At 35.5% G+C, this 57,671-nt stretch carries 58 protein-coding genes and 1 tRNA gene (1 of these 59 running past the window's edge); 40 read left to right on the forward strand and 19 right to left on the reverse strand.

The genetic code is table 11. The features are described from left to right. Positions 1–169: 169 nt before the first annotated feature. Positions 170–505: a DUF1622 domain-containing protein gene (locus tag RT261_RS08015; RefSeq protein WP_313131551.1), complete on the reverse strand. Its 336-nt coding sequence runs from the start codon at positions 503–505 to the stop codon at positions 170–172. 92 nt (positions 506–597) lie between these two features. Beyond that, positions 598–945, reverse strand: a complete 348-nt coding sequence (locus tag RT261_RS08020; protein WP_313131554.1) for a DUF1622 domain-containing protein — start codon at positions 943–945, stop codon at positions 598–600. 320 nt (positions 946–1,265) lie between these two features. On the opposite strand from RT261_RS08020, the gene RT261_RS08025 reads away from it, so the two are divergent. Beyond that, complete coding sequence (locus RT261_RS08025; RefSeq protein ID WP_313131556.1) at positions 1,266–1,892, forward strand: helix-turn-helix domain-containing protein; 627 nt, start codon at positions 1,266–1,268, stop codon at positions 1,890–1,892. A 322-nt stretch (positions 1,893–2,214) separates the two neighbouring features. Continuing rightward, positions 2,215–3,060: an undecaprenyl-diphosphate phosphatase gene (locus tag RT261_RS08030; RefSeq protein WP_313131558.1), complete on the forward strand. Its 846-nt coding sequence runs from the start codon at positions 2,215–2,217 to the stop codon at positions 3,058–3,060. Between the two features lie 152 nt (positions 3,061–3,212). On the opposite strand, the gene RT261_RS08035 is transcribed toward RT261_RS08030, so the two are convergent. The 3 genes from RT261_RS08035 to RT261_RS08045 form a co-directional block, all read right to left on the reverse strand. Beyond that, positions 3,213–4,094, reverse strand: coding sequence for a LysR family transcriptional regulator (locus tag RT261_RS08035; protein ID WP_313131560.1), 882 nt, complete (start codon positions 4,092–4,094; stop codon positions 3,213–3,215). Between the two features lie 30 nt (positions 4,095–4,124). Then, positions 4,125–4,496: a VOC family protein gene (locus RT261_RS08040; RefSeq protein ID WP_313131562.1), complete on the reverse strand. Its 372-nt coding sequence runs from the start codon at positions 4,494–4,496 to the stop codon at positions 4,125–4,127. Positions 4,497–4,615: 119 nt separating this feature from the next. Then, on the reverse strand, positions 4,616–5,389 hold the full coding sequence (locus RT261_RS08045; RefSeq protein ID WP_313131564.1) for an MBL fold metallo-hydrolase: 774 nt from the start codon (positions 5,387–5,389) through the stop codon (positions 4,616–4,618). Positions 5,390–5,757: 368 nt separating this feature from the next. On the opposite strand from RT261_RS08045, the gene RT261_RS08050 reads away from it, so the two are divergent. Together RT261_RS08050 and RT261_RS08055 are read left to right on the forward strand one after the other, a co-directional pair. Further along, entirely contained in the window at positions 5,758–9,615 is a 3,858-nt protein-coding gene (locus RT261_RS08050) for a phosphoribosylformylglycinamidine synthase subunit PurQ (protein WP_313131567.1), read from the forward strand. 65 nt (positions 9,616–9,680) lie between these two features. Next, on the forward strand, positions 9,681–10,637 hold the full coding sequence (locus RT261_RS08055) for an L-lactate dehydrogenase (RefSeq protein WP_313131569.1): 957 nt from the start codon (positions 9,681–9,683) through the stop codon (positions 10,635–10,637). Between the two features lie 200 nt (positions 10,638–10,837). Here RT261_RS08055 and rsgA read toward each other — a convergent pair whose 3' ends face one another. Next, on the reverse strand, positions 10,838–11,923 hold the full coding sequence (gene rsgA / locus RT261_RS08060; protein WP_313131572.1) for a ribosome small subunit-dependent GTPase A: 1,086 nt from the start codon (positions 11,921–11,923) through the stop codon (positions 10,838–10,840). A gap of 653 nt (positions 11,924–12,576) precedes the next feature. On the opposite strand from rsgA, the gene RT261_RS08065 reads away from it, so the two are divergent. From RT261_RS08065 to RT261_RS08075, 3 genes are all read left to right on the forward strand, one after another. Beyond that, complete coding sequence (locus RT261_RS08065) at positions 12,577–14,433, forward strand: 5'-nucleotidase C-terminal domain-containing protein (protein ID WP_313131574.1); 1,857 nt, start codon at positions 12,577–12,579, stop codon at positions 14,431–14,433. A 606-nt stretch (positions 14,434–15,039) separates the two neighbouring features. After that, complete coding sequence (locus RT261_RS08070) at positions 15,040–15,807, forward strand: nitroreductase family protein (RefSeq protein ID WP_313131577.1); 768 nt, start codon at positions 15,040–15,042, stop codon at positions 15,805–15,807. Between the two features lie 154 nt (positions 15,808–15,961). Next, positions 15,962–16,033, forward strand: a tRNA-Gly gene (locus RT261_RS08075). A gap of 141 nt (positions 16,034–16,174) precedes the next feature. On the opposite strand, the gene RT261_RS08080 is transcribed toward RT261_RS08075, so the two are convergent. The 3 genes from RT261_RS08080 to RT261_RS08090 form a co-directional block, all read right to left on the reverse strand. Next, positions 16,175–16,450, reverse strand: coding sequence for a tyrosine-type recombinase/integrase (locus RT261_RS08080; RefSeq protein ID WP_313131579.1), 276 nt, complete (start codon positions 16,448–16,450; stop codon positions 16,175–16,177). 509 nt (positions 16,451–16,959) lie between these two features. Further along, positions 16,960–17,541: a hypothetical protein gene (locus RT261_RS08085; protein ID WP_313131581.1), complete on the reverse strand. Its 582-nt coding sequence runs from the start codon at positions 17,539–17,541 to the stop codon at positions 16,960–16,962. A 242-nt stretch (positions 17,542–17,783) separates the two neighbouring features. Next, positions 17,784–17,975, reverse strand: coding sequence for a hypothetical protein (locus RT261_RS08090; RefSeq protein ID WP_313131583.1), 192 nt, complete (start codon positions 17,973–17,975; stop codon positions 17,784–17,786). A gap of 407 nt (positions 17,976–18,382) precedes the next feature. Between RT261_RS08090 and RT261_RS08095 the strand changes: the two genes are divergently transcribed. The 17 genes from RT261_RS08095 (at position 18,383) to RT261_RS08175 (ending at position 31,423) form a co-directional block, all read left to right on the forward strand. Then, a complete protein-coding gene (locus tag RT261_RS08095; protein ID WP_313131585.1) occupies positions 18,383–18,841 on the forward strand; it encodes a GNAT family N-acetyltransferase in 459 nt (152 codons plus the stop codon). 653 nt (positions 18,842–19,494) lie between these two features. Continuing rightward, positions 19,495–19,983 (forward strand): GNAT family N-acetyltransferase, encoded by a 489-nt coding sequence (locus RT261_RS08100; RefSeq protein ID WP_313131587.1) that lies wholly within the window; start codon positions 19,495–19,497, stop codon positions 19,981–19,983. Positions 19,984–20,295: 312 nt separating this feature from the next. After that, positions 20,296–20,787 carry a pyridoxamine 5'-phosphate oxidase family protein gene (locus tag RT261_RS08105; RefSeq protein ID WP_313131590.1) on the forward strand — a complete coding sequence of 164 codons (492 nt, stop codon included), beginning with the start codon at positions 20,296–20,298 and terminating at the stop codon, positions 20,785–20,787. A 3-nt stretch (positions 20,788–20,790) separates the two neighbouring features. Further along, complete coding sequence (locus tag RT261_RS08110; RefSeq protein ID WP_313131592.1) at positions 20,791–21,117, forward strand: hypothetical protein; 327 nt, start codon at positions 20,791–20,793, stop codon at positions 21,115–21,117. A gap of 19 nt (positions 21,118–21,136) precedes the next feature. Continuing rightward, positions 21,137–21,295 carry a hypothetical protein gene (locus RT261_RS08115; protein WP_313131595.1) on the forward strand — a complete coding sequence of 53 codons (159 nt, stop codon included), beginning with the start codon at positions 21,137–21,139 and terminating at the stop codon, positions 21,293–21,295. A 78-nt stretch (positions 21,296–21,373) separates the two neighbouring features. Beyond that, entirely contained in the window at positions 21,374–21,709 is a 336-nt protein-coding gene (locus RT261_RS08120) for a hypothetical protein (RefSeq protein ID WP_313131598.1), read from the forward strand. A 235-nt stretch (positions 21,710–21,944) separates the two neighbouring features. Beyond that, complete coding sequence (locus RT261_RS08125; RefSeq protein ID WP_313131600.1) at positions 21,945–22,370, forward strand: VOC family protein; 426 nt, start codon at positions 21,945–21,947, stop codon at positions 22,368–22,370. A gap of 440 nt (positions 22,371–22,810) precedes the next feature. Next, positions 22,811–23,185: a helix-turn-helix transcriptional regulator gene (locus tag RT261_RS08130; protein WP_313131602.1), complete on the forward strand. Its 375-nt coding sequence runs from the start codon at positions 22,811–22,813 to the stop codon at positions 23,183–23,185. A gap of 14 nt (positions 23,186–23,199) precedes the next feature. After that, the gene (locus RT261_RS08135; RefSeq protein ID WP_313131604.1) at positions 23,200–24,075 is read left to right on the forward strand and encodes a methionyl aminopeptidase; all 876 of its coding nucleotides are present in this window, start codon (positions 23,200–23,202) and stop codon (positions 24,073–24,075) included. A gap of 192 nt (positions 24,076–24,267) precedes the next feature. Continuing rightward, positions 24,268–24,837: a hypothetical protein gene (locus RT261_RS08140; protein ID WP_313131607.1), complete on the forward strand. Its 570-nt coding sequence runs from the start codon at positions 24,268–24,270 to the stop codon at positions 24,835–24,837. Between the two features lie 177 nt (positions 24,838–25,014). Beyond that, positions 25,015–25,470, forward strand: coding sequence for a GNAT family N-acetyltransferase (locus tag RT261_RS08145; protein ID WP_313131609.1), 456 nt, complete (start codon positions 25,015–25,017; stop codon positions 25,468–25,470). A gap of 196 nt (positions 25,471–25,666) precedes the next feature. After that, the gene (locus RT261_RS08150) at positions 25,667–26,533 is read left to right on the forward strand and encodes a MerR family transcriptional regulator (RefSeq protein ID WP_313131610.1); all 867 of its coding nucleotides are present in this window, start codon (positions 25,667–25,669) and stop codon (positions 26,531–26,533) included. A gap of 116 nt (positions 26,534–26,649) precedes the next feature. Next, a complete protein-coding gene (locus tag RT261_RS08155; RefSeq protein WP_313131612.1) occupies positions 26,650–26,844 on the forward strand; it encodes a hypothetical protein in 195 nt (64 codons plus the stop codon). A gap of 228 nt (positions 26,845–27,072) precedes the next feature. After that, complete coding sequence (locus tag RT261_RS08160) at positions 27,073–27,225, forward strand: hypothetical protein (protein WP_313131614.1); 153 nt, start codon at positions 27,073–27,075, stop codon at positions 27,223–27,225. 415 nt (positions 27,226–27,640) lie between these two features. Then, complete coding sequence (locus tag RT261_RS08165; protein ID WP_313131616.1) at positions 27,641–30,073, forward strand: cation-translocating P-type ATPase; 2,433 nt, start codon at positions 27,641–27,643, stop codon at positions 30,071–30,073. Between the two features lie 194 nt (positions 30,074–30,267). Further along, complete coding sequence (locus tag RT261_RS08170; protein WP_313131618.1) at positions 30,268–31,125, forward strand: GNAT family N-acetyltransferase; 858 nt, start codon at positions 30,268–30,270, stop codon at positions 31,123–31,125. Positions 31,126–31,135: 10 nt separating this feature from the next. Then, entirely contained in the window at positions 31,136–31,423 is a 288-nt protein-coding gene (locus RT261_RS08175; protein WP_313131620.1) for a hypothetical protein, read from the forward strand. A gap of 321 nt (positions 31,424–31,744) precedes the next feature. On the opposite strand, the gene RT261_RS08185 is transcribed toward RT261_RS08175, so the two are convergent. After that, entirely contained in the window at positions 31,745–32,395 is a 651-nt protein-coding gene (locus RT261_RS08185; protein WP_313131622.1) for a helix-turn-helix domain-containing protein, read from the reverse strand. A gap of 143 nt (positions 32,396–32,538) precedes the next feature. On the opposite strand from RT261_RS08185, the gene isdE reads away from it, so the two are divergent. The 12 genes from isdE to RT261_RS08250 all read left to right on the forward strand — a co-directional run bounded on the left by isdE (position 32,539) and on the right by RT261_RS08250 (position 44,643). After that, complete coding sequence (gene isdE / locus RT261_RS08190) at positions 32,539–33,531, forward strand: heme ABC transporter substrate-binding protein IsdE (RefSeq protein ID WP_313131624.1); 993 nt, start codon at positions 32,539–32,541, stop codon at positions 33,529–33,531. Positions 33,532–33,545: 14 nt separating this feature from the next. Next, positions 33,546–34,526, forward strand: a complete 981-nt coding sequence (locus RT261_RS08195) for a FecCD family ABC transporter permease (protein ID WP_313131626.1) — start codon at positions 33,546–33,548, stop codon at positions 34,524–34,526. After that, on the forward strand, positions 34,516–35,286 hold the full coding sequence (locus RT261_RS08200; RefSeq protein ID WP_313131628.1) for an ABC transporter ATP-binding protein: 771 nt from the start codon (positions 34,516–34,518) through the stop codon (positions 35,284–35,286). The genes RT261_RS08195 and RT261_RS08200 overlap by 11 nt, the downstream gene beginning before the upstream one ends. Before the next feature lie 327 nt (positions 35,287–35,613). Beyond that, the gene (locus tag RT261_RS08205; protein ID WP_313131630.1) at positions 35,614–36,201 is read left to right on the forward strand and encodes a flavodoxin family protein; all 588 of its coding nucleotides are present in this window, start codon (positions 35,614–35,616) and stop codon (positions 36,199–36,201) included. Then, positions 36,194–37,399 carry a coproporphyrinogen-III oxidase family protein gene (locus RT261_RS08210; protein WP_313131632.1) on the forward strand — a complete coding sequence of 402 codons (1,206 nt, stop codon included), beginning with the start codon at positions 36,194–36,196 and terminating at the stop codon, positions 37,397–37,399. The genes RT261_RS08205 and RT261_RS08210 overlap by 8 nt, the downstream gene beginning before the upstream one ends. Before the next feature lie 166 nt (positions 37,400–37,565). After that, the gene (ahpC, locus tag RT261_RS08215) at positions 37,566–38,129 is read left to right on the forward strand and encodes an alkyl hydroperoxide reductase subunit C (protein WP_313131635.1); all 564 of its coding nucleotides are present in this window, start codon (positions 37,566–37,568) and stop codon (positions 38,127–38,129) included. A 10-nt stretch (positions 38,130–38,139) separates the two neighbouring features. After that, positions 38,140–39,669, forward strand: a complete 1,530-nt coding sequence (ahpF, locus tag RT261_RS08220; RefSeq protein ID WP_313131637.1) for an alkyl hydroperoxide reductase subunit F — start codon at positions 38,140–38,142, stop codon at positions 39,667–39,669. Positions 39,670–39,885: 216 nt separating this feature from the next. Further along, a complete protein-coding gene (locus RT261_RS08230; RefSeq protein WP_313131640.1) occupies positions 39,886–40,299 on the forward strand; it encodes a hypothetical protein in 414 nt (137 codons plus the stop codon). A gap of 188 nt (positions 40,300–40,487) precedes the next feature. Further along, a complete protein-coding gene (locus RT261_RS08235; protein WP_313131642.1) occupies positions 40,488–41,588 on the forward strand; it encodes an alkaline phosphatase family protein in 1,101 nt (366 codons plus the stop codon). Between the two features lie 229 nt (positions 41,589–41,817). Continuing rightward, on the forward strand, positions 41,818–42,750 hold the full coding sequence (locus RT261_RS08240; protein ID WP_313131645.1) for a GNAT family N-acetyltransferase: 933 nt from the start codon (positions 41,818–41,820) through the stop codon (positions 42,748–42,750). A gap of 28 nt (positions 42,751–42,778) precedes the next feature. Next, complete coding sequence (locus RT261_RS08245) at positions 42,779–43,333, forward strand: GNAT family N-acetyltransferase (protein WP_313131647.1); 555 nt, start codon at positions 42,779–42,781, stop codon at positions 43,331–43,333. 359 nt (positions 43,334–43,692) lie between these two features. Continuing rightward, positions 43,693–44,643, forward strand: a complete 951-nt coding sequence (locus RT261_RS08250; protein ID WP_313131649.1) for a hypothetical protein — start codon at positions 43,693–43,695, stop codon at positions 44,641–44,643. 306 nt (positions 44,644–44,949) lie between these two features. Here the strand turns inward: RT261_RS08250 and RT261_RS08255 are convergent, their stop codons facing one another. The 8 genes from RT261_RS08255 to RT261_RS08285 form a co-directional block, all read right to left on the reverse strand. Continuing rightward, positions 44,950–47,430: an ABC transporter permease gene (locus RT261_RS08255; protein WP_313131651.1), complete on the reverse strand. Its 2,481-nt coding sequence runs from the start codon at positions 47,428–47,430 to the stop codon at positions 44,950–44,952. Further along, positions 47,427–48,101 (reverse strand): ABC transporter ATP-binding protein, encoded by a 675-nt coding sequence (locus RT261_RS08260; protein WP_313131652.1) that lies wholly within the window; start codon positions 48,099–48,101, stop codon positions 47,427–47,429. The genes RT261_RS08255 and RT261_RS08260 overlap by 4 nt, the downstream gene beginning before the upstream one ends. A gap of 58 nt (positions 48,102–48,159) precedes the next feature. After that, the gene (locus tag RT261_RS08265; RefSeq protein WP_313131654.1) at positions 48,160–49,509 is read right to left on the reverse strand and encodes a HAMP domain-containing sensor histidine kinase; all 1,350 of its coding nucleotides are present in this window, start codon (positions 49,507–49,509) and stop codon (positions 48,160–48,162) included. After that, a complete protein-coding gene (locus RT261_RS08270; RefSeq protein ID WP_313131657.1) occupies positions 49,497–50,171 on the reverse strand; it encodes a response regulator transcription factor in 675 nt (224 codons plus the stop codon). The genes RT261_RS08265 and RT261_RS08270 overlap by 13 nt, the downstream gene beginning before the upstream one ends. A gap of 558 nt (positions 50,172–50,729) precedes the next feature. Continuing rightward, entirely contained in the window at positions 50,730–51,281 is a 552-nt protein-coding gene (locus tag RT261_RS20925) for an MOFRL family protein (RefSeq protein WP_331665433.1), read from the reverse strand. Next, entirely contained in the window at positions 51,250–51,957 is a 708-nt protein-coding gene (locus tag RT261_RS20930) for a glycerate kinase type-2 family protein (RefSeq protein WP_331665434.1), read from the reverse strand. Before RT261_RS20930 ends, RT261_RS20925 begins: the two co-directional genes overlap by 32 nt. A gap of 94 nt (positions 51,958–52,051) precedes the next feature. Beyond that, positions 52,052–53,419, reverse strand: coding sequence for a GntP family permease (locus RT261_RS08280; RefSeq protein WP_313131658.1), 1,368 nt, complete (start codon positions 53,417–53,419; stop codon positions 52,052–52,054). 206 nt (positions 53,420–53,625) lie between these two features. Next, positions 53,626–54,783, reverse strand: a complete 1,158-nt coding sequence (locus RT261_RS08285) for a CdaR family transcriptional regulator (protein WP_313131661.1) — start codon at positions 54,781–54,783, stop codon at positions 53,626–53,628. A 417-nt stretch (positions 54,784–55,200) separates the two neighbouring features. On the opposite strand from RT261_RS08285, the gene RT261_RS08290 reads away from it, so the two are divergent. Both RT261_RS08290 and def read left to right on the forward strand, forming a co-directional pair. Next, on the forward strand, positions 55,201–55,455 hold the full coding sequence (locus RT261_RS08290; RefSeq protein ID WP_313131900.1) for a helix-turn-helix transcriptional regulator: 255 nt from the start codon (positions 55,201–55,203) through the stop codon (positions 55,453–55,455). Continuing rightward, positions 55,437–55,877: a peptide deformylase gene (def, locus tag RT261_RS08295; RefSeq protein ID WP_313131663.1), complete on the forward strand. Its 441-nt coding sequence runs from the start codon at positions 55,437–55,439 to the stop codon at positions 55,875–55,877. Before RT261_RS08290 ends, def begins: the two co-directional genes overlap by 19 nt. Before the next feature lie 275 nt (positions 55,878–56,152). Here def and RT261_RS08300 read toward each other — a convergent pair whose 3' ends face one another. Further along, on the reverse strand, positions 56,153–56,608 hold the full coding sequence (locus RT261_RS08300) for an AraC family transcriptional regulator (protein WP_313131666.1): 456 nt from the start codon (positions 56,606–56,608) through the stop codon (positions 56,153–56,155). A gap of 232 nt (positions 56,609–56,840) precedes the next feature. Between RT261_RS08300 and RT261_RS08305 the strand changes: the two genes are divergently transcribed. Together RT261_RS08305 and RT261_RS08310 are read left to right on the forward strand one after the other, a co-directional pair. Further along, positions 56,841–57,209 carry a TraX family protein gene (locus tag RT261_RS08305; RefSeq protein ID WP_313131668.1) on the forward strand — a complete coding sequence of 123 codons (369 nt, stop codon included), beginning with the start codon at positions 56,841–56,843 and terminating at the stop codon, positions 57,207–57,209. Between the two features lie 101 nt (positions 57,210–57,310). Further along, positions 57,311–57,671: the 5' portion of a response regulator transcription factor gene (locus tag RT261_RS08310; protein ID WP_313131902.1), read on the forward strand. The gene runs 326 nt beyond the window's last position; only the first 361 of its 687 coding nucleotides appear in the window; the start codon lies at positions 57,311–57,313; its stop codon lies beyond the right edge, outside the window.

Here is a 57,671-nt window from a genome sequence, read left to right on the forward strand (position 1 = left end):
CGAGGCGAAGCCGAGGAGTTCGCAATTTTTAAATATGTTTTAAGCGATTACTATCATATTAGAACCATCGGGTTTTTCTATGGAACAAGCAATATACAATAGCCCCGACTCTCTATGGTCTTGATAGCCTACATTAGGCAAAGCGTTCTATTGTTAATAAGCGAAATTTTTATTTTTCTTCAAAATCACCATTGGCTTCTTCCGTCTTGATTTCCCAATGAATTAAGAAAGTTAAAGCCGCTCTTAAGATGATAATTCCAGCAACCGTTAGGATTTCCCAAACATCACGAACAACTACAGTTCTTAGAATCTCACTACCTAATTTGAACTCCAGACCCATTGCCATGCCTTTAGCCAGATTAAGTCTTGTAAGTGGATTTTTGCGGAAATAATTAATTACACCCTGAATACCTGCCAGGATAAGAACTATAACACCCATAAATTCAAAGAAAAAAATTGCGTAGTCCACTACTTTTGATAATAAACCGTGTAATATTTCTACCATTTTACTTACTCCTATTATGTAATTTTTAATTATAAACAATTTAAGTTACTATTCTATTTACACTATTTAATATTTCATACATATTAATTTTCTTAAAGTTGTTTATCTAATAATGTTGCATTCTCATGCTGAGCTTCTTCATTTTTAATTCCCCAGTGAATCAGAAGGGTAAGACCAGCTCTTAGTACAATAATTCCAGCTACTAATACTATTTCTTTCCAAGTACGAACGACTACAGTTCTAAGAATTTCACTGCCTAATTTAAATTCCAGACCCATCGCCATTCCCCTGGCAAGATTTAATCTTGTGTAGGGATTCTTTCGAAAATAATCTATGGTTCCTTTTATTCCAGATAAAATCAGAACACAAACCCCCATAAATTCGAATAATAACATTGTATAATCTACAATATTATTTAAAACGTGATGAAGTATATCCATGCTTCAATTCTCCTTAAAAATATTATTCAAGAACCAACTATCATAATAGCATGTTATAGTTGAAAAAACAATGATAAAACAAGATATATGTCGAAATGATTATAATAAATAGAGGAATTATAATTTTATGGATTTTATTTCGCTAAAATTCATAAATTAATGATTTAATTAGTTCAAATACAATTTTTTGTTAAAATAAACATCTAAAGTATTGTATACCTGAATATATCGAATTAGTACATTCTGTTTTCAACAATCTCTTGTTATTATTTGCCTGACCGTATATAATTCTACTTGGATACAGAACCAGGAGGATTATAATGGAATTTAATGAGAAGCTGCAACACCTTAGAAAACAGAATAATCTAACGCAAGAACAGCTTGCGAAACAATTATATGTATCAAGAACAGCAGTCTCAAAATGGGAAAGTGGTAAAGGTTATCCCAATATTGAGTCTTTAAAATGTATATCTCAACTATTTACAGTTACTATTGATGAATTATTGTCGGGAGAGGAACTGATAAGTCTTGCAGAGTCAGAAAATCATTCTAACATGGAAAAAGTTTATAAATTAATTTATGGAATGTTAGATTTGCTGGTGATTGGGTTTATCTTTCTACCGTTGTATGGTCAATGGGACGGGTCCTTCATTCGTGCTGTTAACCTATTGGAATTTACTGATACAACAAGGACAAATCTTATAATCTATTGGGTTATTTTTTCCTTTGTTATTGGACTTGGTATGGCTGAGCTTATATTTACTCACTTTGAAAAAGAATTATGGTGTATTCTTGCCCAAAAATGCTCCATCATATTAGAGGCTGTTGCTATCTGTATTTTTGCGGCAGCAAGGGAACCCTATGTAACAGCATTATTATTTCTGTTATTTGTGATTAAAATATTTGTGTTGGTAAAACAAGACAAACCAAATAAAAAAACTCTTTAGGCCATTTAAATCAGCCTCTGACACGAAAAGTGTCGGGACTTTTTTCTTCTGTGACGATAGGTTTCTTGTTTCTTTGGCTCCTTAAAGTAATAATAAAATTACAGTTATGTAGAAAACAAGCTGAAAAAACAAAAGGGAGATGGTTATGGAATATAACATTGAAACAAAAAATCTTGCAAAGTTTACGGAATATCTACTGTTATTGATAACGTTAATATTCAAGTTTCCAAAGGTAAAATTCATGGTCTGCTGGGTAGAAAGATAGTGCGGACAAAACCACAATTATGACATTTTATTATTTTAAGAAGGAGGATTTAGAATAATGGAATTAGATTTTGTAGAGATTCTGAAAGTTGTTTTTCTTGGTATCGTAGAGGGAATTACGGAATGGCTGCCTATCAGCAGCACAGGACATATGTTGATTGTAGATGAATTATTGCAGTTAAATGCAAGTGAAGCTTTTAAGGAAATGTTTTTTGTTGTAATACAGCTTGGGGCAATCCTGGCTGTGGTTTTAATATTTTGGAACAAAATGTTTCCGTTTCAATTTAAGGATAAGGAAAAGCCAATCATTAATAAGGATATTTTTTCTCTTTGGTTTAAGGTGGTTATTGCCTGTATTCCGGGAACAATTATCACAATCCTTTTCGATGATTATATTGAAGCTCACTTACACACACCGATCGTGATTGCAGCAGCACTTATTTTTTATGGTGTGGTATTTATTTTGATTGAAAATTGGAATAAAAAGCGTGTTCCAACAGTGGATAAATTATCGGATATTACTTATAAAGCAGCTTTGATGATTGGTTTGTTTCAAGTATTATCAATTATTCCAGGCACTTCCCGCTCAGGAGCAACAATCATCGGTGCATTAATGATAGGTGTATCTCGTGTGGCAGCAGCAGAATTCACTTTTTTTCTTGCAGTTCCCGTTATGTTTGGATTGAGTGCTATAAAAATACTGAAATTTGGTTTCGCTTTCACAAGTGCGGAGTTATTTACCTTAGGCATTGGAATGGTAGTAGCTTTCACGGTATCCATACTTGTCATTAAATTCTTAATGAGTTTTATTAAAAAGCATGATTTTAAGGCATTTGGCTGGTATCGAATTGTACTTGGAATGATTGTATTGTTGTATTTTGGAATTCGTACATTTGTTTTATAAAGGATAAAGCTGTGTAGCGGCGTGAATGATATTTTACTGTGTAGGTTTATGTTTATTACATATGAGTGTATAGGATAGTATCGTCCCATTGCAAAGTCATACAATAAGAAACCTCGATACACTTGGTAGAATCAAGTATATCGAGGTTGATTTTATCTTTCTAATAATTCTATAAAGTACTGTGTTACAGAAGATAAAGGTATATTTTCGTTATAAGCGACCACCAATTTTCTTGTTGGTAATTCTTCTGTAGTTGGTACTTTAATAAGTTTTGTATCTTCTTCTCTTAAGCAAAAATCAGGGATGAATGCTAAACCGAGCCCGATTTTTGCCAAATCAATTAAAAGATCGTTACTGCTTAATTCAACAGCAGGAACTAATTCCAGAGAGTGTTGAATAAACATGTTGTGAAGAAACTCACTGGTTGTGGATTGTTTTGTAAGCATTAATATAGGAAGTTTTTGTAATTCATCTAAGGTAAGAGGTTCCTTTCCAATCTTAAAAAAATCTGGATTGCCAATGAAGACATCCTGAAATTCATAGATTGATTCAATATGCATACTATTTACCAGCGCGGAGTTCGGGGAGTTGGTAACGACAATATCTACCTCATTATTTTCTAACATCTTGGCACATTGCAGGGAGGTGCCATTGGTCACTTTAATGTGTACGTCCGGATATTTCTTGTGAAATTCATCCAAAAAGGGAACCAGATAATATCGGCATATAGTATCACTGGCGCCAAGGCGTAACTGACTTTCACCAAGCGCGATTGCCTCTAATAGCTGATTTTCGCCGCGATTAATTAAGTTAATGGCTGGTTCGATATGTTTAAATAAAAGTTCTCCTTCTTTTGTTAAAGCAACTTTTTTGGTACTTCGAATAAATAAGGTTTGGTTTAGACGCTTCTCTAGTACTTTTATAGATTGGCTTACTGCAGATTGTGAGATGAAAAGGGAAGAAGCAGCATCGGAAAAGCTGAGGCTCTTTGCTACATAATAAAACACTTTATACAATTCATAATTAATATCCATAGTAAGCTCCTTTCTAATCTCTTCATTTAGTTAGTGTTTTTTTGGTAATACTTCTAACCAATAACCATCAGGATCATTTATAAAATAAATTCCCATTCCAGGATTCTCAAAGCATACACAATTCATTTCTTTGTGTTTCTTTAGGGCTCCTTCAAAGTCATCCACAACAAAAGCAAGATGGAATTCATTATCCCCCAGATTATAAGGTCTGTCCCAGTCTTTAAGCCAGGTAAGTTCTAATAAATGATTGGTTTCATTATCACCTAAATACACAATAATAAAACTTCCGTCTTCCGGTGTGATTCTGCGGGTTTCTTTTAAACCTAAGGCTTCTTCATAAAACTTAATAGAAGTGTCTAAGTTTTGAACGTTAATGTTATTATGAGCAAATGTAAATTTCATTTTTATACCCAAGTCACATCTATTTTCAGATGTGATATTGCCACAAATATATAGATTGAAAGAATTATTTGCGTGGCATCCTTTCATATTTATTTTCTTTCAATCACAGCCTGTTTACATTATATGTTAAAATCTTGGCCTTCCTCTGTAATTGATATTACTTTATCTGCATAGTCTTTTGCCATGTCCATTTCTTTTAGTTTGGATATAACAGAATAATCCATCCAAAAGTGCATAGGAAATACCTTTTTGGTATTCGTATTTTTCATAAAATAATCAAATCCCCAAAAGAAACGCTCCTCCTGTCTGGGGTCTAACGGAACAAAGGCAACATCAAATGCTCTGTCTTTTATATGGTTCATTTCCCTTTGGAAACTGGCTGTCATACTCATATATTCTTCTTCTGTTTCTCCTTGCCAGGACCACCAATTCAAATCACCTGCATGGTATATGACTTTGTCGTAATGAGAAACAATAAAGGCAACGCCTTCATCAGTGGATTTTAGTGTCTCAATCTTGATAGAAGCTGAATTTTCTGAGAGGTTTCCGTTCTTTATATGCAAATTGGAGTCAATGGTGATAGGATAGGAAGAGGTTACATTTTTGCCGATATAAAAGATATTGCTACGAGCTTTCTCAGGTATATTTTTACGATTCATGTAATTATCGTTCATTTTAATATCATTGGATAGAATAAACGATATATGTGGATATTCTTCAGACAAGTCAAAAATCTTTAAATCAAAATGATCCGGATGTTTATGACTAGCAAATACAAAAATATGTTTTTTAGAATCAAAGGTTGGAAGATTTCCTTTATAGTAATCAAATAAAAATACAATATCCTCCATTTCAACACTAAAACAGCTATGGTGAATATAGGTTATATGCATAGATTTCCCTCCCTCCGCTTTTGCTATCATTTTACCTCAATTGTTTTCATTTGTACAGTAATATTACATATTTTATTAGCTTTACTAATGAAATAAAAAACATTTATTAATTTTATTTATAAAGTATCTTATGATATAATACAAACGGAATGAAGGAAATGCAAGCTTGCTTGTATTTCCTGAGTGGAGTGCCAAGATCATGAACACGCTTTTTGTTCATGATATAATACAAACGGAATGAAGAAAATGCAAGCTTGCTTGTATTTCCTGAGTGGAGTGCTAAGATCATGAACACGTTTTTATTCATGACACACTAAAAATGGAGCGAAGAATAGACATTGTATCATCAAATAAGGAGCAGATACATTATGAGCAAAGTAAAAAGAATTTATGTTGAGAAGAGAGAACCTTTTGCGATTCGGGCAAAGGAATTAAAAGAGGAATTAATCAATTACTTGGATATAGATACCTTACTAAAAGTTAGGGTTTTAGTACGGTATGATGTGGAAAATATCAGTATCCAAACATATGAGAAAGCTTTGGGAACTGTATTTTCGGAACCACCTGTTGATTATTTGTATGAAGAGACTTTTTCTTGTGATAGAGAAGATAAAGTATTTACTTTGGAGTATCTGCCCGGACAATTTGATCAAAGAGCGGATTCGGCCAAACAATGTGTAAAGTTATTAGATGAAAATGAAGAACCTATTATTAGGACTGCAATTACTTATATTTTAACGGGAAACATTGATGATGAAAAATTCAGGAAAATAAAAGCATATTGCATCAACCCAGTGGATTCCAGAGAAGCTGAGGAAAAGAAGCCGGATACGCTAGAGTCTTATTTTGAGGAGCCGGCAGAGGTATCCTTAGTAGATGGTTTTATTTCTATGAAGGAAGAGCAGCTGGAGAAGCTATATTATTCTTTGAATCTCGCCATGACTCTCAAAGATTTTTGTCATATACAGAATTACTTTAGAGAAGAAAAGAGAGAACCTTTTATAACGGAAATACGTGTTTTAGACACCTATTGGTCTGATCACTGCCGCCATACAACCTTTTTAACAGAGTTAAAAGAAATTGAAGTTGGGGAAGGCTTCTATCGGAAGCCGATTCTGGAGGCATATAATAAATATTTGGAAGACAGGAATATCTTATATAAAGATAGAGAGGATAAGTATATTTCTCTAATGGACATCGCTCTTATGGCCATGAAAAAATTAAGAGCTGAAGGCAAACTGGAGGATATGGAAGTTTCTGATGAAATCAATGCCTGCTCGATTGTGGTACCTGTGGAAATAGACGGAAAAGAGGAAGAGTGGCTGGTGTTCTTTAAAAATGAAACACACAATCATCCAACAGAAATAGAACCTTTTGGCGGAGCTGCCACCTGCCTTGGGGGAGCTATTCGTGATCCTTTATCCGGAAGAGGTTATGTATATCAGGCAATGCGTGTTACCGGAGCGGCTGATCCTAATGTTTCAATGAAAGATACTTTAGAAGGTAAATTACCTCAGAGAAAAATTGTTACTGGAGCAGCTAGCGGATATAGTTCCTATGGAAATCAAATCGGACTTGCTACCGGTTTGGTAGATGAAATTTATCACCCCAACTATGCAGCAAAGAGAATGGAAATCGGAGCTGTTATGGGTGCTGCCCCAAGAAAGAATGTTATTCGTGAGAACGCAGAGCCAGGAGATAAAATTATTTTACTAGGTGGTAGAACCGGCAGGGATGGTATCGGTGGTGCCACCGGTTCTTCAAAAGTTCACACTACGGAATCGATTGAAACTTGCGGAGCAGAAGTGCAAAAAGGCAATGCTCCTACAGAAAGAAAATTACAAAGACTATTTCGCAGAGAAGAAGTAAGTAAATTAATTAAAAAATGTAATGATTTTGGAGCCGGTGGTGTGTCTGTTGCTATTGGTGAATTGGCCGATGGATTAAATATTGATTTGGATAAAGTGCCGAAAAAATATGCAGGTCTTGACGGAACGGAACTTGCAATTTCGGAATCCCAAGAGAGAATGGCGGTTGTGGTAGATGCAAAAGATATAGATAAGATGCTTGCTTTTGCTGATGAAGAGAATCTGGAAGCAGTAATTGTGGCAGAAGTTACAGAGGAGCCAAGACTAGTTATGAACTGGAGAGGAATTAATATTGTTAATATATCCAGAGCATTTTTAGATACCAATGGTGCACATCAGGAAACTAAAGCCTTTATGACTATGCCGGAGGAAAAAGAGAATTATTTTAATAAAGAGAATTTAAATAGAAAAGCATATGGCAGAGATACATTGAAGAACCAAAAGGAAGAGGATTTCACAAAATCACCTTTAACAGCTAAACAACCTTTAATGGAGGAAGAATCAGATATAAAAGAAAAATGGTTAGATATATTAAAAGATCTGAATGTATGTTCCAAGAAAGGTCTTATACAGATGTTTGACAGTTCTATTGGAGCAGCTACGGTTGTTATGCCTTTAGGAGGTAAATTACAGCAGACTCCAATTCAGACTATGATTGCCAAACTTCCTATATTAAAAGGAAGATGTGATACAGTTACCATGATGAGTTATGGATTTGACCCCTATCTATCCAGCTGGAGTCCATTCCATGGGGCTGTTTATGCTATTATATCTTCTGTTGGCAAGATTACAGCTTCAGGTGGAGATTATAAGAAGATTCGATTTACTTTCCAAGAGTATTTTAGAAAACTTGGAAGGGATCCTAAAAGATGGGGAGAACCTTTAACCGCACTGCTAGGAGCATATTCTGCCCAGATGAACCTTGGGCTGCCTTCCATTGGCGGAAAAGACAGTATGTCCGGTACGTTTAATGATATCGATGTTCCGCCTACTCTGGTATCTTTTGCTGTTACAACAGGAAAAGTGCAGGAGGTGGTATCACCTGAATTGAAAAATCCAGGAAATGTACTTATAAGATTTACTATCAAAAAAGACCAATACCATCTTCCTGATTATGAATATCTGAAAATGCTATACGATAAAATTCATATGCTGGCACAACAAAAAACGCTGCAATCCGCTTATGCATTAGGAAGCTATGGACTTGCAGAAGCAATCAGTAAAATGGCATTTGGTAATCAGTTAGGGGTGAAGATATCAGAAACCGTAAGTCCGGAAGAACTATTTGCACCTGCATTTGGAGACATAGTTGCTGAAATTAAAGAAGAGGATTTGCATATATTAAATGAATTAAACATACAATACAAACAAATTGGAACCGTTTCTTTCGATTCAGAATTCCAATATGGTGATGTAAAGGTTACCCTGCAAGAGGCTTTAACCTCATGGAGCAGTACACTAGAAAAGGTATTTCCAACTCGTTCTTACGTGAAAAGTGAAAAAATAGAGCCTGTTTTGTATCAGGCGAAGAAGATATATTTATCTAAAGAAAAAGTAGTAAGACCAAAAGTATTTATTCCGGTATTTCCTGGGACTAATTGTGAATATGATTCCCAAAAAGCCTTTGAACACGCCGGAGCCTCTGTTAATACGTTAGTATTTAAGAACCTGAATGCGGAGCATATCAGGGAATCTATAGAAGGGTTTGAAAGGGCTATTAAGGAAGCACAGATTCTGATGTTTCCGGGCGGTTTCTCGGCAGGAGATGAACCAGATGGTTCCGGTAAATTCATAGCAACTATATTTCGTAATGAAAGAATACAGGAAGCTGTGAATGACCTTCTAAACAGAAGAGACGGCTTGATTTTAGGAATCTGTAACGGTTTTCAGGCTTTGATTAAACTAGGGTTAGTGCCATATGGTGAAATTATGCCCCAGCAAGAAGAATCACCAACCTTGGCCTCTAATAATCTGGGAAGGCATATTTCGAAATCGGCATATACAAAAGTGGTGTCCAACAAATCTCCTTGGCTGCAAAAAGCGCAACTTGGAGAGATTTATACCATTCCAGCTTCTCATGGAGAAGGAAGATTTGTTGCAAGTAAGGAATGGATAGATAAGTTAGTGGCCAATGGACAGATTGCTACCCAGTATGTTGATTTAGATGGAAACCCTACTATGGAGGAAGAGTTTAATCCAAACGGTTCTTACTATGCAATAGAAGGTATCACAAGTCCTGATGGAAGAGTGCTGGGCAAGATGGCTCACTCTGAAAGACGTGGAGATGGGGTTGCCATCAATATTTATGGAGAGCAGAATCAACATATATTTGAATCAGGTATAAATTACTTCCAATAATTAAATATTATAATAATACGGTATTATGTATTAAAAACTTTATTGGAAGAGGGAGCAAAAAATATATGACAATTAATAGAAGTAAAGTTGTTATTATAGGAGCAGGACTAGTTGGATCGTCTACTGCATTCAGCCTTATTACCCAAGGTGTCTGTGATGAAGTAATGCTTGTTGATATTAATAAGGATAAAGCAAGAGGAGAAGTTACGGATTTGTGTCACTGTGTTGAATATTTGAATCGTAATATTAAAGTGACAGAAGGCGATTATAAGGACTGCGGTGATGCAGACATCGTTGTAATAACAGCGGGTGCTCCGCCAAAAATAAATCAAACCAGGCTGGACACACTGGAGCTGTCAGCTAAGATTGTAAAAACCATAGTTAAACCGGTAATGGATAGTGGATTTGGGGGACATTTTATCTTAGTATCCAACCCGGTGGATATTATAGCTTACTATGTATACAAACTGTCTGGTTTGCCAAAGAATCAGGTAATTGGAACCGGTACAGCTCTGGATTCAGCAAGATTAAAATATTTTATAGGGGAAATGTTTCATGTTGATCCAAGGAGTGTACAAGGGTATACCATGGGGGAACATGGAGATAGCCAAATGTGCCCATGGTCCCATGTAACAGTAGGTGGAAAAAGAATCACAGATATTCTGAAAGATAATGATGAGTATAAAAATATAAATTTAGATGAAATCGTAAAAAGAGTAACTCGTGTGGGATTTGAAATTTTAGAGGTTAAAGGCACCACTTGTTACGGAATAGCCACCACCGTTGCAGGTATTATAAAATCCATTTTAAATGATGAAAATAAAATTATTCCGGTTTCCACACTTCTGGAAGGTGAATACGGGGAATCTGATGTATTTTGTGGTGTTCCCGTTATCTTAAACAGAGGTGGAGTAAAGGATGTAATAGAAGTTCATATGACGGAAGAAGAATTAATGAAGTTTAAGGAATCTATTGCTGTTATAAGGGAATATTCCGATAAAATAGATATTCATCGCTTATAAAAACCACAAAAGGGACTTTTGCAAAATGAATGAGAATACCGATATCATCATTAATATCTGGTATAAGACATGCATTTTACAGTAGTCCCTTTTGGACTTAGCTTTAGCTTTGTTAAATGCGAAAGCAGGATATAAGGGGAGCTATATTAAAAGACCCTGAATACTCAAATTATATAAGTGATTATATTCGGATTAATTTCTTAATCTTCATCATAATTTTTCTTCGAACTATATGGAAGTTTCATGGCATTTTTATTATTTTTGGCCTTTAGCTTCAAACAATTTGCTTTTTTAGCACTGTACTGCGATTCTCTTAATAATTTCTCATAGGATTTCCATCTTTCTATAGTTAAAGTACCAATTTCAAGAGCTTCTTTCACAGCACAGCCAGGTTCAGTTTTATGGCTGCAATCGTGAAAACGGCATTGGTCTGTTAAGTCTTCAATATCAGAAAAAGTTTCTCCCAGTCCATCTTCTACATCCCACATTCCAAGTTCACGCATACCTGGGGTATCAATAATAAGAACCCCATTTTCCAATTTAAATAATTGACGGTAAGTAGTAGTGTGATGTCCTTTGCTATCTTCTTCACGAATGATATTTACCTTCATTAATTGTTCTTTTGCTAAAGCATTTACTAAAGAAGATTTACCGATTCCGGAAGAACCTAAGAAAACTAATGTTTTACAAGGCTTTAAAAATTGCTTCAGGCCTTCCATTCCAAGTCCTGTCAGAGAACTAATGGCAAGTACCTCCACTGCGAGAGCAATTCCTTTTACCTCATTCACCATATCTTCATAATCTTCACATAGATCTGCCTTAGTTAATAACACGACAGGGGTTCCGCCGCTTTGCCAGGCAGCAGCCAGATAACGTTCCAATCTTCTTAGGTTAAAGTCATGGTTTAGTGAGACCATAATAAATACATAGTCAAAATTAGCAGCTACAATTTGCTCGCTTGCGCTGGCAATGTTATTGCGCATGGTAGGATTTATGCGGGAAAAGTATGACCGCCGGCTTAAGACACGGTAAATAACATCATCACCCATGCTATTGGGTTTTATAAGAACAAAGTCACCAACTGCCGGATAAATTTGGTATTTGGAATCTTGATAGAAATTAGACCCTTTCAGTTTAGCATTCTTCTCACCATATTCAGATATAATTTTGTAAGACTCTTTGTGAACGGAGATAACTCTGGACGGAATTAATCCCTCCTGTTTTTCTTCGTCTATTATTTGTTTTTCAAAATAATCATAAAATCCATATTCTTTTAAATTGATCAATAGTTTGATTCCTCCAATTTTAGTTTAAATTCTTTTTTGATTCTTCACCTTTTTGGGGTGTACCTTTCTGGAAATGGGATATTTGAATAAGATTTGCTATAGACCAGGTAAAAAAGAGCATAAAAAAAACACGCCTGAGCATGTTGTAATTTTAAAATAGGTTTTTAATTAATACTTGAACTATTCTTTACATTTCATGAAAGGTATTATGCTGAGCACAGAATAAAACTTATGCTCATCCGTATTTAGTTAAATTAATATCACCATATAAAATACTGTCATAATAAATCAACTCCTTTCAGGAATTTATCAAGATGTTTTTATAAAAACAATTTATTGTATTATAAATTATTTATATAAATCAAATTTATTCTAAAGGGTATTGGATTAATTGTCAAGGCGTTTAAGAAATTTATTTAATATATTTGTGAACATTTTGAAAGGTTATAGAAAAATTACATGTTACCGTTTCTATTAAAATAAATATTAGTGAATATGCATAAATAAACATTGGGATTTACGAAAATTATACATAGAATTAACAAAATAATACCAGAATATGGTTGAATTATTTACAAATATATTATATAATGTGAAAAAGACGTGTACGTCTTTTCGTTTTTAAAATTAAGAATCAGGAAGGTGGTAGTTTTATGAAACGGATTTGGAAGTTCTTATCCTTAATCCTAGTATTTGTGTTAGTTTTAACACCAGTTGCTCCTGCATCAGCAGCGGCAATATCAACAAAGGACACAGACTTAACCGGTTACACAGTAATTTTACACACCAATGACACTCACGGAAGAGCTATGCCTGATAGTTCTGGCGGCAATATGGGATACACAGCTGTCAGCGCATTTAAAAAGTCTGCCGAAGCAGCAGGTGCAGAAGTTATCCTACTTGATGCAGGTGATACCTTGCATGGGCTACCTTTTGCTACAGTTTCAAGAGGAGAAAGTATCGTTGAACTTATGAATTTACTAGGTTATGACGCTATGGTTCCGGGAAATCATGATTTTAACTATGGATCAAATAGATTAGGTGAATTATCTAAACTTATGAAGTTTCCATTGATTTCCTCTAATGTAATGGTAAAAGCAACAGGAGAAAGCTTCTTACAAAAACACATAATTATTACTAAAAATGGTGTTGATTATGGTATCTTTGGTTTATCCACTCCGGAAACAGCTTATAAAACCAATCCTAAGAATGTAGAGACATTGGAATTTACAAATCCAATAGATGCAGCTAAGTTGGAAGTAGCTAACTTAAAAGCTTCCGGTGCTGATGTAATTATCGCTTTAGCACACGTAGGAACAGATAAGAGCAGTGAATTTACTACCGACAGAATTGCAAAAGAAGTAGATGGAATTGACCTGATCGTTGATGGTCATAGCCACTCATTACATGAAGAAGGCCTAAAAGTAAACAATACTTTAATTGTAAGTACAGGTGAGCACTTAAAGAATATCGGTGTTGCTGTTTTCGATAAAGAAGGAAAATTAAGTGCAGGTACTGTTAATTTAGCAGCATTTACAGAAACTGATTCAGCAGTGGACCAGGTTGCTCAGAAATTAAATAAAGAAAATGAATCCAAGCTTTCTGAAGTAATTGGCAAAACTAGCGTTTTATTAGATGGTGAACGTGAAAATGCCCGTACAAAGGAAACAAACCTTGGTGATTTAACTGCCGATGCTATGAGACATGGAACCAAGGCAGATGTTGCTTTAACTAACGGCGGTGGAATCCGTGCATCCATAAAGGCTGGTGACATTACAAAGCTTGACATGGTAACTGTATTCCCATTTGGTAATTATGTTGTTACAAAATATGTTACCGGTGAAGCATTAATTAAGGCTCTTGAATTAGGTGTAAGTGGATATCCTGCAACAGCAGGTGGATTCCCACAGCTATCCGGTTTAACATTTAGTTTTGACGCATCCAAACCTGCAGGAAGCAGAGTAAAAGATGTAAAAGTAAACGGTAAACCAATTGACTTAAAAGAAAAATATCTGTTAGCTACCAATGATTTTATGGCAGCAGGCGGTGACGATTACACTATGTTTGCAGATTTTGAAATAGAAAACGAATTTGGTGCTTTAGAAGAAATCCTTATGGCTTATATTAAAGAATTGGGTGTTGTTGATATTCAAACAGACGGACGTATTAAAGTAGTTGGTGAAGCTCCAGTAACAGAACCAGAAGAAACGAAAGAAGAGCCAGCTAAAGAAGTGAAGGAAGAAAAAGAAAAGGCAAAAGAAGAAGTAGTAAAAGAGAAAGAAAAAGAGAAAGAAAAGGTTGTAAAAGAGAAGGAAAAAGAAAAAGCAAAAGAGAAAGAAAATAAAGTTAAAGTTTATGTAGTTAAGAAAGGTGATTATTTAAGAAAAATTGCCAAAGAGCTATTGGGAAAAGAAGGCGAATGGAAGAAGATCTTTGATTGGAATAAAGACATTATTAAGAATCCAGATCAAATCCAAATTGGTCAGAAACTTAAAATATTACCTAACTAAATAGAAATAGAGTGAATATAAATTAATTACTAGTGTAATCAGATGTATTATGTTAATTGAATGTAATAGTAACTTAATCTTTCTGATAAAATAATAAGTAATTATAAGATACATAAAAATGTGGAAACTTATTTGAAAAGATGAGTTTCCATATTTTTTTATAAGAAAAATCTATTAATACTTTCTTCACACTATAGGAATATAGATGTTACAAATTTTACTTTTTAGGATATGTAACATTTATCTTATAGTGCAATATCAACACAAACTGGTGCATATTCATATTAGGAATTGGGGAACCAACCCCCAATTGGGGTATTTGTATTAGACCGTAACGTAAATAAATTAAAAAAACTTAAATTTTAACAAAGAAATAAGAAAAAAGTCCTATTATTTTTGCAGAAATAATGTTTCTCATTTTGGAAAAAAGTGATATAATCAGTGTAATTTAAGACATAAATATACTTGAAAAATTTTACAATTAATTATTTCGAATTTATTAATAAAATTTTAAAAATTTATTATAAATACAATATATCTTTTATGTATTCTGAGCATAATATATATCTGAAACTAGTATAAAAATACGAAAGGAAGGAGAACCATATGAATTTATACGAGGCTATATTTGTGAGAAAGAGTGTAAGAAAATATAAAATGCAGGAAATTGATCAAACGAAACTGGATGGTATCCTTCATTTTGCTGAAAGTTTACCCATGTTATTTGATGGTTTATCAGTGGAATATAAAATTCTTGATAATACGGAGCAAAATCAGGTATTTTCCGGAGCTTTTTTGGTAAAAGCACCCTACTATCTTATTATAGCATCTGATACTACCAAAAATCATAAAATCAATTGTGGATATTTATTGCAGCAAATCTCTTTATACCTTACTGCCAAAGGATTAGGTTCCTGTTACCTTGGATCTGCAAAACCTAAAAAAGACTTATTAGCCGGGTTACAACATGAATATGTGCTGGCATTGGCTTTTGGGGAGGGAGATCAGGAGGTATATAGAACAGCTGAAAAAGCTAAGCGTTTACCAGAGAGTGATATTGCGGTATACAAAAACGATGTGAAAAGGCCGGTAAAAACTTTAATTAAAGCAGCACGCCTTGCACCTTCCAGCATGAACAGCCAACCTTGGAGATTTGTTGTTTACAATAATAGAATTCATGTATTTTGTAAAAAGAATATATTTTTATCCAGTGTGTTAAGTGAGATAAAATTAATAGATATAGGAGTGTGCCTTGCCAATCTATTGGTGGCAGCAGAAGAATTATGGGTGGATGTTAATTTGCTGCGGTTAGATAATATCAGCAGTACTGTCTTTAAGAAGAATGAATATATCATAAGCATAAAAATATGTTAATTAAAACATGTTAATTACATCTATTGGGCATATTTTATAAATAATTGTAAATATATAAAAAATTTAAAAAATTATTATTTGGCTATTGACAAAATACCTTGTCTATATTATACTAATTCATGTGCTCGGGACAACAACCGAAACACATGAATATGCGCGAGTGGCTCAGTGGTGGAGTATCGCCTTGCCAAGGCGAGGGTCGCGGGTTCGAATCCCGTCTCGCGCTTAACTAATTTCGTCAGAAATCCTTTATTTATAGGGCTTCTGACGATTTTTCGTTGCAGGAGTTTTGAGTACCCATGAGTACGTTACTTCCACTCATCTCTGAAAGAGCGTTTACAATCTGTTTTGATGTTTTCTGTTTCCCTTAGTTATTCATTATATAGGTTCGAGTGGTAACAATATCATTATGCCCGAGATACCATCGGATATCTTCGATTTGGATTTTCTTTCTGTCCATTTCAGATGCTACTGTTCTACGAATATCATGGGCTGATTTCACTTCAATTCCTGCACGTGTGCACTGCGCACGGATGCAGTTATCGACCTCACGAATCTTGGTTCTACCTACTTTATCACAGAATATAAAATTCCCGTCTGAATAGCCTGCTTCTTCACTAATACACTTAACAGCCTGAAACAACTGCTATTCACAGATTTCAAACGAAGCTGAAGAATTTATTTCAAAATATATGGATTTGAATTCGAACTGTAAAGACATTGTGCATAGAGAAATAAATGAGAAGAAGATTAAGTGTGTTGAACTTTCAGAAAGAATTAAAAATACATATTATCCACTGGATATAAGGCAATTAATAATTTCGGATAAGTGGGATAATACCGAAAAATACAGAAGATCCTATTTGAGATAAAGACAGAAAAAAGGCATCCATAAGCTATAGATGCCATAAAAGTTATACTTTTTCAGAATTAATCGTTAAATGAATTGTCCACCTAAGGATTCGTTCTAATATATTATATGATTTCATACAAAAATCATTCACTTATAAGAATAAGAAAAAAAAGCATCCATAAGCTATAGATGCCATAAAAGTTACCTTTTTCAGAATTAATCGTTATTAATCAATTGTCCACTTAAGGATTCGTTCTAAATCATTTTAAGAATTATATGATTTCTATGACTTAATACTATCATCTAGAAGTATGTATGTCAAGTATAATTTTATTGAAATTTTTAATAATTTCATTTCGGGGTGTCTTAACATCATATGCATTAGGTTGTATGCTCTGGCATACTCTCATTGCATCAATAGACCTGGTATCTGTGAATTGTAATCGGCTCTTTCCATTTGGAGTAGAGTCATCAATATCCATTTCATATAATGGATTGCATTTGTTTGAAGTACTTTTTATAGAGGTTGAAGGAATAATCAAATATTTTGTTCCATAATCCTTTAAGATATAGCACCAATGGTCATCAAATGTTTCTTTTGGATATCCTCTTCTAAGATTAACAAAAGCTATTTGTCCTTCTTTAGGGCGTTTTGATTTGGGTATATTATATATTACTTCGGATGGATTATCACCATCTTTGACAATTGTATTATAAAAATAAGATACCTCAATTAACCACTTATCTATTTCATCTACTAATTTTCTTGGATTATCATAATGCTTAAGACTTTTCAAAGTCTTTTTAATAAATCCCATTTTTTTATCAATATAATCTTTGTCTGCCTGTTCCAACTTGTCTCCTCCTTTGTTTTCTTCCATTATATAACATTAGTTATTCTTTTTCTATATTAACAGCAAATATAATATATATTTCAACATATATACACCCGATACTACTTAGAATATAGCCCTTTTATTAATCATTAAATATTCTTGTTGTAGACAGGCTGTAGACACTTGATAGACAGTGGGCATCCCTCCTTATTTTAATAGGGTTTGTGGATGATGGTAATGTTCGAATCCCGTCTCGCGCTTAACTTAATTCGTCAGAAGTCCTTTATTTAAAAGGCTTCTGGCGATTTTTCATTTCTGGAGCTTCGAGTACTCATGAGTACGTCACTTCCATTCATGTCCGAAAGATCCTCTATAATTTGTCTCAATGCCTTCTGCTTCCCTTGGTTATTCAGTATGTAGGTACGAGTGGTAGCTTCATCATTGTGACTAAGATACCATTGAATGTCTTCAATTTCCACTTTATTAAGTACAAGAATGTTGTTTTCATCCTTCAACTCATTTTGTTTTGTTAATTTAAATTAACAAAACTCAATTTGTTTGTTTCTCCCTTCGTCTTTGATAATCTAAATATGATTAAACCATTTGCGCAATATCTGAAATAAGGCATAAAGAATTCCAATAACCGTTTACCCACACATAAATGAGATGTGTAACCGTTATTGGAATATATTGTGATATGCAAAAAGTAGTAGTATAATAAATACATAGCTGTATATAGCTATACAAAAACCAGTATTGTATCGCTCTAGCGTTATAATAAATAATAATAAATAACGAGGAAAGGAGAAATAAAATGATTAAAATGGAAATAGTGAATGGAGGATACACTTTAAAATAGCCTCTGTAAATTTAAGGAGGAAAATTAATGGTTGTATATATTGAAGACAAGACACAAAAGGAATTAATTTCAAGAAAAATATTAGAAGATTTACCTGACTGGTTTGGATTACCAGATAATACAGCTGAGTATATAAAATGTAGTCAAGAACTACCTTTTTGGGCAGAAATAGAAAATGGTATTGCGAAAGGTTTTATTACTTTAAGAGGAACTAGTTCAGATACTGCAGAAATTTATGTTATGGGTGTTTTAAAAGAAATACATAATAAAGGTATTGGTAAGAAATTATTCGATGCATTTTATTCTTTTGCTAAGGAACACAGTTATTCATTTATACAGGTAAAAACGGTTAAAGAAGGTCATTATGACGAATATGACAGAACAATTCAATTTTATAAAAAACTAGGTTTTAAAGAATTTGAATGTTTTCCTACATTATGGGATGAATGGAATCCTTGTCAAATTTATATTATGGCAATTAAGTAAATTATATTGGCTTATGTCTTATAAATTTTGCGTACCCTATTGAGTACGTAAAAATCGGATGTGCTGGAAAGTCCCTCTCTATCAGTATTTTTTCGAGGGTATAGAATTCAAATCCCGTCTCGCGCTTAATTTAAATGATTGATTCTTGGGTTTACACCCTGTATTGAGGTGACTGGTTTGTTTGATGCACAGATTTATGATGGTGAAGATGATTACAGATTATTTTATTATGGTGAAGAACTAGAGCATATGGAAACAGAAAAACTATATTTTCCGGAATTATCTCATGCATAGATTTCAATTTATTAATGGAATTTTGAAAGGAATAAGCGTAAATATTTATTTTACTGTATTTACCAGATTGTCCGTATCTATTGTACATAGGATAAAAGACTCTTATCAAAGATTTTTCCGTGTTGCAAAAGATTTTCTTTTCCACGTTTTCTTTTCCAGGTACTTGACTTTGACGCGACGTAAAGATTTATTATTCTACCAAGGAGCTTCCTTTAAATGCTTATTTGTATCAAAATTTGAAACAGAAAAGAACTTGATATATCCAGTAGTAAAAGTAGATAAAGTAATTAGTAAATTGAATAACAACGTTTACAATGAGATTTACCTTTACCCATAAAGTAGAAAGAGAGTGTGTAGATATGTTAGATAACATTACGTTTGTGCCATTAAAAAGTCAAGATATTGAAGAATTAACAGCAATTATGAAGAGAGCATTTGATGAAGATACTCGCATTCATTTAGGCAGAGAAACAGGAGGACCTCCAGGTTATGATGATGGAAGTTTTTTGAGGAAGTGGGGAATGAATTCAAATGCTACTTCATTTAAGATCTATAAAGACGGCAATTTAATTGGTGGAACTATTCTTTGGATTAATTCTAATAAAGAAAATTTTTTAGGGACCATCTTTTTGGATTCTAGTGTAGAAAACAAAGGCATTGGAGCAATAGTTTGGGAAAAAATCGAAGAAATGTTTCCTGATACTATCGCTTGGAATACAAAAACTCCAATCTTTAGTAGAAGAAATCATCATTTCTACATTAACAAATGCGGATTTCATTGTGTAAAAATCGAAAATCCTAAGAATATGGAAGAAGGTCAATTTATTTTAAGGAAAGAAATGAAATGATAAATTCAATTATCCTAGGGATAGCAGCCAGCCGTGTTAATATAAAAGCCGTGTACATCCACGGTGATGGTAATATAGGGATCCAAGGCAACAATATATTGAAAGGCAACATCAGCGATGGCAAATGTACAGGCGGTGTTCGTCCTGCGTTGTGGCTGAAACTGTAATCTAACTTGCAATATGGTATATAACCATTATACATAGCAGCTTTATGGGTTAACGATAACATAAAAAATATATTTTTAAATATGACAAGTTGTTGTCTGGTTTATTATGTTATACTAATGAAAAATATAGTAGGGGGAATTAAAAATGAGCAGGTATGAAGAAGGAATAAAATTAATCGAGGAAAGGTGCGGCAACGGAAAAGATAATGTCATCTCTCTCTCAACCATTGCAATGGAACCAAATGCTGACGGAAAGCCCCGTCCTTATGTTCGTGATGTGGACGCTTATTATGAAGACGGCGTGTTTTATATTACTACTTGGGCGAAATCAACTAAAATGCAGCAGATAGCTCAAAACAAAGAGGTTGCATTTGCGGTTTGCTTCCAGTGGTTTTCCGGAAATGGAATTGGCGAAAACCTCGGATGGGTTTTAGACCCGAAAAACGCTGAGCTAAGAACTAAACTTCGCAAAGCATTTGCCGAATGGTACGAGCACGCAAACAATGAGCAGGATGAGAATTGCATTATCTTAGCAATCCGCATCACCAGAGCAACAGTAATTAAAGATCACGGTGCCAAGCGTTACAATATGGATTTTGTGAATAAGATAGAGACTGAAGAAGGGAAGATTAGGTAAGGTATGAACCTTTTAAAACCCAACAATGTAAGTTCAGTATTTTCATTTTGGCCCAAAAACGTTGAAGAAGAGTTTAATAGAACTGGAACGTCATTTTCACAAGAACTTTTTAATTATATTGATGCAAAGGGAATGTCAGATGTAGAAGTATACACGCGTGTCCATATTGACCGAAAATTATTTTCAAAAATCCGAAAGAGAGGGTACCTTCCTAGCAAAAAAACAATAGTTGCACTTGCGATTGAACTGTTCGCCAAGATTGATGCACAGGATACCAACCTCGCAGGCGCTTTGGACGAATTGCAAGAATTAAAGATGCTTACTTTCTAAAGTGATAAGGAGATAAATTATGGATGAGAACAAAACAGCCCACAATTATGAAGATGGCTTTATAGCCGATTTTCAAGATTACAAATATAAAGAAATGCTCGAAAAAGCAGATAATGTTGTCTTAGGTTTCGTTGCAGCAACGGGGGGCAACCGGAGCCATTCCAATCCCGTTTGCTGATGCTCCGTTGCCCATTGGAGAACAAGTTGCAATGATGGCTGCAATAAATGCGGTCTTTAAGATGGGTGTAAAGTCGCAATGGGGACAGATATTTATTATCCTGTTAACAATGAAGTAACAGAACTTAGTAAGGTAGGCTCAGATGGAACCGCGTATCCCATTTCGGCTAATACAACAGGCATTTTTACCGCAAGTGGGCACGAAGTAACAAAGTATGGCTTGGATATTCAAAATCGAAAACTAAAATTGATAAATAAATATATAATGTTTTTCTATACAATAGGTGAAGAAGTAAATACTATAACAATAGGAATTATTGGCGATGAAATCAAAATTGTAAATGAGGAAGAATTTTATAAAGCTAATAAAGAGTATGGAAATGCAAATATAATATGTTTTAATCGTCTGTGTTAATTAATTTACATGCTTAATCGAACCCCATCTTTCAGAAAATAAACAAAATAAATAACATTTCTTATAAAAAAGTACACCAATTTATAGAAGAAAATTGTATATAACTTCCAATATAAGTGTGCGCTGAATGTTGATATTATATATATTTATTTTACTCAATGTGATAATATAGTATTTGAAATCAACAAACAGAAATATGTAGTGTAGATTATTTATATTAGGAGGTATTTGCGTTATGGATGATGAATTGAAAATCAAAATGTACTCATTTACGGTGGATTGCATAGAACCGCATGAATTAGCAAAATTTTATGCATCGTTGCTCAAGTGGGAAGTAATGTCTATCGATGAAGAATGGGCATGTGTATATGCTCCAGGAACCAATCAGGGAGCATATCCTGGTATATTGTTTCAACGGAATCCTGAATATAAACCGCCTGTGTGGCCGGAAGAGCCTGAAGCACAACAGCAGATGGCACATATAGACTTTGCTGTTAATGATTTAGAAAAAGCAGTTCAATATGCAATCCATTGTGGAGCAACAATCGCAGATAAGCAATTTTCTAATAATTGGAGAGTTATGTTTGACCCTGCCGGACACCCTTTTTGCTTATGTCAAATGAAATCAATTATCGAGAGTGCCCATTTTGGGTTGTTATAGAAAATCACGAAACTGAGATAAAGTTCACGATATTCCTGTAAATGCGGGTTTTGTTACATAGAAAAGCCATTGAATAATGAGATAAGCAATAAAATGGTACCTTTCTTTTCTATTTTTTTGAAAAATGGATTTTCCTCTGAACATTACGGTACGGAAATTCACATATTATCGGAACCTATGGACAAAGAGAAACTGTATATATTACTAGGACAAATGGAAAAGCATGTACTGATTCACGAAGATAATATTTAGCAATCTTTCTTGTTTTCATTACTAAGACAGCGAAAACTTTCAAGTTAATAAATCGAAATAACCCGATTGTCACATGTGTCAAAGTAAACTCATATGAGGTGCTTAGACAAGAACCTTATCTCATATGTGCAACTTATATCAGGTAATTGTCTGTGAGAATTGATATAATGGAGAAAGGAGTGAAGCAAATGTCTGTTCAAACAATAGAAGCAATGGCAAAGTGGGTAGAAAATAACATAACGGAAAACCCAAGCCTGCAAGATTTGTCATCATATGTTGATTATTCACCGTATTACTGTTCTAGAAAGTTTCGGGAGCACATGGGTATGACATATAAACAATTTCTTGCCCAATGCAAACTAAAAGCCGCCGCTTATGATCTTTGCATAACCAATGACAGAATAATCGATATTGCTTTCCGATACGGATACTCATCATCAGAATCGTTTGCAAGGGCTTTTTCTCAAGCATTTCAATGCTCGCCAAGCCAATATCGGAAAACTTCCGGTTTCTCTCTTGGATCACCTGGTCTAAAGGACGCATTGCTCCCTCCGAATTTGTAAATGGAGGAGATAAAATGTCTGAAAAGTTTGGAAGAAATGATCTCTGCTGGTGTGGCAGCGGTCGAAAATATAAAAAATGTCATGGGCCTATTGAGGAACAAATTGAAAATTACCGCTTAAAGGGATATGAAGTACCTCATCGAAAATTGCTTAAAACAAAAGAACAGATTGAAGGAATTAGGGAAAGCAGCAAACGAAATATCGCTTTACTGGATTTCATTGCAAATTATGTAGTTGATGGAATCACCACGGAAGAACTTGACCGGCTCATCTTTGAAAAAACCAAAGAACTGGGAGGCGTACCAGCACCACTTAACTATGATGGATACCCTAAGAGCGTGTGTATTTCAATCGATGATGTTGTATGTCATGGTATCCCTTCTGAAAGTATATTCCTGCGAAACGGCGATATTGTAAATGTTGATGTATCTACATTTTACAATGGCTTTTTTTCAGATTCTTCACGTATGTTTTGCGTCGGTGCTGTTTCCCCTGAGAAACAAAAACTGGTTGATGTTGCGAAAGAGTGTATGGAGATGGGCATTGAACAAGTAAAACCCTGGGGATTTCTTGGAGATGTTGGGCAAGCGGTTCATGACCATGCAAGAAAGAATGGATATTCTGTTGTTCGAGAAATCGGAGGCCACGGTATTGGCCTGGAATTTCATGAAGACCCTTGGGTTGGTTATGTGACAAAGCAAGGAACAGGAATGCTCTTAGTTCCAGGACTTGTTTTTACCGTAGAGCCTATGATAAATATGGGAAAATCCAAAGTAGTAACAGATAAATACGATAATTGGACTGTACGTACAGCGGATGGGAAACCTTCTGCACAATGGGAAAAAACAGTGTTAGTAACCGAAACGGGTTCAGAGGTGTTGACATATTAGTGAACCGTTAGGAATAACTAAAATTTCTTATTATAGGCATAATGGGAAACGGAAAGTTTCAATTTGCATAGGAGATTTGAATAAGGTTATGAGCAAGTAGTGTAAGCGGATAATCCACTTGCCTTTAGGCAAATGGATCGTCCGCTTTTATCACGATAGATTAAATCAGAATATATGGTGGAGATAATTTGAATGGATATAATTAAAAAATTGCAAGAAGATAGTGATTTAGCTGAAATTTTAAGTGATATTTGTGATGTGAATATACTTCCGGAATTCATTTCACCGCAGGATGAAGATAAACATCTGACTTACAATATTAATGGAAAAACATTTGCCAAGGAAGGAAGCGGAAGTGAGTACATTTTGCTGGAAGATGGTTCGGTTGGCTTTTGGGGAAGTGAAGGAGAAGGGGGCAGAATTGCAGACACCCTTTATGATTTTTTTATATTAATGGTGAACTGCCCATTTTGGAGGGAGTATGTGTGTAGCGAACCATATCAGGATATGCTAAATCTTCGTGAGTTTGCGAAAGAACTTTATGAAGAACATATAGAGATGGCTCAAGAAGATATAGAGATAGATTTGTGTGAGGAACAACAAAAATTAGCAGATGGTTTAGGAATTACACTTGATGAAGATGTTTCCAATATTCTGATGAAATTTTATCACTGTGCCAATCGTCAGCCAAGGCTAATCGCTACCTTTACGGAAGCTGATGGTAGTAAGCATAGTAACTCCGGTTCGTTGTTTGAAGCTTGAAGGACAATGTAAGATGCTCTCTTTCTTGTGGAAATAAGTGTGAATTCATTAGTCTTCAAGTTGTAATTGAATAATTGGTCGCTAACCTTTGGAAATCAAGGAGTAGTGATTTTTTGTACAGTTGCTTGTTGTGAAATAAGACAGTTGAAATAAATATAAAAAAAGTTGGGAGGAAATATGGAATATAAAATTAAATATGCAACCATAAATGAGCTAAATTCATGGATGAAACTTGTCCGTATGGTTGCATGGAATTTCCCAGGTTTGGAGTCAGAAGAATTGTTGGATGAGTATAAAAGTACGGTAATTAAAAATATTAACAGAAAGAGTGCAATATGCGCGGTCAGCAAGAATACAGTAATTGGCGTTTTATTGTTTTCTACAAAGTATAATATGTTATGCTGCATGGCGGTACATCCTGACTATCGTAAAAAAGGAATAGCTAAATTAATGATTAAAGAAATGATGAGTAATTTAGATAAAAGCAGGGACGTAATTGTTGATACCTTTAGGGAAGAAGATTCTAAAGGAATAGCACCAAGAGCTTTATACAGCAGCCTTGGATTTGAACCTGCTGAATTAAATGAAAGTTTTGGGTATCCTAACCAGAGATTTGTTCTGCGGGCCAAGTAAGCTGATGGGAAACCTTCTGCACAATGGGAAAAACAGTGTTAGTAACCGAAACGGGTTCTTAGGTGTTGACATATTAGTGAACCGTTAGGAATAGCCAGAATTTCTTATTCAAACTTATTCAATATTCAATAATTCTCTTGACCCTAACGGAACGTCATAGGATAAGATGTTCATATCAAGAACAGGAGGTCATAAAATGAGAACAGTAAAGGAAGTGTCTGAGTTAACAGGAATCAGCATACGCACACTACACTATTACGATGAAATCGATTTGTTAAAACCGACAGAATGCAGCCAAACGGGATACCGGTTTTATGATGATAAGGCACTCATTACGTTGCAGCAGATTTTATTTTTCCGTGAATTTGATATGCCATTAAAGCAAATTAAAGCTATCATCCAAAATCCAATTTTTGATAGAAATCAGATATTACGAGAACAGAAAGAAATGTTGGAATTGAAAAAAGAACGTTTGGAACGATTAATATCCAATATTGATGATATTCTAAAAGGGGAGAACAGAATGGATTTTGAAGTATTCAGTAGGGCAGAGATTGAAGCGTTGTATCAGGCGATGATTTCTCATATGCCTGAGGAAATAAAACAGGCAGTTGAGCAGGAGTATGGTGGAATTGATGAATATCATGAACATTATATGGAATACGCATCCAGTGAACATGCACAAAAGAGTTACCAGAAAATGATAGAGTGGTATGGCGATAAGGAAAGTGCATTTAAGGCTTCCATTAATCCATCTAATTCACAGACTATAAAGTCATATGAAAAACGATTTGATATTGCCATGAAAAAACTAGCAGAAATGATAGGAAAAGAAGTTACATTATTTGAGGTCAAGGAGGTAATTGGAGAATTTGGCTTCATTTTTAAGCAACTTTATCAGTTGCAGTATGAAGGTCCATTTATGTTAGATATGGCGGCTTCTTATAAAGAAGATGAAAAAATGAAAAAAAAGTTAGATGAGAAATATGGGGCTGGCGTTACAGATTTTTTTGTGAATGCGTTAAATGAATTTTATAATAAGCAGGCAGAAAGTGAACAGTAAATAGATTAGGTGATACTTATAATTATTCGAAATCCGTCTCGCGCTTAACTTAATCGTCAGAAGTTCTTCATTTAAAAGGCTTCTGACGATTTTTTGTTTATGGAGTTTTTAAACCCATGAGTACGTCATTTCCATTCATGTTTGAATCCACCATCGATAAGGCATTTTTATGTCGTACAGCAATGTTAAAAGGTACAAGCAATTTTTTTGTACAGAGTCTGATTCGGCAAGTTTTTATTCAAAATGTGATGCGTAACCGTTGCTGGAATATGCTGGTACAATTAGCGATAGGTGATATAATAGGTATGTAATTAATACAAAACATAAAATCATATTTTGGGGTATTTTATGAAAGATGATAGCTCAACCAAATGTTGGAATAAGGTTGGTATAGAGCTCCTTTAAATTAATACAAATAATATGCAATGCTTTTTCATTACTAATAAAACAAAATTCTTCAGAACAATAAAAAAACCTCATTTATTGCTACGATGAAATTATCAAATATAAAGGCGAAATATTTATGGAGAATCCAAGATATGAATATCACCTTTAGTTTAATAGATATGCAGCAGAAAGAGGACTGGGAAACGCTACTATCCATAGCAAGGAAACTTGATCATGAAAAAATTAAGTTTAAAGTAGACGGTAAAACTATAATATTTGCACATGGGCTGGGATTTAAACGATAAAATTTGTCTAACTTTTAAATGGATTGAAGGCACATCAATTTTGAAAGGTATGGGATACATATCCTCGGTTTCCTATGGTTATTCAGTATGTATTTGAGCGTGCTGGTGACTAGAAACGAGCGACCTATTTTGGAGTTATACATCAACAAATTTCATATGCTTCGTTGAGATATAAGAATTCAGAGTTATTAAATACAATTGATAAATAATGTTGTTAAATCGGGTAAAACTATACATCTGGTAAAAATTAATATTTTTTTAAGATTATAGCAGTCGAAAACGTGTTAGTATATTCTTAGATTGTAATACAGAAGGTGAAACTTACCGTTATATGGACTTGCGATCGATAGTAGAATCCCAAAATACACCTATTTAGACAGAAAAGCAATAAGGGATAAGTTTTAAGGAGATAAGGATGGATAAGGAAGCAAATAACATAAGCTATGAGGCAGGGACGATTTGTCGTTATAATCCGAGTTTTGATATGGGATTGAGTTCGGATCAGGTGAAAATACGAACGGAACAAGGGTGCACAAACGCCCCGGTCGAATCACCTTCAAAATCAGTCAAGGAAATTATACTTGGTAATGTATGTACGTATTTTAACCTTATATTTTTAGTAATTGCGATTTTACTAATGATTGTTGGCTCGTTTCGAGATTTGACATTTTTACCAATCATCATTGCAAATACTTTAATCGGTATTGTTCAGGAAATACGTTCAAAGAATACATTAGATAAACTGACTGTATTAAATGCTCCCAAAACGACGGTAGTTCGCGATGGAAAAGAACAAGTGATACCAGTTGAAGAACTGGTATTAGATGATATTGTGGTATTTGCAGCAGGGAACCAAATCAGTGCAGATGCTTATGTATTGAAAGGAGAAGTTAATGTCAATGAATCTCTGATTACAGGAGAAGCAGATGAGATTACAAAGTACCCTGGAGATAATCTGCTATCTGGGAGTTTTATTGTGTCTGGAAACTGTCATGCAAAATTGGAGAAAGTAGGGAAAGATTCCTACGCTTCAAAGCTCACATTGGAAGCAAAGTCCGTAAATCAAAAAGAACAATCGGAAATGATTCGTTCGTTGAATGTCATTGTAAAGTCGGTTGGTGTCATGATTCTACCAATCAGTATCATACTGTTCGTGCAGCAACATTATTTTTTAGGTGCACCTTTACGACATAGTGTTACCTCAACGGTTGCGGCAATCATTGGTATGATACCGGAAGGACTATATTTGTTAACGAGTGCAGCATTGGTAGTTAGTGTACAGCGCTTGGCAAAGAAAAAGGTTTTGGTACACGACATGAAATGTATTGAAACATTAGCCAGGGTAAATGTGTTATGTGTAGATAAGACCGGTACAATTACTGAAAATAAAATGACAGTTAATGATGTAGTTTCCTTGGATGGATATGATGAATCAGCAATGCCAGAATTGGAGAAGTTGATTGGAGATTTTGCAAAAGCAATGGCAAAAGACAATGAGACGATGATTGCATTAGGTAAGCATTTCAAGGAAGGAACGGGAAAGCAACCAATTAGTATTACGTCATTCTCATCGGCAACCAAATACAGTAGTGCTACTTTTCAGGATGCAGCGTATGTTCTGGGGGCTCCCGAATTTGTGCTGCGGGAACAATTTACTTCATATGAACCTAAAATTAATGCCTATGGTAGCGAAGGATATCGAGTATTGGTGTTTGGAATTTATCATGGGAAAGTGACAGGAAAGGTACTGACGGAATCAGTGACTCCATTGGGATTGATTCTGTTATCAAATCCGATTCGAAAAGAAGCAAAAGATACGTTCCAATATTTTGCGAAACAAAATGTTGAAGTAAAAGTAATTTCAGGTGATAATCCGGTTACTGTTTCACAAGTAGCAAAACAAGCAGGAATCGAGAATGCCCATAATTATGTAGATGCTTCCACCCTAGAGACAAAAGAACAGATGGAGGAAGCAGTAAAAACTTATACGGTATTCGGTAGAGTTACACCAAATCAGAAACGACAATTGGTACAGGCTTTGAAGAAGGCTGGAAATACGGTTGCAATGACCGGTGATGGGGTAAATGATGTTTTGGCACTTAAAGATGCAGATTGCAGTATCGCAATGGCTTCTGGTAGTGATGTTGCGGCACAAGCGGCACAATTGGTATTACTCGAATCAAATTTTTCATGTATGCCGTCGGTTGTGCTGGAAGGGCGGAGAGTAATCAATAACATTGAACGAAGTGCAAGTTTATTCTTAGTAAAAAATATATTTTCATTTTTAATGGCTGTGTTCTCGATTCTTTTTATGGTAAATTATCCATTGCAGCCGTCTCAGATATCGTTAATCAGTATGTTTACGATTGGAATTCCTGCATTTTGTCTAGCACTTGAAAATAATACTAATCCAATCCAAGGAAGGTTTATGTCAAATGTCTTATATAAAGCATTACCGGCAGGATTAACCGATTTCCTAATCGTAAGTGCGATTGTAATCTTTAGTGTAGAATTTGAAATGAGTGCAACGGATGTTTCGACATCAAGTACGCTATTGATGTCCATTGTAGGATTTATGATACTGTATCGAATCAGTAAACCGATGAATCATTGGAGAAGGATAATTTTGATTTCCATGATGGTGGGATTATTATTCTGTAGCTTGTTTATGCGCAATTTATTTAATATCAATCAGATATCAACAAAAAGTGCAATGTTATTAGTTGTATTTGCAATTGCATCGGAATCTTTGTTCCGCTATATTACATTGCTGATCAACCAAATACGGATTTTTGGATTATTCCTAAATAAAAAAATATGTGGTTTATATCGGAAAGTGACCGAGTAAATGAACTCCAAGGTTGAAGTAGAAACTTGAACCTTGGAGCTTTTTTAATTACATTTTGCTGCGTTATATCTTTTCGCAAAATTATGGAGATGTTCTGGAAAGATATTGTAATAGCACGGTTTATGATGTAAAATAATACCATGTTGAGCACTGCTCAATCTGGAGAGAAAAGTACATAGATTGGAGAGAGTAAAATGGAGCACGCAATGTTTACCATCTTTAAAGAATGTTTTCCTAACTTACCCATCAATGAAGAAGTTTTTAAAAAGTTAATCGAAGATGAGAGAAATCATTATATTCGCAAATGTGAGAAGGATGAACTCATAGGTTATTCCATTGTGAAGGACAATCATATTATGTTGTTATGTGTTATACCATCTCATCAAAACAAGGGAATCGGTAAAGAATTAGTGAAAGAAAGCGAAGCATTTATAAAACAGAACGGATTTGATACCGTCGTTTTAGGTGCGATGGATTCAAATTTATTTCTTGGAGCTGTAATTGAGGAGAAAGATTGGGAGGAGAAACATCATGCATTTTTTGAATCCTGTGGTTATCACAATACTGGTAATTTTGTAGAAATGCAGATGTCACTCAAAGATGTGAATGTAGAAGAACTTCCAGTGAATTTAAACCCAGAGAATATAACATTTGGGTATTGTACGGATGAGGAAAAAAGTAATTTATATGAAGCAGTCGCACAGGTGGATGAGGAATGGGTTCAGTATTTTAAAGGAAATGGTTCATTTTATGTAGCGAAGGAAGAGAATGAAATCATTGGATTTACGGCTTTAAGTTTTGATGATATAACATTACAAAGTACTGGTTTCAATAAGGTTGGCAATATTGGCTGCGTTGGAGTGATTCCAAGTAAGAGAAAATACGGACTTGGTTTGACTATGGTCGCACGTTCCATTGCAGAATTAAAAAAGCACGGGGTAGAGATAGGATATATTCACTTTACTCATTTGGAGAGTTGGTATGCAAAATTAGGATATCGTACCTTCTGTAGATTTTGGTTTGGTTCAAAAGAGTTGGTTATAAACGATTAGGAAGCCCCTAATGCAGTGTATAGAAGCAGAAAAAAATAAATATACAATTTTTAGGTCATATTTAGATGAAGCATTTATTAATTTAAAAAAAGGAAATCAGGAATTGAAAATTAAGAATTGGAAATTGTCCTCCTATATTAACGAATTGGCATCAGCAGGATTTAAAATTGATAAATTAATTGAAGAAACGGATAAGGAAATCCTTGTTGAGGAACAGGATTTTACTACAAAATATTATTCAAAGCATAAAGCTAAATTAATTAATACATCCTTTGTTATTAAAGCAATTAAATTATAAAATTTCCTCTTGAAAAAGAAACAATTGCAAAAGAACAGGGCTATTCATTTATACAGGTAAAAACTGTACAAGAAGGTCATTATGATGAATATGATAAGACAATTCAATTTTACAAGAAATTAGGTTTTAAAGAACTTGAATGTTTCCCTACATTATGGGATGAATGGAATCCTTGTCAAATTTATATAATGGTAATTAAGTAAATCCAGAATTGAAAATAATTGATTAGTAACCAATGAAGATTATGTTATAAGTTTGTAAAAAGATAAAGAGGCCGTTTCACTTTAATGTAATTAGTTTAAAGTGCAGCGGCTTCTTCTTTTATAAGTTTGTCTTGTTACGATAACAGCAAGGGGTCATACCAACTTCTTTTCTAAAGCAGGTACAAAAATAAGACTGGTTTGTAAACCCGCATTTTTCCGCTATTAAATTCACTGTGAACTGGGAGTCCATGAGTAGTTTCTTTGCCAGTGAAATTCGCTGCTTCAAAATATATTGACTAAAGGTACATTTTACTTGTTTTCTGAAAATATCACTGAGGTAACTGGGATTGATATTAATACTGTCACAAACTTTATCAAGAGTTAAAGGTTCTGCCAGATGGCTATGTATATAGGCGATGGCATTCTTAACATGCTTGTTTTTATGTTTTTCAATCAAGTATTCTGAGCAGTGTCCATAGGCAAAAATAATTTTCTCACCAATATCTAAGAGGTCATGAGAATAGATGAATTTGTCGATGAACTGTTCATTTTTGTGGCAGCATATATGTAAACTCACCTTTTCATTAAGCAATATATAATTGTAAATACTAATATTTAATGAATATAAATAAGCTTTTTTAATTTGCAGAGAGGTTCCTTTTTTTAATAAGTCTGCCTTTTCTTTTATGGAATTAATTGCCGCTAGGGTATTTCCATTGTATACAAATGTGCATATTTCTAAATGATTATATAATGCTTCCTCCCCCATTTCGTTCTCCCTTCCAAAAATAATTAAAATAAATCCAAAATATTTAAAACATAGAGCTATTATAACATGTTATCATTTGAAAAGTTAGATGCAACTAACTAAAAGATTAATTTTATCAAAAAGAAAGAATGAGGATGAACAAAATGAAGAAAATTATACTATTTCTTTTGTTTTTTACAATGCTGATAGCAGCAGTTGCCTGCAGTAAGAAAGGGGCGGATTCAGATAAGGACAGGGTAACTTCAGCCAAAACAAATGAGAGTGAAAGGGATTCCGCAAAAGCTTCAGTGACTGACGGACAAAAAGATAATTCAAATGAACTAAATGAAGTTTCAGAAAAAAGTTCTGATAAGGATTTGAGTCAGCACAGAGTGATCGCTTCCTCTGTAGCTGTTGTTGAAATACTGGATGCTTTAGGAGTTCCTATGGTTGGGGTACCTACCAGTAGTTATGAACTGCCTGAAAGTGTTGCAGATGCAGAAAGAATAGGAAATCCTATGTCACCGGATATGGAAGTAATTACATCTCTAGAACCCACAGTGATTATATCCGTTAACTCTCTATCCGAGGATTTAAAGACACAATTTGAAGCGCTTAAGATTCCCAGCGAATTTGTAGATTTAGCCAGTTATAAGGGATTAAAAGAAAGTATCTTAAGTCTTGGTACATATTTTGGAGTGGAAGAAAAAGCGGCGGATATAATTGCTGAATTCGAAAGTAAAGAGGCGGCAATTACTGACCGTACTACAGGAAAAGGGAGTCCATCTGTATTAATTATTTTTGGTGCCACTAATACCTTTATGGCAGCTACAGAAAACACCTATGTGGGAGATTTAGTTAAAAGCGTTGGTGCCACAAATATTCTAGATGGCATGGAGGGCAGTTTCATTCCTGTGGACATGGAGTTCTTAGCAGATAAGAATCCGGAGTACATTTTATTTATGGCTCATGCAAATCCGGAAGAATCATTAGAAGCATTTAAGAAAGAATTTGAAACCAATGAAGCTTGGCAGAATTTTGATGCAGTGAAAAACGATAAAGTGATTGCACTGGATACCGGTTATTTTGGCATGAGTGCAAATCTACAGGCGCCAGAGGCAATGGATAAGCTGGTTGGCTATTTATATACAGAATAAGTTGAGTAGATAATATGAAAAAAGTAAGTGCATTTGTAGTTGTAAGTATATTGCTGGTTTTAGGGATTATATTCTCTATTTCAGTAGGCAGTGTTAATGTTCCTTTTAAAAATATTATTCAGGGAATGTTTACCGAAGGAACAGGAAATATAGGGATTATCCGGTCCATTCGTATTCCCAGAGTTATTATGGGGGTTTTAGTAGGTGCAAATCTATCCGTAGCGGGGGTTCTGCTTCAGGGAGTTATGAGAAACCCTCTGGCGGATCCCGGAATTACTGGTATTTCTTCCGGTGCAAGTGTAGTAGTAATGTTGATTATGCTGTATTTTCCGGGAACCTCACATATGATACCTGTATTTGGTTTTATAGGAGGAATGATTGCCTGTATTATGATTTATTCATTGGCGTGGAAGAAAGGAATCACAGCAGTAAGAATTATTCTTGCCGGCGTTGCAGTAAACTCCATGCTTGGTGGCGTCAGCAGTATGATTTCCATTCTTAACAGTGACAGTCTGGCAGGAGTATTAAACTGGATGAACGGGAACCTGGGAAAGAAAAGCTGGAATGAGGTTAAACTAATGGTTCTATATACAATTATTGGTCTGGCCTTGTCCATGCCCATGGCAAAAAGCTGTAATCTTCTGGCTTTAGGTGATAAAAATGCTAAAAGTTTAGGTGTTAATCCAAACTTTCATAGGATTTTAATTTCTGTAGTTGCGGTATTCTTAGCCGGAATATCCACAGCTTATGCCGGCGTAATTGGTTTCATTGGTCTCGTTGTACCTCATGTGGCCAGATTACTAATGGGATCGGATCACAAGATTTTAATACCCTTCTCCGCAATCCTTGGTTCTCTGGTCTTAGTATTGGCGGATACCCTGGGAAGAACCCTAACTGCGCCTTATGAAATTCCGGTAGGAGTTATAATGTCTGTTCTTGGCGGGCCGTTCTTCCTGTATCTGTTAAGGAAGGGAGAAAATTCTTATGGAAGCTAAACAAATTACCTTTCGATACGGTGAAAATCCGTTTATGCAAAAATTGAATACGAAAATAAAAGAAGGCAGCATAACCACCATTATCGGACCAAACGGTTCAGGAAAATCAACGCTTTTAAACCTTTTCGTAAATCAACTTAAGCCAAACAGCGGAGACATATGGCTGGAGGACAGGAATTTAAAATCTTATAAACAAAAAACGATTGCAGAAAAAATAGCCATCGTTTATCAGCATAATAATGTACCCGGAGACATTACAGTGGAACGACTGGTAGGATACGGAAGGACTCCTTATCAAAGCTTTTGGAATAGCCGAGATGATGAGGAAGAAGAGGTGATTGACTGGGCGCTTATGGTTACAAAGCTTCAGGAATTACGTCATAAAAAAATAAGTGAACTGTCCGGTGGAGAGCGGCAAAGAACCTTTATTGCTATGGCCTTGGCTCAAAAGACGGATATTCTTTTTCTGGATGAGCCAACCACTTATTTAGATATTTACTATCAGTATGAGATACTTCATTTAATACGGGAGTTGAATCAGAAATTCAGTATGACAATTATTATGGTTCTCCATGATATAAATCAGGCAATCCAATTCAGTGATAATGTGATTATTATGAAAAAAGGGAAAATAGTATTTGATGGACCTGTAAGAGAAGGAATCACAGAGCAAAGAATTGAGGAGGTATATGGAATCAGATCCATGATTCAATGGAGTGAGCAGAATCAATGTCCATACATGGTACCTCTCTTAGTATAAGTACCGTTATAAGGGGTGATATAACCTGACTGAGTAAACAAAGTAAGAAGATTAAAGAAATCTTTCTTCTTGAAAAATCACAAAATGTGAATCTGTTGGAATTCTTATTTTTATTCTCTCTGTTTTTTAATTGAGATGTTACAAAGGGAAGTGTGAAAAGAAATTCTAAGCCAGCATAGTACACAGACTAAGAATTTCTCAGTTTCACACTGGAAGAACTCCAACAAGAGAATCTATTGGAATTCTCTTGCTGAACTTCTTCGCTCATTATTTGAGATGTCGCAAAGAACATCATGTTTGGAAGTGTGAAAGAAAATATAGAGAAAGGTGCCACTGGATGATTCTTTCACACTTATAAGTGGCAGTATTTCAGAAGAATCTGGAATACACAATGGTATAGAAATGAAAGTTTTAGTTACCTATTCAAGTTTAACAGGAAATACACAAAAATTAGCAGAAGGCATCTATGAAGGTATTTCCCCAGAATTTAAAGAGATTAAGCCTATGAAGGAAGTAACAGATGCAAATGACTATGATACTATTTTAGCCGGATATTGGGTGGATAAGGGCGGACCCAATGAAGAAGCAAAGAAGTTTTTAGAAAGCCTTAGTGGGAAAAAAGTTGGACTTTTTGCGACTTTGGGATATTGGCCGGATACGGAACATGGTATGAAATCCCTGATTAATGGAGAAAGCATAGTAAAGGAGAAGAATCAGGTAATCGCTAAATACATATGTCAAGGTAAATTAAGTGAGAAAATTATTTCTATGTTTGAAAAATTACCGGTGGATAATCCCCATGCAATTACGGATGAAAAGAGAAAAAGGTATGAGGTGGCAAAAAATCATCCAAGTTCTTTAGATATTGCTTATGCAGCAGAGTTATTCAGAGAAAGGTTGAGTGTCCATGTTTAATGCAAGACTAAAAACCCATCACAGTGCTATGGCTGAGGGAGCGAAATATCTGCTGGGACAAAAAGATCTGGTTGATATTATACAGCAGAATAATTCAGAAAATAAGCAGCCGGCAACGATTTATATACATGTGCCTTTTTGCAGTAAGATCTGCAGCTTTTGTAATATGAGAAGAAGTCTGCAGCATCCTCATGAGAAGTATGCTGACTGGATTGTAGAAGAAATTAGAAACTATAGTGGATATGCTGCCTGTAAGGAACTGGTATTTGATGCAGTTTACTTCGGAGGAGGGACACCTACCACCTTATCTAAAGAAGACTTGAGAAAAATATTAAGAGCATTAAAGGAGAACTTTCGATTTACAGATACTGCAGAATTTACAATTGAAACAACAATCACACAATTAACAGAAGATAAAATTTCTATGTTTGAAGAAGAGGGAGTTAACCGGTTCTCAGTGGGTGTTCAGACTTTTCATGATGAAGGAAGAAGAAGTATGAACCGGATTGGCAGTGGGGAACAGGCATATGAAAAACTTAAGAATCTTAAAAAGGCTGATTTTGCAACCATAAGCATGGATTTAATCTACAATTATCAGGGACAGACGACCCAGGATCTGGAAGAAGATTTAGAGAAGATTGTATCCCTTGATCTGGACGGTTTTTCTATGTATTCTTTGATCAACATGAAGGAAACCAAGATAAATGAAGCCCAGGGATTGGAAAATGATGAAAAGATGTTCTTTCAGATAGCAGAAACTATGGAAGAGGAAGGGTATCATTTTCTGGAATTAACAAAGATGGTTAGAAATGATCCCTATAAATATATTATGAATCGCCACCGGGGCGGGGATACTCTGCCTTTAGGGGCTGGTGCAGGGGGAAGTATATACGGTCTTGGCATTATGAATCCCATTAATCTGGAAGAATACTATACCTCAATTGTTCATTTTAAAGAAAGAAAAGGTATGTTAATGAACAATGCCTATAAAGAGCATGTAATATTCAAAGGAGATTTACAAACTGGATATTTGCCAAGAAATACTGCGCTGTATCAAGATTTGGAGGCTTATGAAGAAATGCTTCAAAAACTCATTGCTGAAAATTATGTTATAAAAGAGGGGGCAGAGTATCGACTGACTCATAAAGGAATATTCTGGGGAAATACCATCTCTAGAGAACTGGCCTCAATGACTTAAAATTAACTTTAGAAAACTTTTTAGAAAAAGATGGATTTAGTACTTGACAAAATAGCTATCGATGAGGTAAACTTTAAATAAATAATAACAGTAATCATTATTGTTATTAATATTAACATGTTTCTATTAATTTTAAATAATAAATAATATCTCAGGAGGTAAGATTATGTCATTAATCGGAAAAGAAGTACAACCATTTAGAGCGCAGGCTTATCACAACGGAAAGTTCATTGATGTTACAGAAGAGAATTTTAAAGGAAAATGGAGCATTGTTTGCTTCTATCCTGCAGATTTCACTTTTGTGTGCCCCACAGAACTGGAAGACTTACAAGATAACTATGAAGAACTTAAGCAATTAGGTGCGGAAGTTTATTCTGTATCTACAGATACCCATTTTACACATAAGGCATGGCATGATACTTCCGAAGCCATAGGTAAGATAACTTATATTATGATTGGTGATCCCTCTCATACATTAGCCCGTAATTTTGATGTATTAATAGAGGCAGATGGACTTGCCGACCGCGGTACTTTCATTATCGATCCGGATGGAGTTATTCAATCTGCAGAAATCAATGCTGGAAATATTGGACGTGATGCAAGTATTCTTATTAATAAGATAAAAGCAGCTCAATATGTAAGAAATAATCCCAATGAAGTGTGCCCTGCAAAATGGAAAGAGGGTTCTGCTACTTTAAAACCAAGTTTGGATCTTGTTGGTAAAATATAAGGAGTGAATTATGATACTGGATGCTGATATAAAACAACAATTGGCTGAGTATCTTAAACTTATGGAGAACGAGGTTGTGATAAAGCTAAGCGTTTCATCAGACAAAACCTCAAATGACATGGCGGCTCTAGTTAATGAACTAGCCGCCATGTCCTCCCAAATTAAGATCGAACAGTCTGATTTGCCCAGAACACCGGGTTTTAGCATCAATCGTATAGGTGAAGAAACCGGAATAGTCTTTGCAGGTATCCCGTTAGGCCATGAGTTTACATCTCTGGTATTGGCACTGCTGCAGGTAAGTGGCAGGGCACCCAAAGTGGATGATAAAATCATGGAACAGATTAAAGGGATTAAGGGTAAATATAACTTTGAAACTTATATAAGTTTAACCTGTCATAATTGCCCTGAGGTGGTGCAGGCCCTTAATGTAATGAGTGTTCTTAACCCGGATATTACACACACCATGATTGATGGAGGGGTGTTCAAAGAAGAAGTAGAGAGTAAAAATATTATGGCAGTGCCTTCTGTCTACTTAAATGGAGAACCTTTTGGCGACGGAAGGATGACGGTAGAAGAAATACTTACTAAACTTGGAAGTACCTTAGATGTATCTGAATTCTATGATAAAGCGCCATATGATGTATTAGTAATAGGAGGCGGTCCTGCCGGCAGCAGTGCAGCTGTTTATGCGGCAAGAAAAGGTATTCGTACCGGTATCCTGGCGGAAAGATTCGGAGGACAGGTAAGAGATACCTTAGGTATTGAAAATCTAATAGGGGTTAAGTATATTGAAGGACCGAAACTTTCTGATAATTTAGAAGCACATGTAAGAGATTACGATGTGGATGTTATGACTTCACAGCGTGCAAAAGGATTAAGTAAGGATGAATATGTAGAAGTCGAATTGGAAAACGGAGCTGTTCTAAAAAGCAAGACCGTTATTCTGGCTACAGGTGCCCGCTGGCGTAATGTAGGGGTACCGGGAGAAATAGAATTTAAGAATAAAGGAGTGGCTTATTGTCCTCATTGTGATGGACCTCTCTTTAAAGGAAAACATGTTGCAGTAATAGGAGGAGGAAACTCAGGAATTGAAGCTGCAATTGATTTAGCAGGTATCGTAAATCATGTAACAGTTCTTGAATTTTTACCGGAATTAAAAGCGGATAAAGTACTTCAGGAACGTCTATATTCTTTGCCAAATGTAACTGTACACAAAAATGTGCAAACAAAGGAAATCACCGGAACGGATAAAGTAAATGGTATTACTTATATTGACCGCGATACCAAGGAAGAATATCACGTTGAATTACAGGGTGTCTTTGTTCAAATCGGGCTGGTACCTAATACAGATTGGTTAGGAGATAGTATAGAGCGTAATCGTTTCGGCGAAATTTTAATAGATGATCATAATGCTGCTAATATACCGGGAGTATTTGCAGCAGGAGACTGTACCAATAGTCCATACAAACAGATTATCATATCTATGGGTTCAGGAGCTTCTGCGGCGCTTAGTGCATTTGACTACTTAATAAGAAATTAACAAGAATAAATTTTTATAATAAATAAAAGATATTTGTTGGGATAATTTTTTAAGTTATTATAATAAAGACTATGAGATTGCTTATTTTAGGAAAGATTCTATATTTCTAAAATAAGCAATTTTTTTAGTACAATCCATCAATTTCTTTAGCATACAAAATTGCAAAGGTATTTAACATGTCAATCGAAGAAATATTTATTTTTGAGGAGGATGTTTATGAATAAGGTTGATAAGTATATTAAAAAAGGTTTCCTTTTTTCGTCGGTTTTTATTATCATAGGAATATTAGCAGGAATAACTGGTTTCGTTTTTGATTATCAGCAAAAGTTAATGAGTGGATTAACTGCAGGATTTCTTCCTACAGGAATTGTGATGCTTGCCCTATACAAATATTCCTATAAGAAGCCAGAGTTGAGAAAGAATATTGCATTGGAAAATGAAAAAAGAAATATTTTTATTAATTCAAAAGCAGGGCATACATCATTTTGGATATGCTATTTCTATATATTTCTTGTATTTATTTTAAGTTATATGGTAGAGATAAAAGTTATACAATTCCTAATAATTACCATATTCTTTATGCCGATTGTATATTTTACATTTGTGATAATATATCATAAGAAATACTGATGTTCGGATAATTTTGATTAACCAGTTTAAGCTTATTTTTTGTACAGTGAATACGTATTAAAGATAAGCGTAAGCTGGTTTTTGGTAATTTATGCTTGTTATTCTGACTTAATAAGATATAATAGGTTTAGAAATGCTATGAGCAGAACAACTTATAAAAGTTGTATACAAACATCATGGAGGAGAAAATGTTTCTGCATTTGAATTATGAAAATAGTATATTGAGTTTAATAAGTTCAATTGAAAAGTATTATGGTATAAAAAATGAACATCCCACACTAAGAATAGTTGATTCAATTCTTAAAAAAGGATATGGAAATGTAGTGGTTATGGTTTTTGATGCAATGGGAAGCAGAAATCTTCAAGAGATACTGCCGGAGAATAGTTTTTTAAGAAAACATATGTTAAATGAAATATGCTCTGTATTTCCTCCGACAACAACTGCAGCAACAACAACCTTAATGAGTGGATTAGCGCCCTCAGAACACTCCTGGCTTGGATGGAGTCTGTATTTTCCTGAAGTAAAAGATAATGTGAATATTTTTATCAATACCAATGATGACGGTAAAATTGTGGCTGATTATCCGGTTGCTAACAGATATATTCCTTATAAAACGGTTATTGATAAAATTAAGGAGCAAAAGAATATCAGAGCGGAGTCAATATCACGATTTGGAACTTACCATATAGAAAGTTTTGAAGAAATACTAGACAGCGTTGAAAAGTTATGTAATGAGGAGGGGCGTCACTACCTCTATACTTATTGGAATGAGCCGGATTCTTCCATGCACGCCAAAGGGGTTACGAGTAAAGAAACTATTACATGGGTGAACCGAATTAACTCAAAAGTGGAAAAGCTTTGCAACAAACTTCAGGATACGGTAGTATTTATTATTTCGGACCATGGGCATATGGATGGGAAAAATGTATTTATTGGTGATTATCCGGACATCGTTGATACTTTAAGATGGCTGCCCTCAATAGAACCCAGAGCTTTAGCTTTCTATGTGAAAGAAGGAAGAGAGAAAGAGTTTTGCAATGCGTTTTTAAAACATTTTGAAAAAGATTTTATATTATTATCAAAACAGGAAGTCTTAAAACAAAATTTGTTTGGTACCGGTAATAATCATCCCAGATTTGAAGAGTTTTTAGGAGATTATCTGGCTGTAGCAGTCAGTGATGTGGCAATTTTTAATTCCAGAGAAGAGGCAAATCAGTTTATTGGAGCACATGCTGGAATGACAGAAAAGGAAATGATGGTTCCTCTTATTGTTGTGGAAAAAAGGTAATTGCATAGTAGTGGGAAAAATGATTGTGGAAAAAAGGTAGTTGCATAGTAGTGGGGGAAAATGGTTTTGGAAAAAGACATTTGATTTAGGGTTATACCGCGTATGCGTTATGATAAATATTTTATGAAAGGAATGGTTTTCATGGTGAAGAATATTATTAGTAAAATCCAGCGTGCAGGGAGGGTTCACGCAGAATAAACCCTCCTAATTTTATTATGGAGGTCACTGAATGAGTGAACAAATACGTATTAGAGAAGCAAAAAGAGAAGAGTATTGGATGAAGCAAGGAGAATATCTTTTAAGAGATGTTTTTCCCAACTGTACAATAGGAAGTCCGATTACGAAAGAAATGGAAGCATATTTCTTCTCAGACGAATATCGAAATCACATGAATGCTTTATGTGACAGGGACATTGATAATGCAAAAATGATTTTCTTCGAAAGGGAAGGCAAAAAAATAGGTTTTTGCTTTTATTGCACATACAGCAGCGAAGATGGGAAATGTTTTATCATTGATTTTTGTATTTATCCGGAGTATCGTAAGAAAGGTTATGGAAAAGCTTGCTTTAACCAGCTTCAAAAGGAAGAAACAGAGGCAAGGTACTATGAGCTGAATTTATCAAATGAATTAAATCAAAATTTCTGGAAGTCACTAGGATTCCAGTATAATGGATTTGATGAATATGGCAGTATATTATATGATTTGATTCTGGAAAATGATGAAGAAAAGATTTTCTGTGAAGAACTGAAAAAGGAGAATTACTGGCAGATTCGTAATCTTCAGAATGGTTATAAAGCAGAAATCGGAGAAGAATTCTTAAGTGAAGTACAACAGGAACAACTTATTCATGCCATAAAACAAGAAGAAATTCATTTCTTTGTTGCTAAGCGAAAAACAAGAGTTGTAGGAATATGCTCCGTCTCTATGACATTTTCCACATTTCAGTGCAAGTGCAGAGGCATATTTGAAGATTTTTTCATTGAACCTTTGTTTCGGAAGAAAGGTATATCAATGCTGCTTACGAGATATGTTTTTGAGTGGTGTAAGCAACAGGAAATATCTTCATTATGGGTTGGCTGTTCCGACAAGGATGTTAAAATGTATCAGTATCTGGGATTTAAAACCCCTCTTGGAAATCTTCTGACTTGGTCAGTGGATTAAGAATGTATGGGAAGAGAGGAGAAAACATATGCAGATACATAAAGAAAATTTAACAATAAGAAGTGCAACAGTAGAAGATGCAAAAGTATTAACGAATTGGTGGAACGATGGAACTATTATGGCACATGCGGGATTTCCAAAAGGTTTAAATCAAAGTATTGAGGAAACCATCGCTCAGATTAAAGAAAATGAAACAAGATTGTCTCAAAGATGCATAATTGAAGTAAATGGAATCAGGGCCGGAGAGATGAGTTATGGAATTGGTGGTGGATTTGCGGAAATCGGAATTAAAATATGTGAAGTTTCTTATCAAAATTGTGGGATAGGAACGAAACTACTGAATATGTTGATTGAATTTTTATTTACAGATGATGCTATCAATTCAAAGGTTAAAATTGAGAAAATCCTTCTGGATACAAATTTAAAGAATGAAAAAGCCCAGCATGTGTACGGAAAAATCGGGTTTACGAAAGTACGGGTAAATAAAGATGCCTGGGAAAATCAATTAGGAGAAATGCAATCCAGTGTTGATTATGAAATGACACGGAAACAATTTCAAAAGCTATTTTTAAATAGTAAATAATAAACATTAACTTAAATTGAAATACAACTGGAAAGCTATTTTAGTTTTTCGGTTGTATTTTTTATATATTTAGAGTTTAAATATCATTACAAGTTATGTAAACGAATCATTGATTTATACATTATAAACTAAACCCTGATAAACTAAACCCTGATTGTGTAACGGATAAGCAAACATATATAGTTATTATTGAGTGAGGTATTAGTAAGTAGTATAATAGGTAAATAATAGAAAGAGTGAATTACAGCTAAATGGGATGGTATTGGCTGTTTCATGAAAGTAAAAGTATGGTTTTCATCTTGCACAAAAATATTAGAGTAATGTAATGGATAAAAAATTTATTTAGGGGGACAAAAATCATGATGAAAATGAATTTGGAAACTTACATGGGTATAGAAAAATGGATTATGCAGAATGGAAGGCAGCTAGAAATATGTTTGTGGAAATACTTTTTTAAGGACGGTTCCCAGAATGATGTTCTTAATATACTTGCATTGTATCAGAACGAAGATGGTGGTTTCGGACAGGCCTTGGAACCAGATAACTGGAATCCCCATTCAACTCCCAGCACCACGCTTTTTGCCCTTAATATACTGAAAAGCATTGGATATTCTGATATAAGTAATGAAATTTATCAGGGAATAATAAAATACTTGTCATCCGGAAATAACATGACGGAATATGGATGGATGTTTAGTATACCTTCCAATGATGATTTTCCACATGCACCCTGGTGGGGGTATAACGAAGAAGCTAATATAATAGAAAGCGTTGGAATTACAGCAGAATTGTCTGCATTTATACTTAGATATGTAGATTCACAATCTGAAGTGTATCAGACTGCCATGACTTTTGCGAGAAAATTAATTGACAAGATGATGACTGAGGATAACCATGGTGATATGGGTGTTAGCGGATATATTGCATTGGTTGATACGATAGAAGAACTGAAATTAAAAGACTTTGATTATGATGGGATGGCAAAAAGGATTAGTGTACTTGTCACAAAAGGCATAGAACATGATGTGAGTAAATGGAAGTATTATGGTTATAGACCGTCTGATTATATACTGAGCCCCGAAAGTATATATTATGCTGCTAATAAGGATATGGTTGATGTTGAACTGGAATACCTTATTGAGACAAAACCTGAAAAAAATGTATGGCCTATTACCTGGACCTGGTTTGATAATACAGAAAAGTATTCAAAGGAATTTGCAGTCAGTGAGGTTCGATGGAAAGCAATAAAAGCAATTGAAAAAATGAGGTTTTTGAAAAAATTCGACCGGCTATGCCTGCTCAAGGAGTGACTATGGAAAATAATTTTACATTAATAGACATGGATACATGGGAAAGGGCAGATGGGCATCATATTAAATTATTATGAGCTTCAAAAGTTAATGAATAATTGGGAGGAATGGCTAGTATAATAACCGGAAATAGATAAGGAGGTTTTAAGTTTTGAATCGCCCTCTGTCAAGTAGACAGATAAAAAAGGAAATTATGCGGCAAGGGTCTGGCTCCTGTAATCAAGAGGAACCAGGCCCTTTAGCTTTAATTGAAGCCGCGTTATGATTTTGTGGTATAGCCAAATGAGAGGATTTCCATAAAATTAATTATTCAACGGCTTCTATTGACTCCACAATGTTCATCTTTGCAATCTTTTTCAGTGGAATACAGGTTGCAATCAAACATGCACCTATTGAGAATGCAGTTGCTTCTATTATGGATAAGATAGGAACGGTCACAAGCTGCACAGTATCTGTAGCTGCTGCGTTTACAAAGATGGTGCAGCCATATCCCGCCACACTGCCGATTAGGGCAGCAATAACACCATAATACGTTCCTTCCCATAAGAAGGTTTTATAAAGGCTTTCGGTGCTCATACCGATAGCTCGCTGGATACCGATTTCGTTCACCCGGGTATGGATATTGGTGTAGACCGTATTAATAATATTCAGGATACCAATTAATCCAATGAATAAAATAAGTCCCCATGCAAGCAGCCGGATTCTCTCGTAGCTCTCACGAAGCTGCTGGTCGGTGTTTTCGTAGGAAAGCCATGTACCGCCTGTTTGGTCGCAGGTTGACTGAATGACCTGTTCCACCGATTCCCGATTAGCATCCTCAGAAAGAGTAAGATAAATTTCCGTATAGTTACTTTGCCCTGTAAGTTGATCATACACTGTATCATAGACAAGGATCTGAACACCGTTTGTAAAGCCTTCATTTTCCAGTGTAAATGGATCATTAAGTTCTCCAGCAACCTTAAGAGATTTTCCATTTACGGAAATAGTTTCCCCGGCTTTGATTACCGTATTTATGATGGGGGTATCTCCGTAAGCCATTGCTATAGGGTTTTTGATTAAGCAGGCTCTGCCATCTTTCATTGACTGAAGCTCCTCTTGGGAAAGTTGCGGTATTTGTGATTGTATTCTTTGTTCATCTATTCCCACAATATGAAGAGTTTCCCCAGGCTGCAGGGAAATAGATGTTTCAATAGCCGGGATATTTCCGGCACTATCCGGTACATACAGGCTATACTTTAAGCTAGATACTGAGCTGATACCGGTAGCGGAACTCAGATTCGCCAGGATCTTGGGTGAGAAACCTGCTGTTTGGTTTGTGATAGAGTAATCACCCAGGTGCATTTGCCGAATGCCGGCAGAAGTGTCCAGGAGTCCGGAAAAACTCTGTAATGCCACGAAGACAGTAATGCTCATAACCAGGGATAGAATTGTAATGACCGTTCTGCCTCTGTTACGTTTCATGTTCATGCGGGCATAAAATGCTTCAAAACTGCGGATAGGGCCTGTTTTACGGTTTCTCCGCTTTATGTTACCCGGTTGTCCGGACATAGCGATAGTAGGAGACACTCTGGCGGCATAACGGGCAGCAGGCAAAGCGGCAATAAAAGCGAAGAATAGAGAGATGGTACCGCTTATCATAAGTGGAAATAATTTACCGCCTGTATTCTCAGCTATTAATGCTGTTACCTCACTTTGTGTACCTGCCAGAAAGATTTCAGGAGAAAATAAGCCGGCTGCTGCCGTAGTTATGCCCTTAGCTGACAAAATGCCAAGAAGTGCACCTAAAGGGATTCCAATGCCACATAGTATGGCAAGCTGTAAAGAAACAATTATGTATAGCTTACCGCCTTCTGCTCCCATTGCCCGCAGTGTTTCATATTCTTTCATCCGTTTGGTAACGGCGATTTTTAGAATATTATAGATTACAAGTCCTGCGGCCAATAGAACGAGAGAGCCAATTAACAGGCCTGTGACCAACAGAAAGGAAAAGCTGTCAGCAGTATTTGCGTCTTTTTCAGCCCTATAATTAATCCTTATTGCAGAAAGCAGTACATCGTTATATTGAACACAATAATCGGGTATGGAGTATATCTGTACTAAATTATCAATGGTTTTTTGAAAGTTTCGTTTTTCAGTGGTGCGGATATCTACGGAATAAAGCTGATATTTTTCCGGAAGCAATTCTTTAGCGGAGCCTGCCCCTACAATACTGCTTACAGTACCTGAGACATAGCCTACATAATTTGCCTTTAAAACCCCAGTCAATACAAAATCATACGAATATTCATAGGAGACATCAGCATCACGTATTAATGAAATGTGTACGGGAAGTGAGATAGTATCTCCCAGATTCCCTTTAAAATGAAGCAAAGACAAAACATCCTGTGGTAAGGCAATTTCTCCGGCATTTTCAGGCAAACGTCCCCTTTCAAGCTGGGAGATACTCTCATAAGCTGTAAGTGAGTCCCCTTCGTATTCCCGAAGCTGGAGGGAAATTGTACTGTCTGGAATATCGGAGGCTCCCATTGCAATTATTTTTCCTACATAAGAAAGGCGGCGGTCACTTGACAGCATATCCACCTGTTCATTGGTAAGTTGATGTAAAGTCGCGTAACGGTTACCATTCAGATAAGCTGCCTGTTGTCCACGCATAGCATCCAGAATGCCGATAGACTGTCCGATTACAGTGGTCATCATAGTGGAAAGAGTGATAGCAATTAAAATTAGAACAGAAGTTACTCTTTGTTTCCATAGTTCTTTCGGTGCAAGGGTACGGTAGGATTTCATTTTGCAGCCACCTCCCTAAGAATTCCGTCCACAATGACAAATTGACGTTCTGCCATTCCGGCAATATTGTTGTCGTGGGTGATGACTACAAGTGTTTTTCCCATTTTGATCCGAATATCTTTTAGTATCTCTACTACTTCACCGCCGCTTTTGCTGTCAAGATTTCCTGTGGGCTCGTCGGCAAAGATAATATCCGGTTGTGCAATCAAGGCTCGTGCAATGGCGACACGCTGTTGCTGTCCCCCTGATAATTCATGTGGTAAATGGGATAGTCTGCTGCTGATTCCAAGGAGATCAGTAAGCTGTTTCAAATACCTTTCATCCGGCTGCTTTTTGTCAAGGAGCAAGGGCATAATGATGTTTTCCTTTGCAGTAAGCACAGGCAGCAGATTGAATTGCTGAAAGATAAAACCAATGCGCTGTCGCCGAAAAGCAGAAAGCTCCCGGTCGGTGAAGCGGTAAATGTCCCTGCCGTCGTAGATAAGATTCCCGGAGGTTGGTTTATCAAGGCCGGATAAAAGGTGGAGCAGAGTACTTTTTCCACTGCCGGAAGGCCCCATAATAGAAATAAAGTCATTTGCAGCAATTTCCAGATTAGCTTTATCCAATGCAATAACCTGGTTATCTCCGCTGCCATAAATTTTTGAAAGTTCCTTTGCTTTAATATTCATAAAAAACACTCTCCTTTTTATTTTAAGAAGAGTGTAAATCAGAAATCTCAAAAATCTCTCAAGGTTCCATAATATAAAATGTAGCAATTATTTTTGCACCATCCGGTGTATTCTCTAATGTCAGGTTTCCACCGTGTTTTTCACACAACAGCCGGCAAATATAAAGTCCCATACCGAAATGCTTCTGTTGGGCGGTATCACCGTGGCGCAGGAAGGGAGTCGCCCCTTTCTGCAGAATAACAGGGGGAAAGCCAGGACCGTCATCGGAAACTTCCAGCAATATCCGGTCCTGTTCATAAGAAAAATCAACGGATACGATCTTTTTTGCATAACGGAGTCCGTTACTAATCAGGTTTTCTGCTGTATTTTGGAGGATGGACTGATCAATCCATAGTTGTTTGTTTTCGCCTTTCTGGCAGGAGAACTCAGGTGTTGGTTTGTTCTTGTCCTCTTTGCAGGAGAACTCAGGTGTTGGTTTGTCCTTGTCCTCTTTGCAGTAAAACTCAGTTAGCGGTTCGTCCTTGCCCTCTTTGCAAGAGAACTCAGGTGTTGGTTTGTCCTTGTCCTCTTTGCAGTAAAACTCAAGTATCGGTTTGTCCTTGCCCTCTTGACAGGAGAACTCAAGTTCTTTCCCTGTATCTGCACTTAATATGGATAAACTGTTTTTCAGATTATTACATAATATTGACCAATTAGCAGGCTGTGGATTACATTTTAATTCCTCTAATTTTTGTGCCCTTGTCATAGCCTCCACATAGGCTTCAATACGTTCAGTATATTGGGTAATCAATGCAATGGTATCTCTAGCGCTTTCAGCAGTTAAGGAGCCCTGATCAAATCCTTTTTGCAATATTTTAGCGGAACCTTTTAAAACAGTGACAGGATTTCGCAAATCGTGGGAAAAGGCAGCGTTCAACCGTTTCCGTTCCTCCATTTGCAGCCAAAGTTTCTGATTGTTTTTAAGCAGCTCTTTTCTCATGGTTTCAAAGGCAGTACAAAGTGTACCAAGTTCATCCTCTGCATATTTTGGGATTGTAAAGTCCAAATCTTGCCCCTGTATTCGTTCTGCACCTTTTTGAAGAACAGCCAACGGCTGTTTTAGTTTCATCCGGTAAAAGACCATGTCAGCCAGAAAGAGGGACAGGATAATAAAAAATATGGGCAGAACCACCTGCAATACATCCAGTGACTGAACAAGCCAGTCCTTCTTTAACGGGGTATAATGTGTCATTATATCAGCCCGTAGAGTGCCTAAATCCAAAGTGAATTGTTCAGGTGTAAAAAAATGATTACGTAAAATTATGCAGCCAATGATCGAAATAATGCTAAGAACAGCAGCGGCTGACAGGAATAGTATGGTGATAGTAAAAAAGGATTTTTTCAGGCTCATATTCTTTATCCGTTCCATTTATATCCCACCCCCCATACTGTTTCTATGTAGTTATGCTTTGACAGGACTGCAAATTTTCCGCGTATTTTGCGGATATGTTCCATAATCGTATCACTGCTGCCGTCACTTTCCAAGCCCCATACCACATCATAAATCCGTTCCCGGTCAAACACTTGTCCGGTGTTTATGGAAAGGAGCTCCACAATATCAAATTCTTTTTTGGAAAGTACAACAGGTAATTGATGAAGGGTAATTTCATGTTTAGAATAATCAATAGCCATTTCTCCGAAAAATCGCAGGACAGATTGTTCCTGTTTTCTGTTTTCCCGCCGAAGATGTGCGGATACTCTTGCTCCCAATTCATCAAGGTCAAATGGTTTTACAATATAGTCATCAGCGCCCACACCGAACCCTTTAATTTTATCCTTTGTTTCTATTCGGGCAGTCAGAAATAAAATAGGACATGACATATGTTCACGAATATGCTGGCATAGGGTAAGACCATCCATATCCGGCATATTTATGTCAAGCAAAATAATATCCGGCTGACAGGCCATCTTTTCCAGAGCTGCTTTTCCATCATATGCAGTACAGACCTGATATCCGGACATTTCAAAATAATTCTTCAACATGGTGACAATGCCCTTTTCATCGTCAACCAGCAGGATTTTATTATTCACGCAGGTTGGCCTCCTTTCATAAGGTTTCTTATATTTTATCAAATAAATCTCAAGATTTTCTCAAAAGATTATTTTGGGTATGATTAATTGAAGGTTCCAAATTACTGTACAGGGTTCATAAAAATAACAGAGGAAGTACCCAGTTTACAGTAAATATCTTAATCTAACATATATTAAAATATAGTAGAAATATATCAGGAAAGATATTCAGCTCTTAACTATAAGGATATTATATCTTCATATTCGTATAATGTTAAGTAAGTATTGAACTTTAAATTAAATGTAAGTATTGAACTTTGTATTAAATGATGGGAAAAGATAAGAACAAAATAGAGGTAAGATATTCAGAATAGATTTTAATAGAAATGATGGAATAAATGAAAGAATGGGTTTTAAAAAGCAGTTTTATCTGTTTCAAGTGACGTTTAATTTTTTCACGTATATATTTCTGTTCCCAAGGATTATATGCAAGACTATTTATTTGCCTTATTATAAAAAATAAGTGCTAATATAAAACTTATCTCTAAGTCTATATCAACACTTATAAAACCATTATATTTATCTTTTTATCAATAGAACAGACAAGTCATTTACATTAGTACCAGTGGGGCCGGTTTTAATAAGTCCATCACATGCCTGAAGTCCGTGATATGCATCGTTATTTTCAAGAACATTATAGATATTAATGCTTTTGCCTGCAAGGACATTTTGTGTATTGCTGTCTACATAACCGCCGGCAGCATCCGTTGGTCCGTCAGTTCCATCTGACCCAACAGAAAAAATCGCAACATCTTTTAAATCGGCGATACCTATAGCAGAGGCAAGAGCCAGTTCCTGATTTCTGCCTCCAAGTCCATTACCTTTTACATGTACCACAGTTTCACCGCCTGCTATAAAGGCAAGAGATTTCTTGGTATTACTATAGTACTTTGCAATGGAAGACAGGAAACTTCCCGCTTCCCGTGCTTCGCAGGAGAGACTGCTTGTAAGCACAATGGGTTCATAACCTAGTTCTATGCATTTTGTTTTGGCCGCTTCACAAAGTTGAGTGACACTGCCGGTAATTTTAGTGGTTACATTAGTAAGCTGATGGGGTGTTTCTATATCCATCAATTCTTCTATTTGGCAGTACTAATCCGTATTTGGCTATGATCTCACGCGCCTGATCGCATGTGGAGTTATCCGGATAAGCAGGTCCGGAAGCAATCATATCCAGAGGATCCCCAATAATATCCGATAAAACAATTGAAAACACATGTGCAGGTTCACATAACTTTGCAAACTTTCCGCCCTTTACAGTGGATAAACGTTTTCGAATCGTATTTATTTCTACAATATCAGCACCACTTGCAAGAAGTTGTTTTGTTAAATCCTCCAGCATTTCCAGAGGAATAAGAGGTTTTTCAAAGAGTGCTGATCCACCACCGGAGATAAGCAATAACACTGTGTCATTGGAAGAAAGTCCTGTTACAAGACGAATTGCCTGTTCGGTAGCTAAGATAGAATTTGCATCTGGAACCGGATGCCCTGCTTCATAGATCTGAACATGAGGCAATTCTCCTTTAGTGTGGTCATATTTAGTAATTACAACGCCATCATTAATCTGGTCAGTTAGTATGTTGCAGGCAGCTTCCGCCATAGTCCAGGCGGCTTTGCCAATTGCAACAAGCAGAAGTTTTCCGCCAGAAAAGTTTTCACCTTCCAATGCTTTATTAACTGCATTATCCGGAAGCGCTGCAGTAATTGCTGCGTCAATAATCAGCTGTGCATCATTTCTAAGATTCAAGTATACGGCTCCTTTCCTATGAAGCTTTTAAAGAAGGGGCTGCTGCAAAACGTTCCTTCTGCAACAGCTCCCTGTAAAAGTAAAGATGTATTTATTATCGTACTAAGAAATAGACAATATATACATTAATAATTGCAGAAATGCCTACCAGGAGGGTACCCAGTGTCTGAGTTTTATATCCGTCTTCTACATCCATTTCTCCAAAGTTGGTTACTACCCAGAAATAGCTGTCGTTTGCATGGGAAACAGTCATAGCTCCGGCACCGATTGCAATAACGGTTAAGGCAGCAAGTGTAGAGGTGCCAAGGCCTATAGTGTTAAGCATTGGAGCAATTATGCCTGCTGTTGTTGTCAGTGCTACAGTAGAAGAGCCTTGTGCTGTCTTTAATATTGCGGATAATAAAAATGGGAACAACAAACCAAGTGCGGATAATGCAGTGGAATTCTCCTTTATGAAATCAACCATGGAAGTAGAGGCAATTACATTACCAAGAACCCCACCTGCAGCGGTGATAAATAAAATAGGTCCGGTAACTTTCAATGTTTCATTGGTGATTTCATAAAACTCTTTTGTCTTCTGCTGGCTTGCCAACAGAATCAGTCCGAAAACAACACCAACTGCTATCGCAATAATTGGAGTTCCCAGGAATGTTATAATTGCTACGGACTTACCAGCCATTGTAAGGGCAGAAGATAGTCCCATAAGTATAATTGGAGCAATGATTGGTGCAAAGGAAAGAAATGCATTTGGAAGTTTGCCATAACTTGCAACAAGTTCTTCATAAGTCTGAACAACTTCGTTTCCACCTGCACCGGCTTCATCATGTGCTTTTACTTTCTTACCGATATTAATTGCAAAGAAATAACTTACAATAAGAGGTAATATGGAACAGATAGCACCAAAGCCCATAACAAGTAATAAATTAGTTTCCTGACCAAGACCCTCATATAATGTATTAGCAGCAGCAATGGGGCCAGGTGTAGGAGGAATAAAACAGTGAGCAATATACAGACCCATCGAAAGTGTCACGGTACATGCTACGGAAGACTTCATAGTACGTTTTACAAGAGCTTTACGAATAGGATTAAGAATTACAAATCCACTGTCACAAAATACCGGAATAGATACAATCCAACCCATAATAAGCATTGCAAGTTCCGGATTCTTCTTGCCTACCAAGCGTACAACACTGTCTGCCATCTTAAGAGCAGCTCCTGTCTTTTCTAATAAGGTACCAATCAATGCACCTAATATGATTACGATACCAATACTCTTAAAGGTATTACTAAATCCCGTACCGATGACTCCGGGAATTTCAGTAAGTGGGATTCCCGCAATCATGGCGAAAAGCAGAGAAATGGTCATAATCGAGATAAATGGATGAATCTTTAGCTTTGAAATTGCAACAATCATAAGAATAATAACAATTACAAAAGCAATAATTAATGGAACACCTGACATAACAAAATCCTCCTTCATTATTATTGGATAACCCAATGTAAACCACCAAAAGTACTATATGGTTATTCTACCCTATATATCGTGGAATAACAATATTACAGGGGACAATTATTATTGCACAACAATGTTATACATACCATAATAAAGTGATTAATAAAATAGTGATTAGATTTAAAACACCAATAGTTCTAAAAAGAGTTATTTGGTTATAAGTTCTGCATACTATCATAAATATCTCTATAAAAATAAATAGCAATATAAAATAATGAGGAATGGCGTATTGATCTGGGATCATAGCCTGTTCGTTCTGCTATGCGTTTTAGTTTATTCTGCAGGGTATTTTTATGAATAAATAAACGTTCGGATGCTTTATTAATAGAACCTTCTAAGTCATAAAAGGTTTCCAGCAATATCATGGAATGCCGAATCTCCTCATTTGAAAAACCTTTAAAGATTCGATGTATAAACTCCTGCTTTGACAGTTCACTGATTTCATCCGTAAAAACCTCCATATTCAGATCATCATAAAACCGAATATCACGTTTATGTGTCCGCATACAGGCCTTATTTGCTTTTTCTGCCCGAATTAAGGCAGTCTGTGCAAATTCAAAATTATCTACTTTACTATCAATTCCGATTGCCAGATATACAGGGAATTTTTCTTCTGCCTGTTTTTTTAGTTCCTTTGCTAAGGCTTCTGCACTTGCATCAGAGATTGCAGTAACTGCACATACAAGGGTGGAACCTGCCTTGTAATAAAGGTTCAATGGATCCAGATCCGATACACTTTTCTTCAAATATTTCTCAGCCTGTTCAATAACCTGCATAGTTTGCAGGTTCTGACTACTGTTAGGAATATAAAAGCTGCAGACCAAAATACGGCGGGGAATTGTAATATCAAGTCCCAGAGCCTTACCACGTTTTACAAAATCGGTAGTAATATTTTTAGCTTCTCCATTCAGCCATTCGGAAAGATAGCGGTTACATACATTTTCCTGAAGCTGTTTTTGCTCTACGGAGTAGGTATTCTCAAGGATAAGTTCAGTCATACGCTTAATGATCAGTGCACTGTTTACGATTTCTTCGTATTTGCCCGTAATCCCCAGAACTCCTATAATATAGCCCTGCAGCTTAAGAGGATAGTTAATTCCCTGTAAAGCTCCGTTAAATTCTCCGTCATAATGAACTGCAATCTCATCAATCTGATTTTCTATGATACGAAGAGCACCTTCGTGAAAGCTGCCTACCCGTAATGGGTCTGAGCTGGCAATAATAATACCTTTTTCATTCATAATATTAATTTTCAAGGGAATAACGGAATTTACTTCCCGAACAATATTTGATGCAATTTGCACGGATAACATTATAACTTTTCCTCCTTATTTTGAAATCCTATATAGATTCGCCGGATGATTAAGATTGAAGTAAGATAGTATTCCTATTATTACACTTCTTACGAGATAAGGTCAACAGGTTCTGTTTCTAAATCTGAAATTTTGATTATAATACCTGCCACATTTTTTTTAAAATAGCAAGATTGATTTTATATAGATAGTAATGTAATGCTGATTTACACATAAATACAAATATGCGAATGCGATGCTGACTTACTGCATAAATACATTTATACGAATACGATATTGACTTACACATAAATACATTTATCCATAATGTAATGTTGACTTAACACATAAATACATTTATACTAATTGTAATGTTTACCTTACATAGATTCATTTAAACTTCATGTAAGGTATATATCACAGAAAGGGTATGGGTAAATAAAAAATAGAATCAGAGAATTCCGGGAACGTATGGGATTGACCCAGGAACAATTAGGAGAGCTGGTGGGAACCTCAAGGCAAGCTATTTATGCAATAGAAACCGAGAAATTTGAACCTTCCATCTGGCTTGCCTATGATATATCGAATGTATTTGAATGTTCTATTGAAGAAATTTTTATATTTGAAGAAAGCACCCGTAAGTCAAGAGCTGAAAGCAGCAGGAGGGACAGTCAATGGCTATTAGACAATTAAGATATAATGATGATGCTATACTACGAAAAAAATGCAAAGAAGTCCAGGAAGTTGATGATAAAATACGGCAAATCCTTGATGACATGATGGATACGCTACACTATACAGAGAACGGAGCAGCTTTAGCAGCTAACCAGGTGGGAATATTAAAGCGGTTGGTAGTTATAGACTATTGTGGCTATTTTTTGAAGCTGATTAATCCTAAAATTGTAGGCTATAGCGGAGTTCAAGAGTGTATGGAAGGCTGTTTGAGTTTCCCGAACCGTTTTGTAAAAACCATTCGACCTCAAAAGGTAACCGTCCAGGCGCTAAATGAAAAAGGTGAAGAAATCCTGATTGTTGGAGAAGATGAAATGGCAAAATGCTTTTGTCATGAAATTGAACATTTAGACGGTAAAATTTTTTTGGATAAAGCAATTTAAGAAATGGGATTATTATAGCAGCTATTCTTATTTAAATGGTGAGACTTGGAGATTCCTTTTTTAATCTCATTAGGAAATTCCTTTTTCTGTGAACGGATTGCTAATATCTGCTTTACTATTTACATTTTTACTTACCGCACAGAACACATACTTTGCTAAAGCTAGATATTCTGTGCGGTGTTTCAATCACCATGTCTTATCTTTACAAATCAAAATAAATTATTTTAGGTGATTAGGCTGTTTCGTTATAAATTAATCTTCTATAAAACACAAACCTAATGAATTGGAACACAAATTTCACAATAATGATCTTTAAGCAATTTAGTCTGATATCTTTCTAATATAGGTCTTGTCTCATCCATTTGACAGCCTTGCCTGAATAATTCCGGGAAAATTGTGAGCCATGCTTCCTGAACTGCTTCAGCAGTATGCTCTATTTTAAAAACAGCATATTTTCCACCAGGTATACTGCCTTCACTAATATAATTCTCATTAATACAATAATCTTCAGTAATAACCAAACATGTGTCATAACGACAATTTTGGGGCGCTGCCAATTCAGGATTATCATGCGCAATTCCCAGTATAATAGATTGTTCGTCAAGTAAGTGGTCAGACTTGGCCCATGTTTTTAATTTTTCCATTGTTCGTACATTATTCTGACCATAAGGGCCAATTTGCCTTATATATGCAATTCTGCAGTAGGGGATTTGTTCTATTTCTATATTCAATATTTATTTTCCTTTCCTTTTTAGTACATCGATGTCTGAAATCATCCTATAATGATTTAAAATATATAGCAAGTTATTTTTTAAAATTTTTCCAATTTCTTTTTAATATTATTAAGAATTGCAGGGCTATGATTGCAGTCCTTTGTGTGGTAGAATTAATTTATATGTTTGCTGTTATGAAATTAAGTGACAGGAATTTGCTGGAACTGATGGACAACCGGAGCGGAGATAAATGCTGGGATTAATATTCCTGGCAATTGCAATTATACCGCTGAGTTTATTTACAGAAGGTGGTATAAATTTAATACCATTTATATTAATAACTTATTTCTTTAAAGAAAATACCCCAAAAAGGACTATAGGATACTCACTATTGTCTGTATTACTGTTTTTAACATCCTATGCACAATATGATACTTTAAAGATGACAATAGAAATGCTAATGTATAATTCGGATTTCCTGCTCATAACTGTGATTCCATTTATAATGTTATATAATGGAGAAAGGGGACCGAATAACAAGTTTAATAAGTACTTATTTTATGTGTTTTATCCAATCCATTTATGGACTTTAGCGATAATTCAATTCATATTAAAATAAAAATGCGAAATCTATTATTATATTTTATTTTTTATTACTTTCATTAAAAAGTAACCTAGACAACCTTGGACTGTGGGAAGACATAGAAGGAGGGGATTTCTCTGAAAAAGATAGTCATTGTAGAAGATGATACATTTATGAGGGAGGAATTAGCGTCCATTTTAAGAAAAGAAAAATATGATATTTACTGTATTACCTGCTTTCTCCATACAACAGATGATATTCTCAAGGAATCTCCCGATCTGGTTTTGCTGGATATAAATCTGCCGGGGATAACCGGCTTTGAAATCTGCAAAAGAATCAGACAGAAAAGTTCGGTTCCCTTATTGGTTCTTACAAGTAGGGATCAATTAAGAGATGAACTTCATGCCCTGAATTTAGGGGCAGATGAATACCTGACAAAACCCTGCCATAAAGACAGGTTATTGGCCAGAGTTTCTAATTTATTGCGCAGGTATGAGG

Source organism: Anaerocolumna sp., assembly GCF_032079385.1.
In the GTDB taxonomy this organism is placed as follows: domain Bacteria; phylum Bacillota; class Clostridia; order Lachnospirales; family Lachnospiraceae; genus Anaerocolumna.

What these genes read in the sequence shown, in the direction of transcription:
- RT261_RS08015 (WP_313131551.1), bottom strand. Translation starts at nt 505, where the DNA reads ATGGTAGAAATATTACACGGTTTATTATCAAAAGTAGTGGACTACGCA.
- RT261_RS08020 (WP_313131554.1), bottom strand. Translation starts at nt 945, where the DNA reads ATGGATATACTTCATCACGTTTTAAATAATATTGTAGATTATACAATG.
- RT261_RS08025 (WP_313131556.1), top strand. Translation starts at nt 1,266, where the DNA reads ATGGAATTTAATGAGAAGCTGCAACACCTTAGAAAACAGAATAATCTA.
- RT261_RS08030 (WP_313131558.1), top strand. Translation starts at nt 2,215, where the DNA reads ATGGAATTAGATTTTGTAGAGATTCTGAAAGTTGTTTTTCTTGGTATC.
- RT261_RS08035 (WP_313131560.1), bottom strand. Translation starts at nt 4,094, where the DNA reads ATGGATATTAATTATGAATTGTATAAAGTGTTTTATTATGTAGCAAAG.
- RT261_RS08040 (WP_313131562.1), bottom strand. Translation starts at nt 4,496, where the DNA reads ATGAAATTTACATTTGCTCATAATAACATTAACGTTCAAAACTTAGAC.
- RT261_RS08045 (WP_313131564.1), bottom strand. Translation starts at nt 5,389, where the DNA reads ATGCATATAACCTATATTCACCATAGCTGTTTTAGTGTTGAAATGGAG.
- RT261_RS08050 (WP_313131567.1), top strand. Translation starts at nt 5,758, where the DNA reads ATGAGCAAAGTAAAAAGAATTTATGTTGAGAAGAGAGAACCTTTTGCG.
- RT261_RS08055 (WP_313131569.1), top strand. Translation starts at nt 9,681, where the DNA reads ATGACAATTAATAGAAGTAAAGTTGTTATTATAGGAGCAGGACTAGTT.
- RT261_RS08065 (WP_313131574.1), top strand. Translation starts at nt 12,577, where the DNA reads ATGAAACGGATTTGGAAGTTCTTATCCTTAATCCTAGTATTTGTGTTA.
- RT261_RS08070 (WP_313131577.1), top strand. Translation starts at nt 15,040, where the DNA reads ATGAATTTATACGAGGCTATATTTGTGAGAAAGAGTGTAAGAAAATAT.
- RT261_RS08085 (WP_313131581.1), bottom strand. Translation starts at nt 17,541, where the DNA reads ATGGAAGAAAACAAAGGAGGAGACAAGTTGGAACAGGCAGACAAAGAT.
- RT261_RS08095 (WP_313131585.1), top strand. Translation starts at nt 18,383, where the DNA reads ATGGTTGTATATATTGAAGACAAGACACAAAAGGAATTAATTTCAAGA.
- RT261_RS08100 (WP_313131587.1), top strand. Translation starts at nt 19,495, where the DNA reads ATGTTAGATAACATTACGTTTGTGCCATTAAAAAGTCAAGATATTGAA.
- RT261_RS08105 (WP_313131590.1), top strand. Translation starts at nt 20,296, where the DNA reads ATGAGCAGGTATGAAGAAGGAATAAAATTAATCGAGGAAAGGTGCGGC.
- RT261_RS08110 (WP_313131592.1), top strand. Translation starts at nt 20,791, where the DNA reads ATGAACCTTTTAAAACCCAACAATGTAAGTTCAGTATTTTCATTTTGG.
- RT261_RS08115 (WP_313131595.1), top strand. Translation starts at nt 21,137, where the DNA reads ATGGATGAGAACAAAACAGCCCACAATTATGAAGATGGCTTTATAGCC.
- RT261_RS08120 (WP_313131598.1), top strand. Translation starts at nt 21,374, where the DNA reads ATGGGGACAGATATTTATTATCCTGTTAACAATGAAGTAACAGAACTT.
- RT261_RS08125 (WP_313131600.1), top strand. Translation starts at nt 21,945, where the DNA reads ATGGATGATGAATTGAAAATCAAAATGTACTCATTTACGGTGGATTGC.
- RT261_RS08130 (WP_313131602.1), top strand. Translation starts at nt 22,811, where the DNA reads ATGTCTGTTCAAACAATAGAAGCAATGGCAAAGTGGGTAGAAAATAAC.
- RT261_RS08135 (WP_313131604.1), top strand. Translation starts at nt 23,200, where the DNA reads ATGTCTGAAAAGTTTGGAAGAAATGATCTCTGCTGGTGTGGCAGCGGT.
- RT261_RS08140 (WP_313131607.1), top strand. Translation starts at nt 24,268, where the DNA reads ATGGATATAATTAAAAAATTGCAAGAAGATAGTGATTTAGCTGAAATT.
- RT261_RS08145 (WP_313131609.1), top strand. Translation starts at nt 25,015, where the DNA reads ATGGAATATAAAATTAAATATGCAACCATAAATGAGCTAAATTCATGG.
- RT261_RS08150 (WP_313131610.1), top strand. Translation starts at nt 25,667, where the DNA reads ATGAGAACAGTAAAGGAAGTGTCTGAGTTAACAGGAATCAGCATACGC.
- RT261_RS08155 (WP_313131612.1), top strand. Translation starts at nt 26,650, where the DNA reads ATGAGTACGTCATTTCCATTCATGTTTGAATCCACCATCGATAAGGCA.
- RT261_RS08160 (WP_313131614.1), top strand. Translation starts at nt 27,073, where the DNA reads ATGAATATCACCTTTAGTTTAATAGATATGCAGCAGAAAGAGGACTGG.
- RT261_RS08165 (WP_313131616.1), top strand. Translation starts at nt 27,641, where the DNA reads ATGGATAAGGAAGCAAATAACATAAGCTATGAGGCAGGGACGATTTGT.
- RT261_RS08170 (WP_313131618.1), top strand. Translation starts at nt 30,268, where the DNA reads ATGGAGCACGCAATGTTTACCATCTTTAAAGAATGTTTTCCTAACTTA.
- RT261_RS08175 (WP_313131620.1), top strand. Translation starts at nt 31,136, where the DNA reads ATGCAGTGTATAGAAGCAGAAAAAAATAAATATACAATTTTTAGGTCA.
- RT261_RS08185 (WP_313131622.1), bottom strand. Translation starts at nt 32,395, where the DNA reads ATGGGGGAGGAAGCATTATATAATCATTTAGAAATATGCACATTTGTA.
- isdE (WP_313131624.1), top strand. Translation starts at nt 32,539, where the DNA reads ATGAAGAAAATTATACTATTTCTTTTGTTTTTTACAATGCTGATAGCA.
- RT261_RS08195 (WP_313131626.1), top strand. Translation starts at nt 33,546, where the DNA reads ATGAAAAAAGTAAGTGCATTTGTAGTTGTAAGTATATTGCTGGTTTTA.
- RT261_RS08200 (WP_313131628.1), top strand. Translation starts at nt 34,516, where the DNA reads ATGGAAGCTAAACAAATTACCTTTCGATACGGTGAAAATCCGTTTATG.
- RT261_RS08210 (WP_313131632.1), top strand. Translation starts at nt 36,194, where the DNA reads ATGTTTAATGCAAGACTAAAAACCCATCACAGTGCTATGGCTGAGGGA.
- ahpC (WP_313131635.1), top strand. Translation starts at nt 37,566, where the DNA reads ATGTCATTAATCGGAAAAGAAGTACAACCATTTAGAGCGCAGGCTTAT.
- ahpF (WP_313131637.1), top strand. Translation starts at nt 38,140, where the DNA reads ATGATACTGGATGCTGATATAAAACAACAATTGGCTGAGTATCTTAAA.
- RT261_RS08230 (WP_313131640.1), top strand. Translation starts at nt 39,886, where the DNA reads ATGAATAAGGTTGATAAGTATATTAAAAAAGGTTTCCTTTTTTCGTCG.
- RT261_RS08235 (WP_313131642.1), top strand. Translation starts at nt 40,488, where the DNA reads ATGTTTCTGCATTTGAATTATGAAAATAGTATATTGAGTTTAATAAGT.
- RT261_RS08240 (WP_313131645.1), top strand. Translation starts at nt 41,818, where the DNA reads ATGAGTGAACAAATACGTATTAGAGAAGCAAAAAGAGAAGAGTATTGG.
- RT261_RS08245 (WP_313131647.1), top strand. Translation starts at nt 42,779, where the DNA reads ATGCAGATACATAAAGAAAATTTAACAATAAGAAGTGCAACAGTAGAA.
- RT261_RS08250 (WP_313131649.1), top strand. Translation starts at nt 43,693, where the DNA reads ATGATGAAAATGAATTTGGAAACTTACATGGGTATAGAAAAATGGATT.
- RT261_RS08255 (WP_313131651.1), bottom strand. Translation starts at nt 47,430, where the DNA reads ATGAAATCCTACCGTACCCTTGCACCGAAAGAACTATGGAAACAAAGA.
- RT261_RS08260 (WP_313131652.1), bottom strand. Translation starts at nt 48,101, where the DNA reads ATGAATATTAAAGCAAAGGAACTTTCAAAAATTTATGGCAGCGGAGAT.
- RT261_RS08265 (WP_313131654.1), bottom strand. Translation starts at nt 49,509, where the DNA reads ATGGAACGGATAAAGAATATGAGCCTGAAAAAATCCTTTTTTACTATC.
- RT261_RS20925 (WP_331665433.1), bottom strand. Translation starts at nt 51,281, where the DNA reads ATGGATATAGAAACACCCCATCAGCTTACTAATGTAACCACTAAAATT.
- RT261_RS08280 (WP_313131658.1), bottom strand. Translation starts at nt 53,419, where the DNA reads ATGTCAGGTGTTCCATTAATTATTGCTTTTGTAATTGTTATTATTCTT.
- RT261_RS08285 (WP_313131661.1), bottom strand. Translation starts at nt 54,783, where the DNA reads ATGTTATCCGTGCAAATTGCATCAAATATTGTTCGGGAAGTAAATTCC.
- def (WP_313131663.1), top strand. Translation starts at nt 55,437, where the DNA reads ATGGCTATTAGACAATTAAGATATAATGATGATGCTATACTACGAAAA.
- RT261_RS08305 (WP_313131668.1), top strand. Translation starts at nt 56,841, where the DNA reads ATGCTGGGATTAATATTCCTGGCAATTGCAATTATACCGCTGAGTTTA.